A 57,457-nucleotide genomic window follows, 5' to 3' on the forward strand; every position below is an offset into this window, starting at 1 on the left:
TCTCCGGTGTCCACCTCGGCCGCCGCGCTGCTTCCAACCACGCCGGCTCCGTCTTCGTCGTCGCTGTGTTCGTCGTCATCGCGCCGCGCACTTTGCGGCCCCTCGCGCACCTCTACTACCTGGGCTGGATCGGAGGCTTACCCCGCGCCGTGTGGTGCTGGGCGTGGATGAAGTAGAGCGCGGGCGAGTGCAGCGCCCGGTGGCTCACGTAGAACCAGACCTCGTTGAAGACGAACAGCACGGTGAACGTCACCAGGGTGTTGCCCAGGCCCGCTTCCCCCATGCGCATGTGCCCCGAGCGCACCTGGAGCGCCATCGTCGCGGCGCTGTAGACGAGGACGAACAGCCCCGCGCGCAGCTCGCTCGAGAGCTGTCCCTGGCCGAAGGGCAGCCGGTACACCCGGCGCCGCTGGGCGAAGCCGGTGCGCAGGAAGAGCCATGCGCCCCCCAGGATGACGAACATCAAGCCCACCTGCGTGAGCAGCAGGCGGGCAACGGACTCCAGCAGGGAGGGCAGGCTCTCCATCGGGCTTCCTCGGGGTGGCGGGTGCTTATTGGCACTGTGACAATAAGAAGGGGCGTGGTTATTGTCAATGTGCCAATAAGTGGAGGCAGGAGTGCCATGGCGAGCAAGCGCAAGAGCGTGCAGGAGCCGGAGCGGGTGAGGAGGCGGCGCAGTCCGGAGGAGGCGCGTGGGGAGATCCTGGCGGCGGCGGAGCGGCTCTTCCTGGAGCGGGGGCCGGACCAGGTGGGCCTGGTGGACGTGGCGCGCGAGGCGGGGGTGAGCCATGCGCTCGTCTCGCACTACTTCAAGACGTACGAGGGGCTGGTGGAGACGGTGGTGTACCAGCACATCGGCAAGCTGGCCGTGGCGATGCTGGAGCGGCTGGGCGCGGCGGAGGCACTGGAGACGCGCGAGCTGCTGCGGGAAGTCTTCGCCCTCCACGATGATCCGCTCTTCGTGCGGGTGGGCCTCTGGGTGCTGCTGCTCACCCGTGCCGAGCGCTGGTCGCTCTCCGGTCCGCCGGATGACGTGGTGATGCGCGCCGGGGAACTGGTGACGCGCCACTTCGTCCGCGTGAACCAGTCGCGGGGACTGCCGCCTCCGTCGCCCGAGCAGGTACAGCACGTGATCTCCCTGGTGGCGGTGACGGCCCACGGGTACGCGCTGAGCAAGCACGCGCTGCGCGCCAGCCAGGGGCAGCTCGCCTCGCCCCAGCAGGACGAGATCTTCATCGAGCAGCTCGCGCGAATGATCGAGGCCTATCTGGCGGACGCCGTGCGCGCGGCGCCGGGTGAGGTGCGCTGAGCCGCTCGATGGCGCGCTGCCGTCCGCGCTACGAAGCGGCCATCAAGGGCGGCGAGGCGGGCAGGGGAGCGTACACCGCGGGTTGCACGCACCGGGCCTGCACCGGGCTGCCCGCCAGGCTCTCCGAGTGGCCCAGGAACAGGTAGCCCTGGGGGGACAGGTGCCCCATCAGCCGCCGCAGCACACCCGCCTTCGACGCCGGGTCGAAGTAGATGAGCACGTTGCGGCAGAAGAGGAGATCGAAGCTGCCCACGCCGGGGTAGTGCTCGGCGTGGAGGTTGAGCCGCTCGAAGCGCACCACCGAGCGCAACAAGGGCCCCACCTGCATCCGGCCCTCCTGCGAGCGCACGCCCTTGAGCATGAAGGCGCGCAGGTGCTCGGGGGGAATCTCCTGGGACTTCTCGATCGGCCACAGCCCCGCGCGGGCCCGCTCCAGTGCGCGCGTGGACAGGTCCGTCGCCAGCACCTCCACGTCCCAGCCCGAGCCCGGGGGGAAGTTCGTCAGCAGCACCATGGCCAGCGAGTAGGGCTCCTCGCCCGTCGAGCACGCCGCGCTCCACACCCGGATGCTCCGCGTGCGCCGGCCTCTCACCGCCTGCTCCTTCCACTCGGGAAATACCCGCCGCGTGAGGAAGTCGAAGTGCGCCGGCTCCCGGAAGAAGTGCGTCTCGTTGGTGCAGATGCAGTCCAACATCCGCACCCGCTCGTCCTCGTGGCCCGGCGTCACCACGTAGTGGAAGTAGGCGGCGAACGACTCGAGCCCCAGCGCCCTCAGCCGCGAGGACAGACGGGCCGCCAGCAGCGCCTTCTTCACCGGTGCCAGGAAGATGCCCGCCTCCCGGTACACCAGCTCCTGGAAGAGGCGGAACTCCGAGTCGCCCACCACCCCGGCACTCATGCCGCCTGCTCCTCCGTGGCCCGGGACACCGCCAGCAGCTCGGACGTGGACAACAGCCGATCCAGGTTCAACAGCAGCACGAAGCCGCCCTCCCGGCGCCCGAGCCCTTCCAGGTAGTCCACCCGCACGCGTGTGCCGAACGCGGGCGGTGGCTCGATGTCCCGGGGCGCCAGGTCCAACACCTGGCTCACCGCGTCCGTCAGGATGCCCACCTCCGTGCGCTGGCCCTCGAGCTCCGACTCGACGATGACGATGCAGCTCCACTTCGTCACCCGCCGGGCCGGCAGCCCGAACTTCATCGCCAGGTCCACCACCGGTACCACCTTGCCGCGCAGGTTGATGACGCCCAGCACCACCGGCGGCAGTCCCGGCACCGGCGTGACGGGGCTGTACGCGATGATCTCCTTCACCCTCAGGATGTGGACCGCGTAGTCCTCGTCCCCCAGCCGGAAGCCCATGTACTGCGAGGTGAATACGTCCTCGGTGCCCGTCGACATGGCGTGCTCCTAGAAGCGGGTGAAGTCGCGCAGGTCCTGCCCGTTGGGCAGGGGCACGGAGGCCGGCGCGGCCTCGGACACCGCCTGGGCCAGCCGCTCCGTGGCGGCCAGCTTGTGGGCTCCCGGCCTCGGCGCGGCCTGCCGCGGCCGCACGGTGCCGTCGTCCAGGCCGTGGATGCGGAAGAAGGCCATCAGCTGCTGCAGCGCCATCGCCTGCGAGCTCAGCTCCTCGGCCGTGCTCGCCAGCTCCTCGGCCGCGGACGCGTTGCGCTGTGTCACCTGATCCACCTGCTCCATGGCCTTGCTCATCTGCGCCACGCCACTGGCCTGCTCCTTGGACGCCGCGCTCACTTCCTGCACCAGGTCCGCCGTCTTGCGGATGGAGGGCACCAGCTCCCCGAGCAGCTGCCCCGAGCGCTCGGAGATCTTCACGCTGTTGGTGGCCAGGCCGCCAATCTCCTTGGCCGCCTTCTGGCTGCGCTCGGCCAGCTTGCGCACCTCGGTGGCCACCACCGCGAAGCCCTTGCCGTGCTCGCCCGCGCGCGCCGCCTCCACCGCCGCGTTCAGCGCCAGCAGGTTCGTCTGGTAGGCGATCTCCTCGACGATGGAGATCTTCTCCGCGATGGCCGCCATGGCGTGCACCGTCTCCGACACCGCCTTGCCGCTCTCCTCCGCGTCGCGCGCGCCCTGCGTGGCCATCTGCTCCGTGAGCCGGCTGTTCTGCGCGTTCTGGGTGATGGTGCTGCTGAGCTGCTCCAGCGTGGCGCTCGTCTCCTCCACCGAGGCCGCCTGGCTGCTGGTGCCCTGCGAGAGCGACTGGGACGTGGCCGACACCTGCGCGGCCGCCCCGGACAGCGCCGCCGCCCCCGCGCGCACCTCGCCGATCATCCCGCTCAGCTTCTGCACCATGCTGCCGAAGGCCCGCCCCAGCGTGTCGTTCTCCGAGCGCACCACCACCTGCACCGTCATGTCACCGGCCGCCAGGGACTCGGCCACCTGCGCCATCTGCCGCAGCGAGCGGATCATCTCCCGCATCCCCGCCAGCATCCGGCCGATCTCGTCCTCGCCGCGCGTCTGCACCTCGGCCGTCAGGTCTCCCTGTGCCAGCCGGTTGATGGTGGACAACGCCTCGTTGATGGGGCGCACGATGCTCCGGCCCAGCAGCACCGCCAGCAGCATCGCCAGCAGCGTGCCCACCCCACCGCCCACCATCAGCGTGCGGTACATGTTCTGCTCCAGCGCCGCGGACGTCTGCGAGCGCTGCTCCAGCAGCCGCAGCTCCTCCTGGGTGAGCTCCGCCACCACCTGGCGCATGCCGTCCATGTACTGCTTGCCGCGGGCCGTGCTCACGAAGCGCATCACGTCTTCCACCGGGGTGGTACCCCCGTTGGCCTTGTGGCGCAGCTCGAGCAGCGGCTCCGCCTCGGCCGTGAACCAGTGCTGGTAGTCCTCGCGCAGCGACTGCAGGCGCTCCTGTTGCCGGGCGTTGTCCGCCGTCAGCTCCCTGGCCCGGGAGTAGTGCTGGGAGAAGCCCGTCTTGCCGGCCTGGGTGGGCTCGAGGAACTTCTCGTCTCCGGTGAGGGCGAAGCCCCGAAGCCCCGTCTCCATGTCGATGAGCGACTTCATGATGCCGTCCACCTCGCGCAGCACCTCGTAGGTGTGCTTGTCCCAGCGGTTGGCTTCCGAGAGCCGCTCGAAGCTCGAGTAGGAGACGCCCACCACCCCCAGGAGGATGGCGATCAGCGTGCCGAAGGCGAGGTACAGCTTCTTTCCGATGGAGAGGTCTTGCAGCATGGCGATTCCTTTGGAAGAGAGATGAGGGACACCCGGCCACTGCCGAGGATGGTGGAGCCGGAGACGCCGGGCAGTCCCTGGAAGAGGGGGCCCAGGGGCGTCCACCACGAGGCCCGCGCGGCGGCCGGACTGCTCGAGGGTATGTCGAGATTGAACTCCATGGCCGGCTCCTAGAGGTGCTTCACCCAGGCGGCGCCGTCCTGGTTGTGGAAGAGCAGCTTGCGGCCGCGGTGGCCGCCCACGTCCCGGGCCAGGATGGGGATGCCCGCGGCGGACAACCACTCGAGCGCGAGGGCCACGTTGCCGCCGCCGAGATCCTGGTGGAGCGCCATGGGCCGGCTCGACGTCATGCCGCCGAAGACCTTGGCCCGAAGGTGCTCGCGGTGGGCGCCGTGGCCGAGCACCTCGCGCAGCAGGCGCGCCAGGGCCACGTTCCCGTAACGCGGGCCCGTGAGCTCCGTCCCGTAGGGCAGCAGGTAGTGGTTGAGGCCGCCCACTCCCGCGTGGGGATCGAACAGGCACACCGAGACGCAGGTGCCCAGGATGGTGGTGTAGTAGCGGGGCTCCGCGCTGGCGGCCAGCTGCCCGGGGTACACGAAGAAGGCGCGGGGCTCCGCGGGTGCCTCGCGCTCCATGCCGCCGGCCGGTTTCATGACAGGGCCGCCGGGTGACGGAGCAGCTCGGCGCGTTGCAGCGCGGGGCCGGCCTGATCGGCGAGCAGGGCGAGCAGCTCGCGATCCACGTCCTCCAGCTCCTGCTTCTGCGGCAGCAGTCCGAAGATGGCGAGGGCGCCGTAGACGCGCTCCTCCAGCCTCAAGGGGACGCAGGCGGACACCGCGTCACCGGCCTCCTCACCGGCGCGCAGGGGCGTGGGCGCGATGAACGTCTCGCCCGACTGGACCGCGCGTCCGATGGGCCCCTGTCCCAGCGGCACCGTGCGCAGGCGCTCCGGCTCCACCCCCAGCGACGACACCAGCGACAGCGCCCGGCCGCTCTCGTCCATCCGGAAGATGGCCAGCTCCTCCGAGCCGATGAGGTTACCGACGATCTCCTGGATGGCCTCCATCACCTGGGAGGTCTCCCTGGCTCCGTGCAGGTGGAGCGAGGCCACGTACAGGCGCGTCAGGCGCGTGGCCTGGTGCTCGGCCATGGCGACGTGGGCCAGTGTGGCCCGGTTCAGCGCCTCCTGCTCGGCCAGCCGCCGCTCCAGCTCCCGCTGCCGGTCGCGCAACATCACCAGCTCGGCGCGCAGTGTCTCCAGGACGCTCCCGTCTTCGTGTGACATGGAGGCTCCTCAGGCGCCCAGGTAGTGCCGCACCTTCGCGAGCAGCTCGGCGCTGTCGAAGGGCTTGGTGATGTATTCGGTGCAGCCGGCCTGGTAGCCGGCCTCGACGTTGTGGGGCTCGCCGCGCGTGGTGACGAGCAGGATGGGCGTGCCCGCCGTCTCCTGGTGCGTGCGCAGCTCGCGGCACGCGTCCATGCCGCTCAGCTTCGGCATCATCACGTCCATGAAGATGAGGTCCGGCTTGTTCGCCACCGCCTTCTCCACGGCCTCGCGCCCGTCGCGGGCGAAGAGCAGCTCGTAGGGCTGCCCGTGCAGCAGCATGCGGTGCATCATCAGGACGGTGTTGGAGTCGTCCACGAGGAGGATCTTCTTCGGCGTCGGGTTCATGGTGGGGCTTCCTGTCGGCTCAGAAGAGGGAAGCGGCGCAGAGCTCCTGGAGCCGGCCCTGGCGGTTGGCCCAGGTGACGACGCCCGAGCCCTCCAGCACCTCGCCGGTGGTGGTGAGGACGGTCGCCGGAGATCAACAGCACGCGCTCCATCTGAGCACGGAACCCCAGCTCCTCGTCCACCCGCAGCACGACGCGTGCGGCGCGCCGTTCGAGGGGCAGGGGAGCGCCGGCTTCTCCGGGTGGGACGAGGCGAAGCGCGGCGGCTCCTGCACGTCCAGGGTTTGTCTCATGGCGCAATCTCTTTCACGGAGAACGGGGGACGTTCTCCTGCCGGCCCGGCCGGCGCGTCATGCCCGGATGTCGAGCAATCTTCGCGCCAGGAGTGTTCCAGGACAGGAAAGGCCTGTACTTGTTGAAATCCAGCTCTCGCGCCTCGTGAGGATTTGCGCGAGCACGTGCAAACTTTGCACGTCCTTGCCACAATGGATGTTATTGATACAAAGGATGACACGGCCCGTGCTACGCGAGAGGGAGCTCCAGCGTGGCCGTGGCGCCCTTGCCGGGCCCCTCGCTGTCCAGGGAGAGCCGGCCGCCCAGCGCATCGGCCAGGCCGGAGAGCGGAGTGGGGCGCGTGGAGGGCGGTGAGGGGAACCAGCTGGGGCCACAGCGCCTCCAGGTGCCGGACCTTCCCCAGGGCACCCCACTTCAGGTAGGCCTCGCGCGCGTGGCGGACATAGGTGTCGGCGAGGGTGGGGACGCGGCGCTCGCGCCAGAACCTCGCCGCCAGCTCGTTGGCGAGGCCGACGTTCTGGATGAAGCCGTACGCGCGCGCGGGCAGACGCTCGACCGTCTGGACGGCATCATCGCATACTCCAACGGAAGTGACATGGGAAGCGGCAACAACTGTGCGGGCGTCGGGGGGTTCGGGCACCAATACCAGTGCGTGGAGTTCGCTCGGCGGTACTGGGCCTACGTGCACCAGAGAGCGCTGCCTCCCGTCGCGAACGCCAACGATCTGTGCACCGTTCCGGAGAGCGGCTGAATCACCTACCCGCAGGCACCCACAAGCCCGAGCACGGGGACCTCATCGTCTTCGGAATCGGAGCTCAACTGCCCTTTGGCCACGTCGCGGTCGTCGACTGGATGTATGCCACCCCGAACGGATGGGTCGTCAATGCAGTGGAGCAGGCTCGAGCGAGAGCAGGTCGGTAAACGCGACGTCGCCGGTGAGTGGGTCGGTGACCTCGCTATACACCAGAACGTCCTTCGTCATCGTCAGCGGCGTAGTCGCCGTCTCCAGCTCGAGCTCTCCCTTGGAATTGGCATCGCCGACGCAGGCACAGAGCAGCACCGCCAGTAGCAATGCAAGAGTCTTCGTCCTCATCACAGCCTCCACAGGTGTGAACGCACCGAAGCTTGTGTTCCAGCGTCGGTGTACCAGAGCAGAGTGCTGTTCCATACCGCCTTCTCACCGCCGCGGGCGGCTGCGTTCCAGGCGCAAGATGGCCACCTCTCCATCGAACGCTCCTTCTCCCAGGCGCGAGAGATGGAGCGCCTCGGGGCCTGCATGCAGGGCGAGATCGTCCGCGTCCAGGAGCCCGTTCGCGTTCCCGTCCGAGTAGAAGGCCCCCACGTGCTGGAACTGTCTCGCTCCGGGGTACCGCACGGCGAGTCCTGGCGTCCTCCCGTACGGGTTCAGGCCTTCACAGCGGCTGGGTCAGCGGTGCCGGTCTCAAGGGGTAGCGCGCCCGCCAATCTCAGGGAAGCGCTCGTAGGCCTGCTTGAGCGCGTCGAGGTGGGCGGGGTTGTCTAGCTCGAGCGGTGCGTCCGTGAGCCGGACAACCCACCCGCCCGTCGAGGTACGCCGTGCGCGCGAGAGCAGCTCCGCGTCGCGGGCTGTGTCCGGAAATCCGATGGATCGTGCGGCAGCATCCGACCAGTAATTCAGCCACCCCAGGCGATGCGGAATCTCAGGCGAGCGGATGTTCCATGGGGGCTTCAGCGCTGGCAGCCCTCGGGGTGGAGGCTGCGGATTCGCCGCCCGGTTTTTCGTCTGGCGCGCAATATCCACTCCCGCATTGAACGGCGTTGCGTGCCCCCAGAACGCGCGAGCGCCTTCCGCTACAGCTTCCAGCACCTCCGCTGCTGCTGCGATGCCGTCTCCGGTCAGAGGCAACACCGCATGAATCTCAAGTTGGGCCTGGCCACCTGGCGAGCTGCCAGCCGGTAGTTCCAGTCCAGTCACTGTCACCCGGAAGTCATCATCCCCGTTTCGGAGGAGCGGAAATCCACGCCCGTTTGGCCTCCCTCGGGCGAGAAATGCCTCGCGCTGCGGCACTGGGATGCGTTTTCCCTCGCTAGAAATCGTCCACTCCAGGCGCAAGCCAGGGAGCACGCGCTCCATTCCATGAACAATGGCCAAAGGGCGACCCTCATTGCCCACGAGTGCAGGTGCATAAACGGTCATGGCAATTTCATTTTCTTGTGTGGCTGGCATCTCAGCACCACTCCATGATTACGATGACTTCATCGAGATCCGGGGCCGTGCGTTCAAGTGCTGCTTTGTGCGCGGGGCTCAGCACGCCGACCCGGAAGTCAAATCCACAAGCCAGAGCGAGGGCGCGCTCGTACCGCAACTCTTCCACCTGGCTCTCGACCACGATTTCTCGAAGGTCGGGCGGGAACGTGTCGAAGTTGTCGGTCTTGACCTCCCACAGCGTACGCGTGGCCAGTTGCAGCGCGTCGAAGTTCTTCCCATTCACGAACACATCCCCGCCGGGGAAACTGTTGTTCGGAATTCTGTCGGCGCACTGATCGTGCAGTTTGTTACCGCCCAGGTGGTACTTCGCCGGGACGGGCTCGCACCTGGGGCGATCTTGCTCCGAGGTCTCGGGTGGCGGCGGAGGAGGATGATCCGGTCCTTTGGGCTTCGGCTTGGGCCTTTTTTTCGGCGAGGGTTTCTGCGGGACGGGCGCTGTTTCAGGCACGGGCCGCGTTTCAGGTGCGGGCCTTGCCTCGGGGCGGCCCATATCCAGAGCATACGCATCCAGCGCTTCTTTGATGGCGAGTCCCACCACCACCACGCCCGCGACGATTACCGCTCCCACGACGAACTCCGGCGCCGCGAGGACACAGACTCCAATTCCCATGGCAGCAGTTCCTGCGGAGGCGACAGCGCATCTTCCTGTGGAGTCGTGAAACTCGATCCGGTCATGGTCGAGAGCATGAAAGCACCGCTCCACCAGCACGGGCCAGGGCTCGGAAGCTTCGCGGACGGCGCACCGCCCCTCGTCCGCCCAGGGCAGCTTCGCCGCTCGCTGAAGGTTGGCGAGCTTCGGGTTCCAGGACGCTGTCTCTCCTGGGCTCAGCGCTGACGTAGCGCAGGCCGAGATAAAGAGCAGAAGTGCGATGCACGCTCGGAAACGCATGGCTACATTCTCCAACCCATTCAGAACCTGGAGAGTCCTGGCGGGTGCGTTCGACTACCTCCAGCTCACTCAGACCAACGTTCCGTAGTGAGGTGTACCGGCGCCGCGTGGGTACTGAAGCGGCGCCATTCCCGGCATCCTGGCGGAGTACACTCGCACCTTGCAGGTGCCACACACGCCTCGCTCGCACAAGTACGGGAGCGACACCTTCGTCTCGCGGGCCTCCTGCAGCAGGGTCTCTTTGCACGTGGCTTGCCACGTTGATTGCGCGCCCCGCTACGCGAGGGGGAGCTCCAGCGTGGCCGTGGCGCCCTTGCCAGGCCCCTCGCTCTCCAGGGAGAGCCGGCCGCCCAGGGACTTCGCCGCCAGGCTGCTCGAGTAGAGCCCCAGGCCCTGTCCATCCGCTCGGGTGGTGAAGCCTTGCGAGAACAGCCGCTCGCGGTGCTCCGGGGCGATCCCCTTGCCGCTGTCCACCACCTGGATGCGCGCCGTTCCCCCCTCCGCGTCGAGCCGCACCCGCAGGAGCCTCGACGCCTCGGGCATCCCGCTCATGGCGTTGCGCGCGTTGGTGAGGAGGTTGATGAGGATCTGCAACACCCGGTGCTTGTCCAGCCGCGCCCTCGGGTGTGCGCGAAGCTCCCGGGTGACGGTGATGCCGTGGCGCTGGAGCGCGGGCAGCTGGATGCTCAGCGCGTCCTCGACCAGCTGCGCGACATCGCACTCCTCGGGCAGGAGCGAGTTCCGGGCGTAGGCCTGCTGCACCTGGATGATGGCGCGCATGTGCTCGAGGTGCTCCCTCAGCTTCCCCGCGCTCTCCTTCAGGGACGTGTGCTCGCGCAACAGCTCATCGGCCAGGCCGGAGAGGTAGCTCATCCACTGGGGGCCTCGGGGATCCTTCGTCAGGAAGCCCGCGAGGTCTCCCTGATGTTGCTCGAGCATGCCCGTGAGCTGCTTGAGCCGGACCATGCGGGAGCCGTCCACCTTGTCGCGCAGGAGTTGAGCGTTGAGGACGGCGCTGGTGAGTACGTTGCCCATGTTGTGGAGCACGTTGGCGGCCACCTCGGCCGTGCCCGTCTCGCGCACCGCGTCTCCCAGCCGGGCCTGGGCCTGCTTGAGCTCCCACGCCTGCTCCTCCAGGCGCTGCGCGAGCGTGTCGTGGGCTTTGCGCAGGGAGGCCTCGGCGCGCTGGACACTGGCATGCCGCCGCGCGTTCTCGAGCGACGTCGCGGCCTGGGCGGCCAGCTGTCCGAGCAGCGACAGGCGCGCCGGGGTGAAGGTGTGGGCGGAGAGGGTGTTGCCCAGGTACAGCACGCCCTGGAGCTCCTCCTGGCGCACCAGGGGCAGGCAGAGCACCGAGCGGAGCTGGCCGCGCTCGAAGGCGGCCTCCGACGAGAAGGGGTGGGGCAGTGCGGTGTCCGCGATGAGCACGTGCTCCCGGGTGCGCTCGACGTAGGAGATGAGGCTCCCGGGCAGCTCCTCCTCCCGGACCTCCAGGAGCGCCGCGACGGAGAGCCCTCCGTCCTCGACGAGGAGCAGGGCGCCCTGGGAGGCCCCGGCGTGTTCGGTGGCCACGCGCACCAGCGTCGCCGCCAGCCGCTCGAGGTCCAGCTCTCCGGAGATGGCCCGCTGGGCCCTCACCACGGCGAGCGCGTCGAGCTGCTGGACCGCCTCCGTCTCGGAGTGGGGCGCGTGGAGGGCGGTGAGGGGAACCAGCTGGGGCCACAGCGCCTCCAGGTGCCGGACCTTCCCCAGGGCGCCCCACTTCAGGTAGGCCTCGCGCGCGTGGCGGGCATAGGTGTCGGCGAGGGTGGGGACGCGGCGCTCGCGCCAGAACCTCGCCGCCAGCTCGTTGGCGAGGCCGACGTTCTGGATGAAGCCGTGCGCGCGCGCGGAGTGGATGGCCTCCTCGTAGGCCCGCAGTGCCTCCTCCATGCCGCCGGTGAGGCGGGAGAGCTCCGCGGACACCATCCGCTCGGCGGCGCGGAAGGTGTCGGGACATTGGCCCGCCCACTCCGCCAGCTGCTGCTGGTGCTGCCACATGGTGTCCAGGTACTGCCGTTGCTCCTGGGGCGCCGCCGCCGGGTAGCAGGCCGCCAGTGCCAGTGCCCGGTAGAGGTGGAAGTTCAAGAGCTGGATGTGGCCGAGCGAGGCCCAGGTGAGCTCCGCGGCCTGGTCCCCCGCCTCCAGCGCCTGCGCGTACGCGCCGCACATGAAGCGCGACTGCATCTTGAGGATCCAATACCAGCACCGCATCGTGCTCATGTGGTGCACGGTGAGGCCGGCCTCGAAGGCGTCCTCGTCGAAGCCCTCGCCGCTCATCGTGTCGAACGAGCGGGACAGCCCCCGCAGCTGCTGCACGTAGCGCTGGGAATGGATGATGACGTCCTGCGCGGCCTGGAAGCCGGACTGGCGCGCGAAGTCCAGCCGCGTGAGGGTCTCCTGGTACACGTCCTCCAGCGGGTGTCCCAGGACGAGGCGGTCCGTGACGATGTGGTTGCTGCAGTAGCAGGCGACCTGGAAGTCCCCGCCCCGCAGCGCCTGGTGGAAGGCGTCGCGGACGATCTCCAGCGCCTCGGACAGGGGGCGCACCCAATAGCTGTTCAGCTCCAGGGCGTACAGCGCCCGTCCCCGCGCGGCGGAGAAGCCGTGGCGCTCCACCAGCGCGTTCGCGAGCACGCCGAAGGCATGGCCTTCCCCGTACCGCTTGAAGACGGCTCCCTGCATCAGCCCGTACCAGGCATACCCGTGCACGGAGGCCTCGGTATTGCCGTAGCGCAGGCTCAGGGAGACCATCCGGCACAGGTGGAGGATGAGCAGGTTCTCGTCCGTGAAGATGGCCGGGGTGAACAGCGCGCCGAGCACGTCCATCACCGCCTTCATGTCCGGATCCGTCATGAGCGGCAGGCCGATGAGCTGCTCGATGGAGCGCTCGCCCAATAACTCCCAGACCTCGTCGTTGGCGGTCACCACCTCCCTCCGGGAGGGGTGGGGAGGCAGGGGCATGCCGAGCCGGTTCAGCGCCTCCATCAGACAGCTCCTGGCGCCCTGGAACTCATTGGCGGCGAGGAGCAGCTCGCTCTCCAGACGGTAGAGGGCCGCCAGGTCCACGCGGGTCCGGGCCCGTGGCCGGAGCCACTCCACCAGCCGGCGCGCCCCGGCGGCATTGCCGCTCATGAACTCGCCGTGGGCCTGGTCCAGCTGGAGCTTGAAGGCCAGCTCCGGGTCCGTCTCCCAGGGGTCCCCCGGAATGAGCGTGAAGGCCAGCGCGAAGAAGTCCGCGGCCGAGCGGAACGCGGTCGAGGCCCGGGCCTTCCCGCCCGCATGGGCGATCAGCCGGGCGACCCGGTGGCGCTCGCCCGCGTCGTGGATCAGGTCCACTCCCGCGTTGAGCTGCCCCACCACATCGAAGAGCTGCTCGCGGAGCTCCTCCGGGGACAGGCTCGCCAGCATCAGGCGGCCGATGCGCAGGTGGACGGCCTTGCGCTCCGGCGCGGGGACGAGGTCATAGGCCGCCTGCTGGATGCGATCGTGGAGGAAGCGGCACTGCTCCGGGCCGACGCGCACCAGCATGCCCTCGCGGATCGCCTCCTCGAGGCCGGACTCCACCTCGCCCGGCTCCGCGCCGGAGAGGATGAGCAGCAGCTGGCACGGGAAGACGTTGCCCACGCACGCGGCCAGTTGCAGCAGGTGCTGGGTCCGCACGGGCAGCTGGCGCAGCCGGCTCACCATGAAGTCGGCGACGTTGTCGGAGTAGTCCTGTGCCCGGACGCCCGCGGCATCCCACCGCCACCCGCCCTCGGCGGCCCGGGTCAACAGGCCGTCCCGGTGCAACGTCAACATGATCTGGAACAGCCGGTGGAAGCGGTACTGCGCGTCTCCGGGGGGCAGCTCCGGGACCGCCGGCTGCCGGCCCACCACGTGCTCCAGGGGGGGCACCACGTCCACGAGCACCTGGCCCTGCTCGCCCCAGGCCTCGCGCAGCCGCTCCCGCCACCGGGCGCGCTGCTCGTCCGGCTCCGCCAGCAACTGTTGCGTCAGACCGGCCAGGGCCTGCGACAGGGTGGCGTAGGGGACGTCCCCCTGGAACGGTTCCGACTTCCCGCTCAGGAAGAATCCCCGCCGCCGCACCACGGGCTCCCGCAGTGCGTGCACCACCGACGACTTGCCGATGCCGCAGTAGCCGCGCACCAGGATGAGCTCCGACTGGCCCTCCTGGATGACCCGCTCGAGGCCTCGCAGCAACGTGGCGACGTGCGTGTCGCGTCCGTAGAGGCGCTGGGGCAGTTGGAAGGAATCGAGCGTGTCCATGGGTGACGGGCTGGTAAAACGTGGGAAGGAGCATGCCACTTCCCACGCCCGAGCACCCGGCGGGCCACCCCGTCGCCCGAACCGGACCGGGGACGTGGATTTCCTTGAAGTGAAAGATAGTGGGCAATCCCCGTTGTGATGCGGTTGCGGGTTGTTCAGATCCGCTGCGCGCTTCGGGGGCTGAGACCTACATGGGGTGTGCCCGCGTCCTTGAAATGTGGCGGACTGTTGAAGCCCAGGACCAGTCCTGCGTCGAGAGGGTTCGAGCCACGTCCATGAACACCCCCGCTTCTGCCTTGAAGAGAGACGAAGTGCGGCGCCTGCAGGCGCTCGACCCCTCCAGTCCGATGGATACGCCGTCCGAACCCGATTACGACGACCTGGTGCGGCTCGCCGCGGCCTCGTGCGGCGCGCCCATCGCGCTGCTCAACCTGGTGGACCGGGACCGGCAGCGGTTCAGGGCCAGCGTGGGGCTGCATGGGCCGAGCGAGACGGAGCGGGTCACCGCCTTCTGCACCCAGGCCCTCCAGCGCGAGGGCGCCTTCGTCGTCGAGGACGTCATCGCCGACGAGCGCTTCTCCACCCATCCGCTCGTCCAGGGCGAGCCGTTCCTCCGCTTCTTCGCGGGGGTTCCCCTGCAGACGGAGGACGGTGCTTCCATCGGGATGCTCTGCGTCCTGGACCGGCGTCCCCGCGCGTGGAGCGAGGCCCAGCGCCGCTGCCTGAACGGGCTCAAGCGCCAGCTCGAGCTGCTGCTGCGCGCGCGCACCCAGGTGCGCCAGCTCCAGGAGCGCAACACCGAGCTGGAGCAGGCCCAGGAGCGCATGCGCTCCCTCAACGCGTTCCTCCAGGCGGAGATGCGCGAGCGCCAGCGCATCGAGCGCCAGCTGATGGATCAACAGGAGCTGCTCAGCAGCATCCTCGCGCACATTCCGCACTCGGTGTTCTGGAAGGATCGCCACAGCGTCTTCCTGGGCTGCAACCAGCAGTTCGCCCGCGACGTGGGGGTGTCCTCTCCGCTGGAGGTGATCGGAAGGACGGACCTCGAGCTGCCCGCGTCGAGTCTGCATGCCGGCGCCTACCGCCGGGATGATCGCGAGGTGATGGAGTCCGGTGTCGCCCGGATCGCCTTCGAGGAGGCCCTCCAGCATCCCGGGGGAGAGGCGTCCTGGGTCCTGACGAGCAAGGTGCCGCTGAAGGACTCGGAGGGGACGGTGAAGGGGCTGGTCGGCATCTACGTGGACATCAGCGAGCGCCGGCGCCAGGAGGCCACGCTGCAGGAGACGAAGGAGATCATCGAGCGGCACGCCGCCCACCTGGAGGAGCAGGTCCGCGAGGCCCACGAGCGCACCCTGCATCTGATGGAGCACTCCCGCGAGGTGGTCTTCGTGCTCGACGCGGCCGGGAGTGTGCTGGAGGTCAACCCGGTGGCGGAGCGGCTGCTGGGCATCTCCCGCGAGCAGTTGCTCGGCACCTCGTTCGAGACGCTCGCGCCCGAGGACGAGCGCGAGCCCCTGCGGCGCATGCTGAAGGACCTGCGTGTGCGCGGCACGGTGCGGCTGGAGGAGCAGGGGCTGCGCGCGGCGAACGGGGGGCGCATGGCGCTGGGGATCGCCGCGTCGCTCCAGGTGTCGGGCACGGCGCGGCGCCTGCTCATCGTCGGGGATGATCTCACCGAGAAGCGGCGGCTGGAGCAGCAGAACATCCAGAACGACCGGCTCGCCTCCATGGGGGCCCTGGCGGCGGGCATCGCGCATGAGATCAACAACCCCACGTCCTATGTGCTCTCCAACCTCAGCTATCTCCAGGAGTGGCGGGACGAGCTGGAGCGGGAGCTGGCGGCGCTCCCGGAGCTGCCGTCACGCCTGGCGGAGACGCTCGCCGAGGTGAAGGAGGTGCTGGCCGAGTGCCTGGTCGGGGGTCAGCGCATCCGGGACATCGTGCGCGACATGCGGTTCTTCTCGCATACGGCGGGCGAGGAGCTGGCGCCGGTGGACATCCACTCGTGCCTGGATGTGGTGCTGCGCATGGCCAACAACGAGCTGAAGCACACGGCCCGGTTGGAGCGGGACTACGCGGAGCGGTTGCCTCCCGTGTCCGCCAGCGAGGGACGGCTCAGCCAGGTGTTCCTCAACCTGATCGTCAACGCGGCCCACGCCATGCGGTCCGGAGGCACGGAGCGCAACGTGCTCCGGGTGCGCACCGCGTTGGAAGGGGAGTGGGTGCGCATCGACATCTCGGACACGGGCCACGGGATTCCTCCCGAGATACTGTCCCGTATCTTCGAGCCGTTCTTCACCACCAAGCCCGCCGGCTCCGGCACGGGGCTCGGCCTGTCCATCAGCCAGTCCATCATCCAGAAGATGGGCGGGGAGATGCGGGTGAAGAGCGAGCTCGGCCGTGGCACCACCTTCACCCTGCTGCTGCCCGTGCTCGTCTGATTGTCCCCGGGCCTCGCCGGGGTGGCGCTGCCGCGCGCCTGAGTGTCGAGCGGGGTACCCCTCCCGCGCACCAAGGCGTGATAGAGTGGACGATCGCCCCATGTCCATGAGCAAGCCCCAGCGCCTCCAGAAGCTCGCCGCCGCTGTCTTCACCGCCGTGGACGAGGCGCGCAAGCGCAAGCTTGCCACCGGTGCCGATGTCATCAACCTGTCCATCGGCAGCCCGGACCTGCCTCCCGCTCCGCACATCACCGAGGCCCTGGCCCAGGGCATCCGCGATCCGAGCAACTACGGCTACCCGATGAGGGATCTGCCCGTCTTCCGCGAGGCCGTGGCCGGGTGGTACCAGCGGCGCTTCGGTGTGACGCTCCGTCCGGACTCGGAAGTGCTGGGGCTCACCGGCTCGCAGGAGGGCCTGGCCCACATCACCCAGGCCGTCACGGATCCGGGTGATCTCGTGCTGGTGCCGGATCCCGGCTACCCCATCTACACCGCGGGCCCCGTGCTGGCGGGCGCGGAGCTCCATCCCGTGCCCCTGAAGGCCGAGCACGGCTACCTCCCGGATCTGGAGGCGCTGCCCGAGGGCATCAAGCGGCGGGCCAGGCTCCTGATCCTCAACTACCCGAGCAACCCGCTGGCCGCCGTGGTCCGGCCCGGCTTCTTCGAGCAGGTGGTCGCCTTCGCGCGCCGCTATGGCACGGTCATCCTGCATGACGCGGCCTACAGCGAGCTGTCCTTCGATGGGTACCGGCCCCCCGGCTTCCTGGAGACGCCGGGCGCGATGGAGGTGGGCCTGGAGTTCAACTCGCTCTCCAAGACGTTCAACCTGGCCGGGGCGCGCATCGCCTACGCCGTGGGCAACGCGCGGCTCCTCGGGCAGCTGGCCGAGGTGAAGACACACCTGGACTGCGGACTCTTCCGGCCCATCCAGGCCGCCGCGATCGCCGCGCTCACCGGGCCGCAGCAGTGCGTGGCCGACATGGCCGCCACCTACCAGCGCCGCCGGGATGTGCTGGTGGACGGGCTCAACCGGCTGGGCTGGGCCGTCCCCAAGCCGAAGGCCACCATGTTCTGCTGGGCGCCCGTGCCGCCGGGCTTCGAGTCCAGCCTCGCCTTCGCCATGGCGCTGCTGGAGCAGGTCGGCGTCACCGTGGTGCCCGGCAGTGGCTTCGGCGCCATGGGCGAGGGCTACGTGCGCATCGCCTTCGTGCAGAGCGAGGCGCGGCTGGCCGAGGCCGTCGAGCGCATCGCCCGCTCGGGCATCCTGGACAGGCGCGCGGCGTAGCGGGTTTCGCGGCCGGGGGGGCTTCCTCTGCCCGGGGGCTGGCACGTAGCGTGCTCTCCACCTCAGCCACCTGAGAGAGGATTTCATGTACCGCCCGTTCCGCTACCTGACCGCGCTGCTCTGCTCCGTCCTGCTCGTGCCCACCGCCCAGGCGGCGGGCCTGAAGGTGTCGCTCACCGAGCGCTCCCAATGGCCCTGGCCCATGACGAGTCCCCAGGCCTTCGACGTGGCATCCCGCGCGGAGCTCGCCGTGTTCACCGAGGCCATGGCGGACGCCGACGTTCGCAACGACGCCACGGGTGATGCCGCGTCCCTGGCGAAGTGGAAGGAGCGGATGCGCCAGGTGGTGGTGGGCAACTTCGCCAAGGCCCGCGAGACGTGTGCCGCCGGGGCGCTCTTCTGCGAGGGCGCGGTGCCCAAGGACTGGGACGCGATGGTCACCACGGCGCGGGCGGGGCTCGCGAAGCTGCCGGCGGAGCTGGCGCCCTGGTACGCCGAGCAGAAGCCCTTCCACCAGGGCTACGTCGCCGAGCTGGTCCGCCTGGCGGGGCTCTTCCCCAAGGTGACGAGTGAGATCCTCCCCCTGTCGCCCTCCGAGCGCTTCGGCCTGGAGATGCCGGACCGGAGCTTCCTGCTCACCTTCGATGACGGTCCCACGCCCAAGGGCGGCGGCACGGACGCGCTCGCCGGGCAGCTGCGCGCCCAGGGCATCCACGCCGCCTTCTTCCTGCTCGGCAACAACTACGAGGCCCGCCGCAAGGCGACGTCCGTGGAGCAGCTCCGTGCGCTCTACGCGGGCATGTGCGTCGGCTCGCACGGCCAGGAGCACCGCTCCCACGCCTCGTGGGCCGGCGCGGTGGCGGGCATGGAGTCCTTCCATTCCAAGCTCGCGGAGACCCTGCCCGAGGGCCAGACGAAGCTGACGCTGTTCCGCCCGCCGTACGGCCAGCGCAACCCGGACATCCTCCAGGCGCTGGAGCGCGGCGGAATGAAGAACATGCTGTGGAACATCGACTCGCAGGACTGGCACGCGAGCAACTCGGGCACGAAGGCCGCCGGGCGCGTGCTGTCGCTCATGCTGCTGTGGCGGCACGGCATCATCCTCTTCCACGATATCCACCCCAAGGCCGCCAGCGCCCTCCCTCGCATCTGGAACGAGACGCGCGGCTCGGGCGTGAGCTGGGTGGACTGCCGCTCGGAGTAGGTCTCGCGGTTCTCTTCCACCGCCCATTTTCCACCCGGGTGTGACCGGGGCTCGCGCGCTTCCGCCCGTGGAGCGGCCAGGGAGGCACCGCTCGTCCCGGAGGATTGGTCGTGGCGCAGCGCCACCAGGAACACGCTGACATCCAACGCCTCCACGCCGAACAGCGGACTGGAGATCGTTATGATGGCGGGCATGTCCGCTCCCGAGATCTCCTCCGCTCCCTCCCTTCCGTTCGACAAACTCGCCGAGGGCTTCGCGGCCTGCTTCGCCCGGTACGTGGTGCCCATCTCCGGGGATGTCCGGGCCTTCGAGCAGCGGGTGCGCACCGAGCACGTGCACCTCACGGACAGTCTGGTGGTGGTGCGGGAGGGCCGCGTGGAGGCGCTGGCGCTCGTGGCCCGCCGGGGGGACACGAGCCGGGTGGCCGCCATGGCGATCGTTCCGGAGCTGAGGCGCACCGGGGTGGGCCGTGCGCTGGTGTACAGGCTGCTCGACGAGGCGCGGGGCCGGGGAGATCGCTCGATGCTGCTGGAGGTCATCGAGAGCAACACCCCCGCGTTGGCCCTCTACGAGCGCTCGGGCTTCCAGGTCCGCCGCCGGCTGGTGGGGTGGGAAGGGACGCTTCCGGAGCACGCCGCGCCCCTGGAGGAGATTCCCCTGTCCACCGCGCTGGCGGCGGTGCTCCGGGATGGCGAGCCCGGGCTTCCCTGGCAGCTCGCGCCGGAGACCCTGGCCGGACTGACGGCGCCCGCGCGGGCCTTCCGCCTCGGCGCGGCGGTGGCGGTGATTCTCGAGGCCGGGCCCCAGGACGTGGTGCTGCGCTGTCTGGTGGTGGCCGGGGAGCAGCGCCGGCGGGGGGAGGGGAGCCGCCTCCTGCGGGCGCTCGCGGCCCGGCTGCCGGGCCGCCGGTGGAAGACCCAGGTCGCCCTTCCCGAGCAGCTGGGCGCCGCCTTCTTCGCCGCCAACGGCCTGCGGCGGCAGCCGCTCACCCAGCTGGAAATGGCTCATGGCCTTCAGGCCGGCGAGGCCTCCATCCGCTGAAGCGGGGAGCGGAGCGCCGCCTTGTCCCAGGTGATGAGCGCACGCTGGTAGTTCTCGGAGATCCGCTGGGCCGCCTCGGCCGCGGTGAGCTGCCCCTCCTGGAAGGCCCGGAGGGGGTTCCACCAGATCGTCTGGCCGATCGAGAAGCCGATGAAGCCCGGAGTGGCGCCGGCCGCATGCAGCCAACGCTCCATCCGTTTCCAACCCGTGCGGTGGTCGAGCACGATGCACGACACGTGCTCCCGGCCTCCCGCCCGGGCCTGCCGGGCCACGTTCTCGCAGTCCGACGGCCGCTCCAGGCCCTCGATCTTCCACACGTCTGGCTCCACGCCGCCGGCTTGCAGCTCCTCCATCGCTCGCACCAGGAGCAAGGGCCGCAGCTCGGTGTCATAGCGCTCCAGGTCTCCTCCAACGGCCTCGAGCTGGGCGTTGGTGGGGGGCACCCGCAGCTCGAAGAGGAAGCGGCGCCCGCGCTGTTGCAACCAGTCGGTGAGGTGGGCGAGCCGCTCCCGTTGGCGGGCATTCAGCCCGGCGTCTCCCTCGGGGTTGTAGCGCACCATCACCTTGGTGAAGGCCGGATCGAAGGTCTCCACGTGCGCGCCGAAGTCCTGGCCATATTCGAAGTCGAACTCGTGCTGCCCGTTCTTCTCCACGGGCATGGCCAGCAGGGACCCGTCCTCGAGCGCATGGGCGGCCACGTGGGTCCCGTACTGCTCGTCCACCAGGATGCCACTGCCGTCGCGCCGCGCCCCCTGACGGAGCGCCAGCCGGAAGCCGGTGTAGATGAGCATCTTCATCCGGCGGATGGCCTCCGCCTCGTCGGCCGTGGGGGGGCCAGACAAGCCGAGGAGCGAGTGCTCGAAGGCATTCCGGTGATCGAAGGCGAGCAGATACAGACGGGAGAGGGGCGGTGGAAAGAGCGTGGACATGGGGGCCTGCGTTGGCGGAGGGCTTTCCACCAAGGTGAGGCCGGGCCCCGCGAGCTGTCAGCCCGGGGCCAGTCCGGTACGCGAGGGCGGGTGGCCTGCGTGGTCCGCGAGCAGGCCACCGCCGCTCACGCGGTCATGAACCGGTAGAGCACCTCCGCGGCGCACGCCGGCTTGGACTCCCCTTCGATCTCGATGCTGGCGAGCATCAGGGCCTCGACACCCTTGGGAATGTCCTTGAGCTCCTCGAGCTCGAGGCTCAGCCGGTAGCGGGCCCCGGCCTTGAGGGGCGCGGGGAAGCGGACCTTGTTGAGGCCGTAGTTGAGCACCAGGGCGAAGCCCCGGATGTCGACGATCTCGAAGAACAGCCCGGCGATGCGCGAGACGCTGAAGTACCCATGGGCGATGGGCACGCGGAAGGGCGACTCCCGCGCGCACCGCTCCCGGTCCACATGGATCCACTGGAAATCCCCGGTGGCCTCCGCGAAGCGCACGATGTCCTCGTACGCCAGCTGCTTCCAGTCGGAGGCCCCGAGCTTCTGTCCTGCGAGGGCCCGGAGTCCATCCAGGCCGTCGATGATCGTGGGGTTGGGCATGCGGCGCCCATACCACGGGACTACTGCAGGAAGGGCGTGTTCTCGGCGAAGTACTCGTGGTTGTCCGCGTTGCCGAGCGCGTTGGTGGGGTTGGAGATCGCCAGGCTCTTGGCGCCGCTCTGCCCGTAGACGTAGTCATCCGTGCCGGCCACCACCGTGAAGTGGCTCATCTCGTGGATGAGCGTGCCGCCCTTGGAGTCGGTGCCCGTCATCGGCGCGGACCAGAAGGCGTTGCACACGTAGATGGTGTACGGCTGGTTCGGGTAGACGTAGGCGTAGTAGCTCTTCTTGCAGCCGCAATCGACGGTGATCGGCTTGGTGTCGAAGGCGTCCTTGATGGCGGCGAAGTGGGTCTTCGCGGTGGTCCAGCCGCTGCTCGAGAAGGCGCCGAACCAGGTGGTGTAGCGCGGCGTGCCCGAGGGCGTGCCGTTGAGGTAGGACGACGAGTCATTGGCCATGGCGCTGGCCGCGTTGAGCGCGTCCATGATGGTGGTCATCTGGGTGGACGAGCAGCGGCCGCTGAACGAGATGGCGCCGAGCGACGTGGGGGTTTCACCGGCGGGCCTGGCGGCGGCGCGGCCCTCGATCCACACGGTCACGTCGTTGGACTTGAGCAGGCCGGCCTTGGCGCTGTTGCCGTGGAGCTTCGCGGTGGCCACCTCGAAGCTCAGGCTGTAGCTGCCGGTGCGCGACAGATCATACACCTCGCCGAGGTCCACCGTGCGGCTCAGGCTCTCGCCGGGGGCCAGGGTGAGGAAGTCCTTCTCGGAGGCGGCGGGGCGCTTGTAGTGCGGGCCGGTGAAGGCCACGTCCTCGCCGTTGAGCTTCACCTGGAGGAGCGGCTCCTCGAGGCCCTCGGCGGGCGTGTACCACTTGAGCAGCTTCACCGCGTGGCGCGAGTCGTTGGTGAGGGTGAGGGTCACCCGGGCCGTCTCGCCGGCGCCGAAGGTGGCCTTCTCCGAGGACAGCCGCACCGACACGTCCCGGGCGGCGAGCTCCTGCGCGCCCTGGGCGAGCCCCTCACCGTTGGCCGCGGTCTCGTCCCCCGGCACGCCGCAGGCGCCGAGAAGGGACGCACCCACGACAGCCATCCACTTGAAATTGCCACGAAGGTTCTTGCTCATAGGGCTTGCTTCCTTTGCTGGGGGATGAGGCGGTTCGTCGGATGAGCAAGGCTCGGGCCAGCACTTCTCCTTGTGTGAGAACGCGAGGTTGGCGTGGCCCCGGAGATGCGATGGTGCATCGGGGCTCCACCCTCCGAGGCGCTGGAACGTAAAGAGCCGTTACGAGAGCGTGACGATTTCCCAGCAACCCCGGGGGGTTCGTGGGAGCCCGGGGGTTGTCCCATTCTCGGACAGGGGGAGCGCGGGATGGGGTCATCTGGTACAGGCGGGGCCACTCGGGAGCGCGGCGCGACCGGCGGCCGTCTTCCTGGAGCCGTTCGGCGGGGCGGGGCCCGCGGGAGCCGGGCCGGGCTTCACACTGGCACCATGTTCGTCTTCCTCCTGGGCCTCGTGAGCGCCCCTGTCGCCGCCCTGCTGCTCGTGGCGGCCTTCTCCGTGGGAGCGACGCCGTCGGGCTGGGCCTATGTCGTGGGGGGCTCTGTCCTCTCGGCCGGGCTCCTCACGAAACGCTGGCGGCGGTGGCGCGGCCTGAGCCGGGCGGGGCTCGGCCTGCTGGTGCTCGTCGCGGGCGCGCGGCTCGTGCTCGCGGATGGGCTAGGCCTGCACACCGTGCGTCTGCCGGACGAGGGATGGAGGCTGGTGAACCGGCTCGTGGATGAGCGGGATGGAACGCTGCTCGCGGCGCATGCGCTCCTGCTGTCGGGCCGGCTGCCCCGTGCGGATGCACGCGACTTCGTCCCGGCGCTCGAGTCGGCCTTCTCCCGGCTGAGGGCTGCCGAGGGCCTGAGCGCCACGCCCGCGGTCGCGACGTGGCTGGGGCTCCAGTCGCCCGGGTCCTTCGATGCCGTCGTCATCCCCGCCGGGCGCCACGCCGCTCCCGGGACGGCCGTGGTGTTCCTGCACGGCTACGCGGGCAACTTCGCCGTGTACTGCTGGCAGATGGCGCGAGCGGTCCAGGCCATCTCGGCGCTCACCGTGTGTCCCTCGGTGGGCCCGATGGGAGACTGGTGGTCGGGCAGGGGAGAGGAGACCCTGGAGCGCACCTTCGCCTGGCTCGCGCGGCGTGGCGTCAAGCGGGTGTACCTCGGGGGGCTGTCCAACGGGGGCGTGGGCGCGAGCGTGCTCGTGGGCCGGGCCGCGCATCCCGGGCTGGAGCTTCGGGGGCTCCTGTTGATCTCCGGGGCCTCGACGAAGGTGCCTCCGCCGAGCGTCCCCGTGCTCCTCGTGGAGGGGACGCACGACTCGATGATGCCCGCGAGGCTGATGCGTGAAGCCGCCCGGCGCGCGGGGCGGCTGGCCACCTATGTGGAACTGGACAGTGGCCACTTCGCCTTCCTGGATCGCCACGAGGCGTGTGAGAAGGCCATCGCCGCGTGGCTCCTCGAGCGGGAGCGGGAGGCGGGCCCCTGAAGCTCCGTGCTTGAGACGTCCCCCATGGGTGCTCGAAGATGGCGGCCCCCCCTCATCCCGAGCCCACCATGTCCCGCGCCGCGCTGCTCCTCCTGCTCTCGTTGTGTGTCCTCTTCCCCGGGAAGGCCCTGGCGGAGGACGACGTCATCACCAAGGTGCAGGACTGGTTCTCGAAGCTGGGCAAGCCGAAGCCGCCTCCCGAGGAGGAGCTGGGCGCCCGGAACACCTTCACCATCAACCCGCTGGCGCTGAAGAACTCGCAGCTGGGAGTCGAGTACGAGCGGGCCTTTGGCAAGCCGCTGTCCATCTACGTGGCGCCGGAGTTCGCCTATGGGCGCACGCCGGAGGCCTGGACGCTGTCGCTGGCGGGGACGCTGGGCATCCGGCTCTTCGTGCTCGGCAACGCGCCGAGCGGCATCTACTTCGGGCCCGAGTTCAGCGCGGTCTATCAGCTCCGCTCGCAGAACCGCGTGCGGCGCACGGGCTATGGGCTGGGGCTGGGCGGGACGGTGGGCTGGACGCTGGTGCTGTTCAACCGCTTCACGCTCGCGGCGGGCTTCTCGGCCCAGTACCGCTCGACGCCGGACCTCGAGGCGGAAGGGGATGGGGCGCTGCGGGTGCAGATCATCCCCACGCCCCGCCTGGCCTTCGGCGTGGCCTTCTGACGCCGCCGCTCACCGCTCGCGCACGATCTTCCCGAAGGGCGCGAGCGCGAGCATCGCGAGCTTCACGTGCTGGATGGCGAAGGGGATGCCGATGATCGTCACGGCGAGCCCCAGCGCGAGCGCGATGTGGCTCAAGAAGATCCAGATCCCCGCGACGAGGATCCAGATGATGTTCAGGAGGAAGCCGATGGGGCTGGCGCCCGGCGCGTCGACGATGTCCTTGCCGAACGGCAGCAGGCCCAGCCCGGCCACCTTGAAGCACTGCATGCCAAAGGGGATGCCCACGACGGTGAGGCACAGCAGCAGTCCGCCGATCACGTACTCGAGCCAGATGATCCACCCGCCCAAGACGATCCACAGGAGATTCAGGAGCAATTGCATGGCGGGACCTTATCGCGGGTGTAGCGTCCGAGCCTCCTGAGAACACAAGGAGCCGGGATGAAGCTGGTATCGAGCAGTGCCATCGTGACGGGAGCGGGGCAGGGAATCGGGCTGGGGATCGCCGCGCGTCTCATGCGGGACGGAGCCAACGTGCTCCTCTTCGGGCGGACCCGGGAGAAGGTGGAGGCCGCCGCCCAGGAGCTCAACCGGGCCATGGAGGGGCGCGCGCGGGCCGTGGCCTTCGCGGGAGACGTGGTCCGGGCCGAGGACGTGTCCCGGGCCATCGAGACCGCCACGCGGGAGTTCGGCCTGCCGGGCATCCTGGTGAACAACGCGGGGACGGCCACGCTCGCCCCGATCATCGACATGCCGGAGCAGGACTTCGATCTCGTCCTGGACATCAACCTGAAGGGGCCCTTCCTCTTCATGAAGGCCCTGGGGCGGGCGCTCGTGGACGCGAAGCAGCCCGGGTCCTTCGTCAACATCTCCTCGCTGAACCAGACGGACGTGACGGATGGGCTCGGCCACTACTGCGCCTCCAAGGCGGGGCTCGCGAACCTCACCAAGGTGGCGGCCTCGGAGCTGGGGCGCTACGGCATCCGCGTCAACATCGTCGCGCCGGGCGTCATCCGCACGCCCCTCTCCGAGGGCGCCGGTCTCATGACGGAGGCCATGAAGCGGGAGTTCCTCGCCCGGACGCCGCTCGGCAAGGTGTGCGGCGAGCCGGATGACGTGGCGAAGGTGGTGTCGTTCCTGTGCGGCGATCTCTCGTCCTGGGTCACCGGCGAGACCATCGCCGTGGATGGTGGCAATCACATCCGCGGAATCCACAGCTACGCGGACACGCTGGGCATCACCCCCTCGAAGGTGGGCTGAAGCCCGCAACGGCCGAGGGCCCGATGCACCCGTCGGAAGGACGGAGCACCGGGCCCTCGGACCCGCCAGCGGCGCTGTTACTTGCGGACGATGCCGAACAGCTCCGCCGAGGCCTGATCGCCCGTGCTGAAGCCACCCACCGTCAGCACACGGCCGTCCTCCAGCAGGGTGGACGTGTGATCGTAGCGCACCAGCCCCAGGTTCGCCGTGTCGGCGAAGGTCCCGGTGGCCGGGTCATACAGCTCGGCCGAGGCGAGGATGCCGTACCAGTCGCTGTACCCACCGGCGAGCAGCACCTTGCCGTCGTTCAGCAGGGTGGCGGTGTGGTAGCGGCGGCTCTTGCCCAGCTGCGCGGTGGAGCTCCACGTGCCGGTGGCCGGGTTGTACAGCTCGGCCGAGGCGAGCGTGGAGGCGTTCGCGTCGTAACCCCCCGCGACGAGCACCTGACCATTCTTCAGGGCCGTGGCGGAGTGGTACCGGCGGGCCGTGGCCAGGCTGCCGGTGAGCGTCCACGCGCCGGTGGCCGGGTCATACACCTCGGACGAGGCCAGCGGCAGTCCACTGGCATCCAGGCCGCCCGTGACGAGCACCTTGCCCCCGGACAGGGACACGGCCTTGTGCTGGCTGCGCGCCTGGTTCATGAAGCCCACGGGCGTCCACGTCCCGGTGGCCGGGTCATACAGCTCGGCCGAGGACAGGGTGCCGGAGCTCCCGCTGGAGCCGCCGGTGACGAGCACCCGCCCATCGCTCAGCAGCGTGGCGGTGTGATCCTTGCGGCCGGTGCTCAGCGAGGCCGTGGGGCTCCACGTGCCGGTGGCCGGGTCGTACAGCTCGGCCGTCTCCAGCGAGCGCGAGTCGTTCTCGCCGCCGGTGAGGAGCACGCGGCCGTCCTTCAGCGCGGTGGCCGTGGGCCGCAGGCGCGACGTGGACGCCGGACCCGTGAAGCTCCACGTGCCGGTGGCCGGGTCATACACCTCGGCCGCGCTGGTGAAGCCACCCACGACGAGCACCTTGCCTCCGGGCAGCCGCGTGGCCGCGTGGAGCCCGTGCTCCAGGTTCATCCTGCCGGTGGTGCTCCACACGGGGACCTCGAGGTCCGTCAGGACGAAGTCGTCGATCTGGTGGTAGTTCTGGTCGGCGCCGATGCCGGCCGAGAACCCGACGCCGTCGTACGAGTAGTCCGGCGCGGCCATCTTGTGCGTGAAGAGCAGCCCGCCGTCGAGGTGCACGGTCACCTCGCCGTCGATGAAGCGCACCCGCATGGAGTGCCACACGGCGTCCTCGGTGCGCGAGTCATTCTTGTAGGCGAGCTTGGCCGAGAACGTGTGGGTGTTGTCCTTGATCAGCCCGATGTAGCTGTCCGAGGGATCCCAGCCCGAGTTGTAGTAGTTGTCGACGATGACGCCGTAGCCCGGCTGGTTCACGTAGGCGGGGTTGAAGCCGAGGAACCCGCCGCCCGCGGGCCGGTAGCCGCCCTTCTTGTAGAACATGAAGGCGAGCCCGTCGGCGCCGCCCTGGTACCGGCCGCCGATGCGGTAGCGGAACGAGGCCTCCCACTTGCGCGTCTTGAGCGGGGTATTGGCCATCATGTAGATGCCGCCGCCCGTGTAGCCGCCCACCCGCGTCATGTAGAAGGACTGGCTGGTGGCGTCGTGGAACGTGTTCGGCACGTCGCTCTGCACCACGGTCCACTTTCCGTTGGTGATCGGGTTGGTGGAGAAGTCGTCGGAGAAGAGCGTCGTCTCGGCCCGCGCGGACGCCGAGCCCAGAAGGCCGCCGATCAGAGCCGCACCCAGAAGATTCATTCGCATTGTTTTTCCCCCTCCGCGGTCCGGGAGTGGACCGCGTTGGACATCCATACGGCACTGCATTGACGTGCATACCGCGCGGGCCTGACATGCGAACCCGCCCGGAATGCTTGCCGCGTAGACGGTGGAGGGGTATCACCCGCGATGCTCCGGTCTCACCCCGGCACGAACCCCCGATGAAAATCAGGCCCCTGCACTTCTTCCTCTTCTGGCTGGTGCTGAATCTCGTGCAGGCCGCGTTCACGGAGCTGACCAGTGATGAGGCGTACTACTGGTTCTACTCGCGGTCGTTGGAGTGGGGCTATTACGACCATCCCCCCTTCATCGCGCTGATGGTGCGGCTCGGCTACGCACTCTTTCCGAACGAGTTGGGCGTACGCCTGGTGAATGTGATGCTGAACGCCCTGAGCGTGCTGCTGCTGTTCAGGCTGGTGCCTCGGGAGCATCCGGGGCGGGACACGCTCATCGCGCTGATGGTGCTGTCCCTGCCGCTGCTGAACTACCTGGCGTTCATCATCTTCCCGGACGGACCGCTCCTCTTCTTCCTGGTGCTGTTCCTCCTGGGCTACAAGCGGTTCCTGGAGAAGGAGGACCTGGCCGCGGTGCTGTTGCTGGGGTGCTCCACCGCCTTGATGCTGTACTCGAAGTACCACGGCGTCCTGGTGGTTGGGTTCACGGTGCTCTCCAACCTCCGGCTCCTGCGCTCACCGCGCTTCTGGCTGTCCATGGTGCTGGGCCTGGTGTTGTTCCTGCCGCACCTGGGCTGGCAGTACGCGCACCAGTTTCCGACGTTCCAGTTCCACCTGAAGGGCCGCACCACCGCTTTCACCACCCGCTATCTGCTCGAGTACGTCAGCCAGCAGCTCCCGGCGATCGGGCCCGGGCTCCTCTTCATTCCGTTCGCCGTCAGGGCTCAGGACCGGTTCGAGAGGGCCTTGCGGTTCCTCTGCGTAGGCACCTTCGGCTTCTTCCTCTTCACGGCCCTGAAGGCGTTCGTCCACTTCCACTGGACGTCCATCGCGCTCTTCCCGCTGCTGCTGCTCGCCTCGCGGTTCTACGAGGAGGAGAAGCACAAGCGGCTCTTTCGATTCCTGGTGCTGCCACTGGCGTTCGCCGTCGTGGTGCTCCGTCTGTATTTGATGTTCCGCATCTTCCCGGTGAACCACCTCAACGTGGACTACTACCATGGCCGGAAGCTGTGGGCGGAAGACATCGAGAAGGTGGCCGGAGACAGGCCCGTGCTGTTCGGTGACAACTTCCGGGAGTCGTCTCTGTATTCGTTCTACTCGGGGCACACGGGCGTGGCCCTGCAGAGCGGCGAGCGGCGCCAATCCCAGTACGAGCTGTGGAATTACGAGGATGGCCTGCAGGGACGCGAGGTGGTCCTCGTCCAGGACCGCCCCTTCGCCGGGAGCACGGAGCTGCGGACGCGCATGGACAAGACAGTCCATTACTTCATCGCGCCCGCGTTCTCGTCCTATTACGACATCCCGGTGGAGGCCGCGTTCCCTCCTACCGTGAGGAGTGGAGACACCGTGGCCCTGAGCGTCACGGTCTCCAATCCGAGGAACACGGCGCTCCGCTTCGCGCGAGACGGGTTTCCACGGGCGCCCGCGCTGTTCTACGTCATCCGGAAGGCTGGCCAGGAGGTCCATCGGGGGACGCTGGATGTCTTCGCGGAAGACACCGTCATCCCGCCGGGCGGCCAACGTGAATTCAAGACCTTGCTCCAGCTGCCAGCGCTGGAGGAAGGGGCCCATACCGTGGTGTTTGGAATCCGGTATGAGCCCCTGTTGGATGCCTACGACTCCAGGCCCCGTGAGTTCCGCGTGGGCCGTTGAGGCCCGCCGCGCCTACTTCGTGAGGAGGTCCCGCCAGAGCAGGCGATCCTCGCGGCCCGGATCATTCTCGACCCGGGACGTGAGGTTGAAGAGCAGGGTGGGGCGCTGCTCGGTGTCGTAGGCCGGCCACGTGGGAATGCCGGGGTGGTTCGGGTCGCCGTTGCGCGCGAAGGCGATCCACGCCGCGCTCATCTGCTCGGACAGCTTGAAGCGCTCGGGGTCCTTGCCGGTGAAGGAGGGAACCAGGTCCGCGTTGTCGAACACGAAGGGAATGTCGAGCGCGTGGGTGGCCTTGAGCTGTCCCTCGAGGATCGGCGTCTCCCAGGTGAACAGGTACACGTAGACGGGGGCGCCGGCCTGGGCCACCTTGCGCTCGGCGGCCAGCAGGGACAGCGCCCGGAACATGTCACTGCCGGCGGCGATGATCAGATCCTTCGCCGGGGCGTCCGGCCTGGCGCGGCGGTAGTGATCGAAGACCTGGTCCTTCACATCGCCCACCAGCCGGCCCAGTCCCATGCGCGCCACGGCGTCGGGCATCGCTCCCAGCTTCCCGTGGAGGAACAGCGTCATCTCGTCCTGGTTGGTGCCAATCATCAGCGGCACTCCGGCCGAGACCGCGGGGGCCACGGGATCGAACGGGTTGCCGGGCAGCACCTGCCCATCCATCACGGGAGTGAAGGGCGGGTTGAAGGTGAAGACCCCCCGCTCCTTCTTCACGACGGCCATCTGCGCGTCGAACAGCTTCTCCAGGGGGAGGTTCCGCAGCGCCTCGAGGTCTCCCGGCTGGAGCTTCAGCTCGGCCATCAACTCGCCGGCATGGGTGGCCGCATCCTCCGGCTTCAGCGCGCGCACCAGGGCACCGCTCTGGCTGATGGCCTTGTGGAACAGCCCCTTCGCGGCGGGCATGGCGAGCAGGAGCGTCACCTTCATGCCGCCGCCCGACTCGCCGAAAAGGGTGACGTTGCCCGGGTCCCCGCCGAACGAGGCGATGTTGTCGCGCACCCACTCGAGCGCCGCGACGATGTCGAGCATGCCGGCATTGCCCGAGGTCGTGTGGGCGCCGCCCGTGTACAGGTAGCCCAGCGCTCCGAGCCGGTGGTTGAGCGAGACCACCACGACGTCCCCGCGCCGGGAGAGCGCGGTGCCGTCATAGAGGGCGGCCGACCCGGAGCCTTCCACGAAGCCACCGCCATGCAGCCAGACCATGACGGGCCGCTTTCCGCCATCCGCCACACCGGGCGTCCAGACATTGAGGACCAGGCAGTCCTCGCTCATGGCCCGGGTGTCGGGCGCGACGAGCGCCGCCACGACCTGGCGATCCACCGCCGTGCCGATGGCACTGCGCTGGGCGCAGCGCGGGCCGTACTCGAGGGCATCCCGGACGCCGCTCCACGGCTCGGGCTTCACCGGCGGCATGAAGCGGTTCCTGCCCGACGTGGGCCCGCCGTACGGAATCCCCTTGAAGACACGGGTGCCCTCGGAGAGGACACCGCGCACCTGGCCGCTCGTGGTGTCCGCGAGGACCGGACCTTCGCTCTTCAGCTCGCGGCCCTTGTTCTCGTTGACGATCGGCTTGTGGGCACAGCCTGCCGCCAGGACGAGCGCGAGCAGGCCGATGCGGGCAAACGGACGGCGTACGGCGAAGTTGCTTCCAGATGGCATCGGTCGTTCCTCCTGGCGGCGCGCCATACCAGAAAGACCCCGGCCATCGTTCAACTTCGCCTACTTCTTCTTGTTGTTGTCCTCGCCCATGCCGCCACCACCGGTGCCGGTCTGGTTGCCCTGCTGACGGAAGTCCTTGGCCAGCGTCGAGTTGCCCCAGCCACCCTCGATCATGCTCTTGGCCATCCACTGGCCATTCTTGCGGATCATCAGCGTGGCGGACTTCCAGGTGGCCTTCTTGCCGTTCACGGTATCGGTCAGGCTCGTGGTGACGATGGCCAGATTGTCCGAGAGGATCTCGTACGAGCGGCTCTTCTTCAGCTTCTTGTTGGCGTCCGGGGGCGTGTTCTTCATCACCTCGGACATGGCCTGATCATACTGCTCGCGCGTCCACAGGCTCGTCGTGGCCTCGCCCTGGTCGCTGTCCGTCACCATGAGGACGGGGAAGTCGATCATCCCGTACTCGGCGGTGTGGTCTCCCTTCATCATGGCGTCGTCGAGCTTCTTGTACATGGAGTCGAGCGACTGCCGGATCTCCTTCTCGTTGTTGATCTTCGGCGGCGTGAATTGGGTACCCTTCTGATCCCCTCCCTGGCCCTGCGCGAGAGCAGGCGCCGCCACGAAACAAACAAGAACAGCGAGAGCAAGCTTCTTCATGGTCATCCCCCGGGGACTGTGGAAAAGCGGGGGCAGACTAAAGGGCGGGTCTCGCGAGGCATAGCCGCCTCCGGCCCCCAATGTCATGCAGACATCGGAAGGACCCCTCGCGAGGCGATGCAATGTTGAGTTGTCAGTCATCCAGCAGCCAGGGCGCGAACTTCCAGGCCGTCTGCTGTTTCGCCTGCTCGGCGAAGCGGATGTCCACGAACTCCTCGAAGGGCATGCGCCGCTCCAGCAGTCCGTGCTCCATCATCAGGTCCTGCACCAGCTCGAAGTCCTCGCGGCGAGGCGAGAGCGGCGTGTACATCACGCGGTCCATCGGCTCGAGCAGTGCGTGCCGCAGCAGCGCGGGCGGCTGGCTGTAGTAGTAGCGCCCCACGAACTCCGCCGCGTACGAGCGCTCCTCGCGGCCCTGGTCCAGCCACAGGCCCGAGCGCGCGATGCCGTCCACCAGCACCTGCACCGCCTGCGGACGCTTCTCGATGACGTCGTCGCGCACCACCAGCACGCAGGACATGTAGTCCGGCCAGTACTCCCGCGCGTGGAAGAGCACCCGCCCGAAGCCTCCGAGCTCCGCCTGGGACGGGTAGGGCTCTCCCATGGAGAAGCCATCGATGGCTCCCGCCGCCAGGGCGCCCGCGACATCCGGGGGGGACATCTCCACCATCTTCACCGCGGAGGGCGCCAGCCCATGCTGCTTGAGCGCCTTGAGCACGATGAGCCGCTCGTCCGAGAAGCGGCTCGGAATGGCGATGGTGTGGCCCGCCAGCCCCATCACGGAGCGCACGGGTCCCTCCTTGCGCACCACCACGGCGCTGCCGTAGCGATGCCCGAGGTACACGATCTTGATGGGTACGCCCTGCGACCGCAGGGCCAGGGCCATGGGGGCCACCAGGAACCCCGCCTGCATCCGGTTGGAGATCAGTGCCTCTTTGATCTCCGGGAACCCCTGGAACATCTTCGGGATGAAGAGGGTGTCATCCAGGGAGTTGCGGGCGATGTAATCGGTGACCGGGCAGGCCAGGTGTCAGGTGACTGGGATGTAGGCGACGTTGAGCTTGCGCTCGTTCTCCGTCCGCCACTCGTTGCGCAGCGAGGACCAGTCCAGGTTCAGCCACAGGTGCAGGCCGGAGACCACCACCAGCCACGCCGCCACCGCCATCACCACGCGCTTCGTCTGCGTCTTCATCTCTCACTCCTCGCGGAAGCCCCAGCGCACCCAGTGCAGCGACTCCATCCTGCGGATGCCCATGTCCAGCAGCAGGCCGATGCTCCCGATGAGCAGCATCCCCGCCACCACCAGATCGTACCGTTTGCCCGCGTTGCGGGCGTCCACGATCATGTAACCCAGCCCCGAGTCCACGGCGATCATCTCCGCGGCCACCACCACCTGCCAGGCCACCCACAGCGAGACGCGCACGCCCACCAGCAATTGGGGCATGGCGGCCGGCAGCAGCACCCGGAAGAAGAGCCGGGGCGGGGAGAGCCCGAAGTTGCGGCCCGCGTTCAGGTAGATGGCGGGCACCGTGGCCACCGCGCCCGTGGTGTGCAGGGCCAGCGGCAGGCAGGCGGCGAGGAAGATGAGCGAGACGGCCGCTCCGTCTCCCACGCCGAAGAAGAGGATGGCGATGGGCACCCAGGCCAGGGGGCTGATGGGCCGCAGGAACTGCACCACCGGGCCGAGCGCCGCCGCCACCGCCGGGTACAGGCCCATCACCATGCCCAGGCCCAGCCCCACGATCAGGGCCAGCCCGAAGCCCACCCCCACGCGCAGCAGCGAGTCCGCCGCGTACCGCCACAGCAGGCCGCTGCGCACCATCCCCACCAGCCCCTGGAGCACCTGCTGGGGCGTGGGGAACACGCGCGTGCCCGTCCAGCGCACCGCCACCACCCAGCCCACCAGCAGCAGCACCAGCGTGCCCACCGGCAACAACCATGTCTCCAATTGGCGTCGGGTCACCATGGGCTCAGATCCGGTGCGCCAGACCGATCTCCTCGAGCAGGCTGTCCCGCAGCTCCAGGTAGCGCGGCGAGCTGATGTCCCGGGGACGGGGCACGTCCACCTCCACGATGCGTCCCACGCGGCCGGGCCGGGCGGACATCACCACCACCCGGTCCGCCAGCTGCAGCGCCTCCTCGATGTCGTGCGTGACGAAGAGCACCGTCTTGCGCTCCGACTCCCACAGCCGCAGCAGCTCCGAGCGCATGGAGTGACGCGTGATGGAGTCCAGCGCGCCAAAGGGCTCGTCCAGGTACATCACCTCGGGGTTGGCCGCGAGCGCCCGCGCCACCTCCACGCGCTGCTTCATGCCGCCGGACAGCTCGTGCGGCCAGGCGTGCTCGAAGCCGCTCAACCCCACCAGCTTCACGTAGTGCGCCACGCGCTCGCGCCGCTCCGCCTCGGACAGCCGGAACAGCCCGAAGGCGATGTTGTCCTCCACCGTCAGCCAGGGGAACACGCCGCGCTCCTGGAAGACGAAGATGCGGCGCGGATCCGGCCCGGTGATCAGCTCTCCCCGGTAGCGCACCTCGCCGGCCGTGGGCCGCAGGAAGCCGCCCACCACGTTGAGCAGGGTGGACTTGCCACAGCCCGAGGGGCCCAGCAGGCAGACGAACTCGCCTTCATGGACGTCCAGGTCGATGCCCTCCAGCACCGTCAGCTCGCGCGTGGGCATGCTGAAGCGCACCTGGAGGCCGCGGACCGTCAGGGCCGTGGCGCGGACGGCCGAGGCTTCGGCGGGGGGCGGAGAGAGGGCGGTGGTGGGCTTCAACTCAGTGACTCCTGGAAGGACGAATGCCGGGCGCGGTGGGCGCGGCCGAAGGGGAAGGGGCGGGGAAGCCCCAGCTCAGTCCGGGCAGCCGCTCCACCCGCCGCAGCATCCGGTCCAGCCCGAGCCCCACCATGCCGATGATCACCATCCCCGCGACGACGAGATCATAGCGGTTGCCCGCGTTCCTCGCGTCGAGGATGAGGAAGCCCAGGCCCGAGTTGACGGCCATCATCTCCGCCATCACCACCACCATCCACGCCACGCCCAGCGTCTGCCGCAGGCCGGTGAAGAGCTGCGGCAGCACGGACGGCAGGACGATGCGGCGCAGCAGCTGGGCCGTGGACAGCCCGAAGTTGCGGCCCGCCCGCAGGTGCACGGCCGGCACCTTGCGCACGCCGTTGAGCGCCGTCACCGTCAGCGGCCCGAAGCACGCCATGAAGATGATGAACACCGCCGACAGGTCTCCCACCCCGCACCAGAGGATGGCCAGCGGCGTCCACGCCAGCGAGCTGATGGGGCGCAGCAGCTGGAGCGCCGGCCCCAGGGCCCGCTCGGCACGGTGGGACCAGCCCAGCCACACACCGAAGGGAATGGCGATCACCACCGCCGCCAACAGCCCCCAGCTCACGCGGAAGAGCGACGCCACGGTGAAGCGCACCAGCCGGCCATCCGCCGCGAGCTGTCCCATCGCCACCAGCGTCTGCCAGGGCGTGGGCATCAACGGCGCCTTGCCCAGGTGCACCGCGAGGCTCCACAGACACAGCAGGACGGTGATGACCGCTCCGGGCAGCACCCAGCGGGAGACGCGCGGATTCATCGACGGGTGACCTGGGGAACGCTCGACATGGGGGACCACAGGATAGCCCGGATTCCAGGGGAATGTCTTCCAGTGGATCCGTGCGTTGCCTCGGGCAGCAGCGGATGGTTGAGTAGCCGCAGGGTCCCCCGTGGAAATCATCCAGGCGCTCCTCCCCCCACAGCTCGAGCTCGCGCGTGCGCTCCTCGTCGAGTACGTGCGCTCGCTTCCCATCGATCTCGGCTTCCAGCGGATCGACCGGGAGCTCGAGCTGTTCCCCGGGGACTACACGCCCCCCGGGGGGTGCTTCCTGCTGGCGATGGACCCGGAGCGCGCCGCCGGTTGTGTCGCGATGCGCAGATGGGACGGGAAGACGTGCGAGATGAAGCGCCTCTACACCCGGCCCGGGTACCGCGGGCAGGGCTTGGGGCGCCAGTTGACGCTGGCGGTCATGCGGCACGCCCGCGCGTGCGGCTACACGGAGATGGTGCTCGACACGCTGCCCTTCATGGAGGCCGCGGCCGGGCTGTACCTCTCGCTCGGCTTCGAGCGGACGGAGCCGTACTACCCCAGCCCCATCCCCGGCACGCTCTTCATGCGGCGGATTCTTTGACCTGGCGGGAGATGACCGACTCGAGGAACCGCTCCAGCGGCTGCACGTACATGGGCTTGTTCCAGTTGTTCTCCAGGTCCTCCGGCACGTGGTACTCGGCCACCACGGTGCCGCCGCGGTAGTGGCGGAGCACGGGGTGGATGAACCGGCTGACCGTGCCGTCGTCGGGGACGCGGGTGATGTTGAACGGGTCCTCTTCCGGAGCGATCTTCCCGTACTCCAGGGTGAGCATCAGCCGCTCCTGGGGCCCCAGGTTCTGCTGCTCCGCCACGTAATCCACCGGCAGATCCCGGTACACGCGCGTGCGCTCCGGCGACTCGAGCAGCAGCGTGTCCGCCAGGTAGCCGGGCTGCTGGAAGAGCGACGAGCACCGGTTGACGCGATCCAGGATGTACTGGGACAGGCCCTTCACCCCGCCGGGCAGCTCCTTCGTCTCCAGCGGCGTCCCCTCGTACTTCTGCTCCAGCAGGCGGCTCAGGCACTCGACGCTGTAGCGGAAGCCGTGGATGAAGCCCGAGAAGCCCTTGCGGTAGTCGCGCCCGTGCATCAGCGCGCCCGCGAAGAAGAGATCCTTGACGTTGGTGGACTCCCAGCTCGACGTGACGCTCGGGAAGCGCTTGTTGTAGTTCAGCTCGGGCAGGCACGTCTCGGGATCGAAGAGGGAACGGTCGATGCCGAAGCCGATGCACGCGATGATCCGGTGCACCTTCAGCTCCCACTCCTGGCCGTGGGCGTGGGTGTACTTGAACTTCACGTGGAGCATCCCATCCGGCAGCCGCTCGATGCTCTGCAGGTGGGCGTCGATGATCGTGTTCTGGGACTTGAGCTGGTAGGTGTCCAGCAGGTTGTTGTTCACCGCCCGCAGGTCGCCCACGTAGTGCGTCTTCCACGCCATGCGGACGGGGTTGGGGCTCAGCATGTGGATGGAGGCCGTGACGCCCACCAGGTTGTCCGCCGTCTCGAAGGCCGAGTTGCCCTTGCCGAGGATGAGCACCCGCTGGTTGATGAAGTCGTCGGGGTTCACCGAGACGTCGTCATAGGACTCGATGTGCTCGGCCCCGGGCACGTCGGGGTTCTGCGCCGCGGAGCGTCCCGTGGCCATGATGACCCGCTTCGCCCTCAGCTCGCGATCCGCCAGCTGGATGAGGAAGCCCTCCTCGTCGCGGCGGATGCGGCGGACCTCGGCGTTGCACTCCACGCGCAGCTGGTGCTTCCGGGCGTAGTCCGCGCAGTAGCTCACCATGCTGTCCGCGGGCGGGAAGTACTCCTTGCTGAACTCCTTGTAGGTGGCGCAGTCCCCGTCCGCCAGCAGCGAGTTCCAGTCCCAGCGCAGGTTGATCTCCGCATCCTCGAAGCCCGTGTAGACCTTGTTGATGGAGATCAGCTTCCGGTGCCGCGGGAAGCGGGTGAAGAAGTGTCCCGGCGTGTTCCCCTTCTCGAGGATGACGTAGTCCCGCCCGTGCTTCTGCAGGTAGTAGCCGAGCTGGAGCCCTCCGGGTCCCGCGCCGATGATGACGTAATCCACCTGCCTGGCGTGTGTGCTCATAGGACGATCTCTTTGCTGAGGAAGAGCCGCTCCGAGGGGATGCCCTCGGCCCGGCAGGTTTCGACGAAACGGCGTGTTTCCACGACGGGAAGTGAATGCTCGCCATGCGCGCCGCCCGTGACGGGCGTGAGCCAGGGCTCCAGGCCCAGCGCGTAGACGAAGGCCTCCTTGACACCGAAGAGGCGCACCAGCTGCATGGCCATGTCGCTGGTGGAACCATTGAGGCGCCGGCCCTGATCCGCCGTGCGCTCCGGCGCTTCCGGCATCAGGGGGCCGTACAGCCAGGAGAGCGGCGCGCCCTCGCACTCGAGCCCCACGAACAGCGTCCGCACGTCACCGATGAGGCGGTGGACATGCTCGAACATGCGCGGCTCCACGTTGCGCGCGTCCGTGGCGAACATCATCCGGTGCCCGAGCGCCTCGAGCAGCACCACGTGCTTGGCGCGGATGTCCAGGTCCGAGTGCTCGCCCAGGAAGGGCAGGCCCGTGAGCGTGACGCCGGGGCCAAGCTGCTGCGGTGACAGCATTCCCAGCTCGCGCACGTCCCGGAAGCCCAGGCGCTCCAGCATGGGCTTGAGCCCCGGATCCTGCAGGGAGCCCCCCCCGGGAGGCACGTGCACGGTGCCCGTCCGCCCCCGGAGGGCGATCAGCGTCTCCAGGGCCGTGTGATCCGAGTGCGCGTGCGTGAGGACCACGTGGTCCACGCGCGCGGGCAGGCTCGAGAAGGTGAAGGAGTCCTCGCCGGGCGCCCCGTGGCGCAGCACCGGATCCACGAGGACGGAGGTCTCCCCCGTCTCCACCAGGATGCACGCATGGCCGAAGTACCGGACGCGGACGCGGCCCGCGGGCACCGGGTCGGGTTTCGGTGGCGCCTCCGGCGTGAAGAAGGTCCGGAAGAGCTCCCGCTGGTGCGCGGGCACCCGCAGGCGCTCCTCGAGCTCCTCCCGCGAGCCCGGCTCGTCCTTCATCCGCACCAGCGCGTCGATCGCCGGAGCGTCGAAGGGCAGGGCGAGCTCCACCTGCCCCTCCTGCGGCAGCAGCGGCGTGCTCAGCATGAAGCGGCGCGCGTCCTTCGCCTCGGGGAAGAGCGCGAAGCCCTGGACGGATGTGTCATACGCCGGCCCGCGGTAGAGCAGCGGCTCCAGGAAGCGCACGGAGGGACGGTTGCGCGTGTCGTAGACCAGCTCCACGTAGCCCCGGAGCTGCTCGGGCACGCGGGCATAGAGTGGCTCCAGGGAGCGCCCCCGGGCCTCGTCCAGGAGCAGCTTGTCCAGGGCCGCCATGGCCTGGGTGAGCTCCAGCAGCCCTCGCTGGCGGCGCTCCGTCTCCTCGATGAGCGCGCGGATCTCCTCCTTGCGCGCGGCGGGCGCGTCCAGGAAGGGTCCGCTGCGCAGCGCGGGGTTGCGGCACGCCGCCTCGTGGGCCTGAGGCGCCTGCACGAACGAGCGCATGATCTTCAGGTGGCGCCCCACCACGTTCAGCGCCGCCGTGGGCGGGAAGAGCAGCTGGGGCCACGCCTGCCAGCGCAGCACGAGCGGTTGGGCGATGATGTCCTGCCGCAGGTAGAGCCGTTCCATGGGGGATGGCGCATCCTACTACGCGACGGCGACCTGCACCGGAGCCCCGGCTTCCCGCAGTGGGATCTTCTCGTCCTCGAAGTACTCCATCCAGTTGTACGGGTAGGTGGGCACCGTGTCCGGCATCGTGCCCCGGAGCATGATCGCGGCCATGTCCTGCTGGAACCGCAGCGCGCTCTCGAGCGCGGCACTCGCTGGCACGCGAGCGGCCAGGTTCGCCCGCAGTTGAGCGAAGAGCGACTCCTGGTCCTGAATGACATTGACCCACCACCACTCGTGCAGCAGCCAGGCGGGCTTGGAGGGCATCACGCGCCGGGCGAAGTCGATCATGTCCTGCTGCGTCAGGAGCTTGTCCTCCATGGGCATGCGGCTGTCCGCGAGGTAGTCGAGCAGCAGCTGGCGGATGCGGTGCAGCGGGCGGCCCAGCGGGCTCTCCGGGTTCGCGAGCGCCTCCTCCATCAGCGGGCGGTAGAGGTTCTCGTAGGAGAGGACGCCCTCGCGGTGCAGGAACATGGCGAGGTAGCGCGTGAGCCCCAGGTTGTGCAGGCCCTGCACGATGATGCTGAACATCCAGCAGTACAGCCAGTCCTCCGTGGACATCGTGTTGGTGCCGATGACCACCTCGACCCGCTCCATGTCATCCGCCAGGTAGGGGCGGATCATCGTCTTCAGCCCGTACTTCTCGCGCGAGGCGGCATCTCCCAATTGCGAGTTGGGCAGGAGCACGCACTCGTAGACCATCACGTCGTCGTGGATGCCGGCCTCCAGGGCCTTGCACATGCCCGTCACCCACGACTGCCGCGTCTCGCGGGGCAGGCCGACGATCATCTCCGTATAGGTGCGCACGCCCTCGTCCTTGAGGCGCTGGCTCATCTTCCGGTAGCCCTCGAAGGGGATGTTGGAGCGGCGCACCGCCTCGAGCACCTCGGTGGTGGTGCTCTGCATGGCGAGGATGGTGCCGTTGGCCATCTCCGCCTGGACGAGCAGCTTGCTGATGTCCACCACCCGGTCGTTCGCGTTCTTGGCGTAGCTGGTGATGAAGCGCGAGGGGTAGCCCGAGACGAGCTTGCGCGCGACGAGCTGGCGCGTGAGATCCAGATCCCGCGGCAGGATGCCGAAGTTGGAGTCGCAACCGAGGATGGCCCGGATGCGCTTCTGGGAGAAGTAGTCGATCTCCCGGCTGAGCCGCTCGATGGGGAAGCGCCGGAGCTTGGTCATGTTCGCCGAGCCCCAGTCACAGAAGGTGCAGCTGTAGGGGCAGCCGCGGTTCGTCTCCCACAGCACGATGGGATCCAACCCCGCCGCGCGCGCCGACTCGATGGAGTGCTCGAAGTACCCCTCCAGGTAGGGGCTCGGCACGGTGATCTCCATGGGCAGCCGGTCCTTCATGGCATTGGTGCGCACCTGCCCGTCCGGACCGCGCCACGAGAGCGCGGACACCTTCGCGTAGTCCGGCTGATCCTTCAGCAGCTCCAGCAGCAGCTGCGACAGGGGAATCTCCCCCTCGTTGTGGATGGCGAAGTCCAGATAGGGCGCCTCCGCGAAGAGCCCCTCGGGCTTGTCGGGGACCTGCGGCCCTCCCGCCACGATGATCGCGTTGGGATAGCGCTCCTTCACCTGCCGCGCGATCTCGAGGTTCTTGCGGATGTTCCAGATGTAGCAGGAGATGAGGAAGACGTACGGCTCCCGCAGCGAGTCCAGGAGCGTGTCCCGCTGCGCCATGAAGAAGAACGGCTCCTCGAAGCTGTAGTTCTCCCGGATGGCTGGAATCGTCTCGGCGTAGGCCCGGAGGCAGCCCCACACGAGTGGCAGGTGGACGGCCCGATTCACTCCGCAGAAATAGATCTTCCGCTGTGTCATCTCGAGGCTCCGAAGGCAGGGGGGATGGCGCGGCATTCTAGCGGGAGACATGGAAATCCCGCCAGTGGGGTTTTTCCGCTTTTCAACCCTTTGCCTGTATACACCGGCCAGATGACTGGTGTAACCTGGGCTTCATTCGTTCCCGGTGCCCCCACCATGACTCTTCCTTCGACGCCCTCTCCGGAAGTGAAGCCTCAGGACACCCAAAGTGCGGGCGCGCTCAAGGCCCATCCGCTCGTGGCCGAAGCGAGTCTGCAGATCACGGAGGTGCAGGGAGCGTTGATGTTCCCCGAGGCCGCCCTGACGCAGATCCGCCGCGCGCTCATGCAGCTCCCCGCCTCGGAGAAGCGCCACGCGATTGGCGGCCTGGTGGATCTGGCGGCCCATCTCGAGTTGAACAGGAAGGCCCCTCAAGCCGCGAACGCGTTGTTGCTCGCGATCGCGAGCAGCGGCCAGCAGCAGCCCTGATCTCAAGTGCAGTGCGTAGTGCGGTCGTGCGTTGTTGCAGTCAAACGCAGTACACACACGTGAGGTAACGATGATTCTGGCTCAGCTGGTGAACCTCGTGGTCAACCCGGCCATCCCGAGTGGCTCGGCCGTCGAGCAGGCCCGCAACTTCGTCCAGGGCGCGATGGAGCAGTCCGTGTCGCGCGTGCAGTACCTGGAGCAGAAGGTGCAGGAGATCCCCGCCGTCGCGGGCATCGTGGACATGCTCAAGTAGTCAGCAACCACCCAACCCCAACCCCTTTCTGAATTGGAGTCGACGATGAACCAGACCCAGACGCAGACCCAGACCCAGCAGGTGCCGGCGCAGACGGAGCAGAAGCCGATCTCCGCCCGCGTCACCCGCAACGGTCACTACGACAAGCTCCAGGGCTAGTCGTCTCTCTGACTGCCTACGCGTTGCGACTGCTCCTTCCGTCCTCAAAAGCGGTTGGGGCAGTTCTTTCAAGAGGGTTCAAACATGCAGAGCTGCCGCATCCGCCCGTCGGATTTCGCCGGAGTTTTCGGGAAGGAATTTGGAGATGTCTTCCTGTTGGTGACGTCTCCACGGGTGCGTGAGCGCCTGCAGGTGGAACGGGACAATGGCGTCGAGCTGGCCGAGCAGTCCTGGGAAGGCGCCCACTCGCGCTCCGCCCTGCTCGCCCGCTTCGAGGACCTGCGGCGCGCGGGCCGCAAGGCGAGCGTGGTGTGGATCGCCGACGACGAGTTCGAGCACTACTCGAATGACGAGCTGAAGGGCATCAAGCTGGCCGCCCTGTCGAGCTTCTCCTCGCCGTTCACGGTGGATGCCCTGGCGCGCACCCTCGCCATCGTCCGCGACACCGACTATCAGCAGGAGCTGGAGATCGAGCGCTCCTTCCTGGAGAAGCTGGACGGGGGCAAGCGCATCCTGTTCCGCTCCGCGTCTCCGAAGGCCGAGGCCACGCTGGACTACCAGCAGCTGCAGCACTGGTTCTCGCTGCACGGCGCGCTGTCCTTTGGCCAGCAGGTGGTGGCCCCCACCGGCGAGCTGAGCATGCTGCTCAACGGCTCGGGCGAGTTCGACGCCGTGTCGCGCTTCCCGCTGGACGGGCAGATCCTCCTGGAGGGGCAGCCCATCGTGCACCGCGGCTCGCGTACCGTGGCGCTGGAGGAGACCATGAAGACGTACGACTCGCTCGCGGCCATGCGCGATCAGCCGGCGCTCGTGGACGTGCGCGGCGGGGAGATCGTGGGCGTGCACCCCGCGGGCGGGGGCGACGCGTTCTGCCGCTCCCTGACGCAGTTCCTCGAGCGTGAGCCGCTCTACCGGAAGATCCACGAGATCGGCTTCGGGACGAGCCTGCAGTGCAAGGCGCTGCGCGCCGAGAACTTCGCCGCCAACGAGCGCTACCCCGGCGTCCACTTCGGACTGGGCCTGGGCGGCCACACGCAGTTCCACATCGATCTGGTGTGCACGAAGACGGACGTGCTCGTCGAGTTCGCCGACGGCCGGACCGAGGACGTGTACCAGTACGCCCAAGGGGTTCCCGCGAAATGATGTCAGCGAAGCTCGCCGAGGAGTTCTGGAGGGGGCGGTTGTCGGGGGTGGTGGGGGAGCGGTTCTTCCAGTCCGGCCCAGGCGAGCTCGCGGAAGCTCGTCAGGAGTACGTCGTCGAAGGGGAGCCCGCCCTGGCGGCGCGCCTGGAGCAGGTGTCGGCCGGCTCGCCCACGGGCCGGTTCCTCCTGCTGGCCGCGGCCCTGCGCGTGCTCCTCCTGCGTTACACGGGACGGTTGGACACCGTCATCTCCGCGCCCGCGCAGGGCGGGGGGCTGCGCTTCTTGAAGGCCGCGCCGGGGGCGGGGGGACAGGCGCGTGTCGGGGAGCTGCTCGCGAGCCTCGCCGCCGAAGTGGCGGAGTTAGAGGGGCGCGCGCTGGTGGAGGTGGAGCCGTTCCTCGAGAAGTTCCGTGCGCTGCGGTGGGGTGAGCCGGAGGCGCTCCTCCAGATCGGACTGGAGGATGGTGCGGGGGGCGGTGCCAGCGCGATGGAGCGGGCGCGGCTGCTCTTCCGCGTGGAGCGTCGCGGTGAGGGGTTGTCGCTGCGCGTGCGGTACGACGCGAACCTGCGCGAGCGGGCCCTGGTGCCCCAGCTCGGGCGGCACTTCCTGAATGCCCTGCGCGCCGTGCTTCGCGGGCCGGAGCAGCGGCTCGCGGGAATCGAGTTGCTGGAGACCGCGGAGCGCGAGGCGTTGTTGCGGGGTCTCTTCGATGCTCCCCGGCCCGTGCCGGCGGAGGCCTCGATCCCGAACCTGGCCGAGCTGGTGGAGCGGCGCGCCCGGTTGAGCCCGGAGCGCACCGCGCTGCTGTACCACGACGAGCGGGTCAGCTACCGGGAGCTGGACGAGCGGGCCAATACCCTGGCGCATCAGGTGCGCGAGTGGCTCGGCTCCGGGCGCGAGGAGATCGTCGCGCTCGTGATGGATCGCTCGGTGGAGATGATCGTGTCGGTGCTCGCGGTGCTCAAGGCCGGCGCCGCGTACCTGCCACTGGATCCTTCCTTCCCCGAGGAGCGCCTGGGCTTCATGCTCCGCGACAGCGGTTCGCGCCTGCTCCTCACCAATCGCGATCCGGCCGGGCTGCGCTTCGTGCCGGAGGGGTGCCGCGTCGTGGATGCGCGGACGCTCGGGGCGCCACGTGCTCCGGCTCCACCGCGGCGTGAGCGGGCGGGCAGTGAGCTGGCCCTGGTCATCTACACCTCGGGCTCCACCGGCGAGCCGAAGGGCGTCCTGCTCCAGCACGACTCGCTGGTCTACAAGATCGTCGTCACGGCGGTGGACCTGGGCTTCGACGAGTCGCTGCGCATCCCGCTGCTGGGCGCCTTCTCGTTCGACTCGTCCGTCTACCAGATCTTCGTCACCCTCTGGGCCGGCGGCGCGCTGCTGCTGCTGGATGACGAGGAGAAGAACGATCCGCGCGTGTTCTGGCAGCGGCTGGCGCGGCATGAGATCAACACCATCAACTGCGTGCCGCCCTTCCTGGCGGCCGTGCTGGCCGAGCCGGGCTGTGTGCGGCCCGTGCCGCTGCGCACCATCATCCTCGGCGGCGATCGCGTCCCGGCGAGCCTGGTGAACCGGTCCCGGGCCATGCTCGGGTTCGAGCGGTTCGTGAACCTCTACGGGCCCACGGAGACGGCCATCGATGTGATCCGCCATGTCTCCACCGAGGAGATGCTCGAGGATCCCGTCCCCATCGGGCGGCCCCAGCCCGGCACGCCGGTCTACATCCTCGACGAGCACCTCGCTCCCGTGCCGGTGGGCGTGGTGGGCGAGCTGTACATCGGCGGACCCGGCGTGGGCCGGGGTTACCTGCGCCGCGAGGCCCTGACCGCCGAGCGCTTCCTCGCGGATCCGTTCTCTCCGGGCGGGCGGATGTACCGCACGGGAGATCTGGGACGCTGGCGGCCGGACGGGGAGATCGAGTTCCTCGGCCGCCGGGATGGGCAGCTCAAGGTCCGCGGCAACCGCGTGGAGCTGGGCGAGCTGGAGAAGGCCCTGGCCCGGCACCCGGGCGTTCAGGAGGCCATCGCCAGCGTGCGCGAGGGCGTCGGCGGCGAGCCGGAGCTGGTGGCCCACTACGTGGGACCGCGCGAGCTGGAGCTGGGTGCGCTGCGCCAGTACCTGAAGGGGCTGCTGCCCGAGTTCATGGTGCCGGCCCGGCTCATCTGGCTGGCCCGCTGGCCGCTCACGCCGAGCGGGAAGGTGGACCGGGAGCGTCTGCCGGAGCAGCCGAGCCGCCGGACGGTGGTGCCGCCTCGGACCGAGCTGGAGCGCGGGCTGCTGCCGCTGTGGCAGGCGGTCCTCGGCACGGAGGAGGCCGGCATCACCGATGACTTCTTCGAGCTGGGCGGCCACAGCCTCAAGTTGGCCCGGCTGCTCTCCGCCGTCTACGAGCGGCTGGGCCTGGAGGTGGGCTTCCGGGAGATCTTCCAGCACCCGACCGTGGAGTCCCTCGCGGCGGCGCTGGCCGGGCGTCAGGGGCAGAAGGTGGCGCAGCTCCAGCGCACGCCGGACGCGCCGTCGTACCCGGTGTCCTACGGGCAGCGCCGGATCTTCATGCTCTCGCAGCTCGAGCCCCAGGCGCACCTTGCCTACAACATGGCGGAGGGCTACCGGCTCGACGGGCCGCTGCAGGTGCCCCTGTTGCGGCGCGCGCTGGAAGCGCTGACGGCGCGCCATGAGTCCCTGCGCACCGTCTTCGCCGTCATCGACGGCGAGCCCCGGCAGGTGGTCCGTGCGTCGTTGCCTCCGGCTTTCGAGGTGCTCGAGCACTCGGCGGCCCCGGTGGCCGAGCGCGATGGCCTGGTGCTGAAGGCGCTGGCGGCGGACGCGCAGCGGCCCTTCGATCTGGAGAAGGGGCCTCTCATCCGGCTCACGGTGCTGCGCTTCTCGGCGGACGACCACGCCCTGATCGTGGCCACGCACCACATCATCAGCGATGGCTGGTCCAGTGCGATCATCTGCCGCGAGCTGATGGAGCTCTACGCGGCGGCCGTGCGCGGTGAGACCGCGGCGCTGGCTCCGCTGCCCATCCAGTACCGCGACTACGTGGCCTGGCAGGACGCGTACCTCGAGAGCGCCCTGGCGGAGAACCACCGGCGCTACTGGCTGGAGCGGCTGGCTCCTCCGGTGCCGGTGCTGCCGCTGCGGACGGACTTCCCGCGCCCGGAGCAGCGCAGCTTCCGCTCTGGCGCCCGGACGTTCTCCGTCCCCGACACGCTCCTCTCCGGCCTGCGCGCGCTGTGCCGGGAAGAGGGCCTCACCACGTTCATGGCCCTGCTGGCCCTGGTGGAAGTGCTGCTCGCCCGCCACGCTGGCACCGATGACGTCCTGGTCGCCGTCCCGGTGGCCGGCCGCTCCCGCGCCGAGCTGGAGCCGCAGGTCGGCTTCTACGTCAACACGCTCATCCTCCGCGGCCACGTCGAGCCGGCCGAGTCCCTCCGCTCGCTGCTCCAGCGCGTCCGGGGCACCACGCTGGAGGCCTACCAGCACCAGGACTACCCGTTCGACCGCATCGTCGAGGAGAGCCGCGTCGAGCGCGCCCTGGGCCGTCATCCCTTCACCGATGTCGTGGTGGAGATGCTCATCGATGATCCGCTCGCCGGCTGGCAGCCGTCCGCCTCCAGCCCGAGGCCCCGGCACCTGGAGCCCGCCGATGACCTGATGGACCTCTTCGACCTCAGCTTCAGCTTCATGGAGCGTGAGGCCTCGCTGGACATCCGCATCGGCTACAGCGCCGACCTGTTCCGCCGGGCGACGGTGGAGACGTTCGGCGAGCAGTTGCTGCAGCTCCTGGAAGAGGCGGTGAACGCGCCCGACACGGCCGTGGGACGGCTCGAGCTGAGCTCCCCCGCCGAGCGCAAGCGGCTGCTGGAGGACTTCAACAAGGAAGAGGGTCCGCCGGATCCGGACTCGACGCTGGTGGAGCTCTTCGAGCGGAAGGTGGCCGAGCTGCCGGACGCCGTGGCCGTGCTCTACAAGGACCTCTCCCTGAGCTTCGCCGAGCTCAACGCCCACGCCAACCGCGTGGCCCACCAGGTTCGCGCCCGGGTGGAGATCGTCCCCGACGAGGTGGTCGCCGTCCTGCTGGATCGCTCGGAGTGGCAGGTGGTGGCCGTGCTCGCGGCGATCAAGACGGGCGCGGCGTACCTGCCCCTCGACCCGGAGGCCCCGGACGAGCGGCTGCGGTACATCTTCTCGGAAGCCCGCGTGCGCGCCGTCCTCACCGACGCGCCCAAGGTGGAGCGGCTGCAGTCGCTCACCCAGGCCCCCGTGCTGGCCGCCAGCGAGCTCTACGCCACGGGCACCCCCGAGCAGGAGCGCAACCCGGGACCCATCGCCTCGCCGAGCCACCTCGCGTACCACATGTACACCTCGGGCTCCACCGGCCGCCCGAAGGGCGCGATGATCGAGCACCGCAAGGTGCAGCGCACGGTGTGCTGGCGCGCGGACTACTACAAGTTCGGCCCGGACCACCGCATCCTGCAGATCCCCGCCGTGTACTTCGACAGCGCGGTGAATGACTTCTTCTCCACGCTGATCGGCGGCGCGGCGCTCGTCGTCCTGGAGCACGAGCGGCGGTTGGACCTGGACAACATGGCGGCGCTGATCGCCCGGCACGGCGTGACGCACATCATGATGGTGCCCACCCTTTACCAGCCGCTGCTGCAGGAGCACGAGGCGGAGCTGCGCACGCTCAAGCAGGTGGCGCTCGCGGGAGAGCGGTTGCCTCGCACGCTGGTGAGGGATCACTTCCGCAAGCTGCCGGGCGTGCCGCTGTACAACGAGTACGGCCCCGCCGAGGCCAGCGTCGGCACCACCATCTTCGAGCTCACCGAGCCCGAGGCCGAGGTGCTCATCGGCAAGCCCATCTGGTCGCACCGGGTGGACGTGCTCGACGAGGAGGGCCGGCTGCTGCCCATCGGCGTGGTGGGCGAGATCTGCATCAGCGGCAACTGCCTGGCCCGTGGCTACGTGGGAGACCCGCGCCTGACGCAGGAGCGCTTCGTCCCGCACCCGCAGCGGCCCGGCGAGCTCATGTACCGGACGGGCGATCTGGGGCGCTATCTCTCGGATGGCAACCTGGAGTTCGTCGGCCGCGCGGACTCGCAGGTGAAGATCCGCGGGAGCCGCGTGGAGCCCGGAGAGATCGAAGTGGTGCTCCAGGAGCACCCGGACGTCGAGCAGGCCGCCGTGGTGGCCCGGAAGGCTCCGGGCCGCGAGGAGCTGGAGCTGGTGGCCTACGTCATCCACCGTGGGCCGATCGACGTGCCCAAGTTGAACCAGCACCTGCGCTCCCGGCTACCGGCCTACATGATTCCGGCCCACATCGTTCGCGTGGACGCGCTGCCTCGCAACGCCAACGGGAAGCTCGATCGGCGGGCCCTGCCGGATCCGCGCCCGGCGGAGCAGGGGAGCGATGCGCCGCGCGAGCCCCGCACGCCCCTCCAGGAGCGCCTGGCGCAGCTGTGGGAGTCCGTGGTCGGCGAGCCGCTGGTGAGCCTCGATGACAACTTCTTCGAGGTGGGCGGGCACAGCCTGATGGCCACGCGCTTGGCGGCGTCCATCCGCTCGGAGTTGGGCGTGGCCTTCTCGGTGCGCGACGTCTTCGAGCGCCCCACGGTGCGGCAGCTCGCCGAGCGGATTTCAGTGCTGGGCGGCCGGCCCCGGAGCCAGCTCGAGCCGGTACCGGTGGCCGAGCACCATCCGCTCTCGCACGCGCAGCGCCGCGTCTACACCGCGGCGGCCACCGCGACCAGCGGCGAGGCCTTCAACATCACGGACGCCTTCGCTTTCCCCGAGGCTCCCGACGCGGAGCTGCTCGAGCGCGCGCTGAACCTGGTGGTGGCGCGCCACGAGTCGCTGCGCACCGTGTTCCTCGCCGTGGACGGGGCGCCGCGCCAGCGCGTGCTGGAGGGAGTGCACCTGCGCATCGAGCGGGTGGAGCTCCCCGGGTCTCCCCAGCCGGCCGAGCTGGAGGCGGAGATCCAGAAGGGCGCGCGGGTCGCGTTCGCGCTGGATGTGTGGCCGCTCATGAAGGTCCGGCTCCTGCGCTACGCCGAGGGCAGCGCGGTGCTGACGATGACGGTCCACCACATCATCGCGGACGAGTGGTCCATCGGCCTGCTCATGGGTGAGTGGCTGGGGGCGTACCGCGCGCTGCGCGAGGGCAGGGCGCCGGAGCTGCCGCCCCTGCGCATCCAGTACAAGGACTTCGTCGCGGACGAGGCGCGCTGGGTGGCGGGCCCCGAGGGCGAGAGTGCCCGGCGGTACTGGCGCGAGCGGCTCTCCGGAGAGCTGCCGGTCCTGGAACTGCCCACGGACTTCCCCCGTCCGCCCATCCGTTCCCGCCAGGGCGGGCTCGTCCGCGTGGTGCTGGATGGGAAGCAGGCGGGCGCGCTGAACGCGCTGGCTCGCAGGCACGACACCAGCCGCTTCATGGCGCTCTACGCCGTCTTCACCACGCTCATGCAGCGGATGAGCGGCCAGCGCGACATGGTCCTCGGCTTCCCCATCGCGGGACGGAGCCGGCTCGATCTGGAGGAACAGATCGGCTGCTACGTCAACGCCGTGCCGCTGCGGCTCGAGGTGGACCCGGACGCGGGCTTCGATCGGCTGCTCGCCACCGTGCGCGCCCGCTGCATCGAGGCCTACGAGCATCAGGACTACCCCTTCGATCGCATCGTCGAGGAGCTGGCTCCCCGGCGCCGTCCGGGCCGCTCGCCCCTGTACGACGTGGGCTTCACCTGGGAAGGCTCGTTCGTCGAGTCCGGGCTGCCCGGCGTGGTGAAGGCGCTGGATGTCCGGCCGCCCGAGGTCCACGTCAACGACGACCTGTGGATCTACGCGCACGAGGCCGGAGAGCAGATCGTGTTGGAGATCGCCTACGATACGGCCCTGTTCTCGCGCGCCACCCTGGATGTGGTGGCGTCCTGGTTGCCGGCCATCGTCGACCAGGTGACCGCGAATGAGGGGGTTCCGTTGTCCGCGCTTCAGCTCGATGCTGGGGACCGGGCGGCGAAGCCCACGCGGCGCACCACCCGCTACGCACTATGAGCCAGGAGGGCGCCGCCATGGCGCGACAGGGCACCAGCGCTCTGCTGCATCACCGGTCCGTGGAGTTCTGGAAAGAGTCCCTGAAGCACGCCGGTGACGGCTTCGTGTTGAACGGGCCTCCTCCGGATGCCGGCTCGCGCGAGGCGGGTCCGCGCCAGCAGATGGAGCGCGCGCTCGGCCAGGGCGCCACGGACACGCTGCTGAAGATCAGCCAGGGCGGGGACCTCGAGTCCTTCGTCGTCTTCCACGCGGCGGCGGCGTTGCTGCTCTCGCGGTACGAGGACAGTGAGACCTGCGTCACCTCCATTCCGCCGCTGCAAGGGGCGGACTCCGAGTGGAAGGACGGACTTCCCCTCGTGCTCTCCCTGGCCCCGGTGAAGAACGCCCGGGAGCTGGTGATCGCGACGGATCAGGCCATCGTCGACGCCTACGAGCACCAGGGCGTGCCCGCCGCGTTGCTCCCCGCTGGCGCCGCGGAGCGCGCGTGGTCGAACGTGCGCCTCGCCCATGCGAAGCTGCATGCCTCCGTGACGCCGGGTCAGGGCATTGCCCTGGCGCTGACGCTGGACGTTCCCGCGAGTGGTGCTCCGGTGGTGCGGGCTTCCTTCACCACGGACGCGCTGGCCCGTTGGTTCGTGGAGGAGCTGCTGGCGAACCTGGAGCACGTCCTCGCCGCCTGGGGACAGGCCTCCTCGCTGGAGAAGGTGGAGCTGGCCTCGTTCGACGTGGTGCGGCCGGCGTCGCGCACCACGCTCCTCGAGCACTTCAATCGGGACTTCCACGAGGACCCGTCCCCCAGCACCCTGGTGGAGCGCATCCGCGCCCAGGTGGTTCGCACGCCCGAGGCCATCGCCGTCATCTCGGACGGGACTCGCCTGTCCTACGCGGAGCTCGACCAGCGCGCCGAGGCGCTCGCCGCGCATCTGGCCAACGCACATGGCATCCGCCGGGGAGACCGCGTGGCCATCCTCATGGGCAAGTCGGACCTGCCCGTGGTGGCCATCCTCGGCATCCTCAAGGCCGGCGCCGCCTACGTCCCCGTGGATCCGCGCATTCCTCCGGCGCGCGTGGGCTTCCTCCTGCGCGACTGCGGCTGCCGCCTGCTGCTCACCGAGGCCCCGCTCCTGCTCTCCGTGGAGGGCTTCGACGGCGCGGTCATGGCCCTGGACGTGGAGCCCGTTCCTCCCGCTCCCCCGGACTACGTTCCGGTCCAGGTGGGGCCGCGGGATCTCGCGTACGTCATCTACACCTCGGGCTCCACCGGCGAGCCCAAGGGCGTGTGCATCACCCACGCCGCCATCCTGAGCTACCTGGACTGGAAGCTCGCCTACTACCGCTTCGATTCGAGCTTCGTCCTGCTGCAGATCCCCCCGCTGTGCTTCGACAGCTCGGTCTCGGATCTGTTCTCCATGCTGTTGTCCGGGGCGAGCATGGTGCTCCTGCCGGACGAGGCGCGGCTCGAGGTTCCGCTCATCCGCGAGCTGGTCGGCCGCCACGAGGTGACGAACCTCACGCTCGTCCCGAGCCACTACCGGGTGCTGCTCGAGCACCTGGAGCCCTTCCGCGAGCAGCTCCGGGTCATCACCATCGCCGGTGAGCGCAGCAGCCTGGATCTGATCCAGCGGCACCAGCGGCTGCTGCCCTCCACGAGGCTGATCAACGAGTACGGCCCCACGGAGAACTCGGTGGGCGCCACCGCCTACGACTACGCGCTCGGTGCGACGGATGGTGGGCGCGTGGGCTTCCCGCAGACGAACACCCGGGTGCGCATCCTGGATCGCCAGCTGCGCCTGCTGCCTCACGGCGCGGCGGGGGAGATCTGCCTGAGCGGCCCGGGCGTGGCGCTCGGGTACCTGAATCGCGAGGAGCTCACGCGCGAGGTCTTCGTCCCGGATCCGTTCGTCCCTGGCGCGCGCATGTACCGCAGTGGAGACATGGGCCGATTGACGCCGGATGGGCAGCTGGAGCTGCTCGGGCGGCGGGACGCGCAGGTGAAGATCCGCGGCAACCGCGTGGAGCCCGGAGAGGTGGAGGCGGCGCTCCGGCGGCTGTCCGGCGTGAAGGAGAGCGTGGTGGTGGCTCGCCCCAACGCGCGCGAGGAGTTGGAGCTGGTGGCCTACGCCGTGACGGACGGTGGGCAGTCTCCGGCCGCGCTCCGCGAGGCGCTGGCGCGTGTGCTGCCGTCCGCCATGGTGCCCTCGCACGTGGTGGTGCTGGGCGAGCTGCCGCTGCTGCCAAGCGGCAAGGTGGACCGGTCCCGGCTGCCCGCGCCCTCCGTCTCCGCCAGCGATGCGCAGCGGGAGGCTCCGCGTGACGAGGTGGAGGCCCTGGTCGCCTCCGTCTGGGAGGAGGAACTGCGCAGCGGACCGGTGAGCCTCGATGCCGACTTCTTCGCGCTCGGCGGGCACAGCCTGTTGGGCGTGCAGATCGTCCTCCGCCTCCAGCAGGCGCTGGACGTGCAGGTGGGCCTGCGCGAGCTCTTCGAGAACCCCACCATCCGCCGCTTCGCCGAGGTGCTGCGCCACAAGGAGAAGCAGCGGGTGCGGCCCATCGATCCCGTGCCCGACGCCGCGTCCTACCCGGCCTCGCACGCCCAGCGGCGCATCTGGATCCTGGAGCGGCTGCGCGGGCAGGGACGTGCCGCGTACAACCTGCCGGACGCGTACGAGCTCGATGGGGTGCTCGGCGACGGCGAGGTGGAGGCGGCCCTGCGCCGGGTGGTGGAGCGGCACGAGTCGCTTCGCACCTGCTTCGGCGAAGTGGCCGGCGAGCTGATGCAGCGCGTGCTGCCGGCCTCCGCGTTCTCCCTGGAGCGCAAGGACCTGGGTGGCTCGTCCGACCCCGAGCAGGCCCTGACGCGGGCGCTGCGTGCCGAGGCGGAGCGGCCCTTCGCGCTGGAGTCGGATCCGCCGTTCCGCGCCACGCTGTACCGCCTGGGCGAGGGGCACCACGTGCTCGGCCTGCAGATCCACCACATCGCCTGTGACGGGTGGTCCGCGGCCCGCCTCATCCGCGAGATGCTGGACGGGCTGGCGGCCGGGCGCGAGGGCCGTGATCCGGGCCTGAAGCCGCTGCGCATCCAGTACCGTGACTTCGTGGCGTGGCAGGAGGCCGCGCTGCGCGAGGGCGCCTGGGAGTCGGAGCGGCGGTACTGGATGGAGCAGCTGTCTGGCCCGCGCGAGCCGCTGATGCTGCCCACGGACTTCCCCCGGCCCGCGAGCCGGCGCTTCGAGGGCCGTGTCGTCCGGGCGCAACTGGCGCCGGAGCTGAGCCGGGAGATCCGCGCCGCCGGTCAGCGTGTCGGTGCCAGCCTCTTCATGTTCCTCACCGCGGCGGTGCAGGCGCTCCTGTACCGCTACACGGGGCAGGAGTCGCTGCTCCTGGGAACGCCGGTGGCCGGCCGCGTGCACCCGGACCTGGAGGATCAGGTCGGCCTCTACATGAACACCCTCCTGCTGCGCGGAGACGTGAAGCCCGGTGCTCCTTTCTCGGCGCTGCTCGAGCAGGTCAAGCAGACCGTGCTGGGCGGCTACGAGCACCAGCAGTACCCGTTCGATCTGCTCGTGGAGGAGCTGCAGGTCGGGCGCGATCTCGGCAGGAATCCGCTCTTCGACGTGATGATCACGCTCGACGGGCGGGACGTGGATCCGCTGGTGGCTGGTGACGTCCAGGAGCTGGGCGTGGGGCTCTCCGCCCGGCGCCGGATGGTGGACTACGACATCAGCAAGGTGGACCTGACGTTCGCCTTCGCCGACACCGGTGCCGGCGAGCTCGCGCTGACGCTCGAGTACGACACGGGCCTGTTCCGCGCGGAGCGGATGGAGCGGATGGCTCGGCACCTGTCCACGCTGCTGGCCGACGCGGTGCGCGCGCCGGAGCGGCCCGTGGGCGAGCTGGCGCTGCTACCCGAGGACGAGCGCCGCACGGTGTTGGTGGAGCTCAACCGCACGCAGGTGCCGCGGAGGGACGGGGAGACGCTGCTCGGCGAGTTCCAGGCGCAGGTGGCCCGGACGCCGGAGCGGATCGTCGTGGATTCGGGTGACCTCCGGCTCAGCTACCGCGAGCTGGATGCGCGGGCCTCGGCGCTCGCGGAGACGCTGCGGACGGCGTGGGGGCTCGGGGTCGGGGACCGGGCCGTGCTGGTGGGCGGGCGCACGGTGGGCTTCCTGGAGCGGATGCTCGCCATCCTGAAGTGTGGCGCGGCCTACGTGCCCGTGGAGCGCGGTGTGCCGCCCGAGCGGCTCGCGGCGATGGTGGAGAGCTGCGGTGCGCGGATCGTCCTGGGCGAGGACGAGGTGCCCGAGGCGCCATCCAGAGCGGGGACTCACGTGCCGGCGGATTCCGAGGAGGCCCGTACTGCTCCGGATCGGCGCGTGGCGTACATCATCTTCACCTCCGGCTCCACCGGCCACCCCAAGGGCGTGATGGTGGAGCACCGGGGCGTGATGAACTTGGTGCGCTGGCACCAGCGGGCGTTCTCGCTCGGGCCCGACAGCCGGACGACCTGGTTCGCCAGCGTGGGCTTCGATGCGTCCGTCTGGGAGATCTGGCCCACCCTGCTCACGGGCGGCTGCCTGGTGCTGTTGCCCGAGGCGGCTCGGAGTGACGCCGACGCGCTCCTCGAGCTGTGGATTGCCTCCCGGGTCTCCCATGCCTTCGTGCCCACGCGGGTGGCGGAGCTGCTGGTGCGCCGTCCGCGCGCCGCCGCGCTCCCCCGGGAGTTCGTGCTGCTCACCGGTGGCGAGACGCTCCACCCGCTGGGCGCCGTGCCCTTCACCGTCGTCAACAACTACGGCCCCACGGAGGCCACCGTCGTGGCCACGTCCATCGTGCTCGGGAAGGACCCGGGCGGCGAGGTGCCCATTGGCCGGCCGATCGACAACATGCGGGTGTTGCTGCTCGACGAGCGGCTCCAGCCCGTGCCGGTGGGCGTGCCCGGGGAGCTGTACCTCGGAGGCCCCGGCCTGGCGCGCGGCTACGTGGGCGAGCCGGAGCTGACCCTCGAGCGCTTCGTGGCGGACCCGTTCCACTCGGGCGAGCGGCTCTACCGCACCGGGGACCTGGCTTGCTGGCGCGAGGATGGGAACCTCGGGTTCCTCGGGCGCCGCGATGCCCAGCTGAAGATTCGCGGTTACCGCATCGAGCCGGCGGAGATCGAGGGTGTGCTCGGTGCCGTCACGGGCATCCTCGAAGCCGCGGTCACGGCCGTGGCGAGCGAAGGTGGCGAGCCGCGGCTGACGGCCCTGCTGGTACCCGGCGAGGGCATGCGCCCCGGCCCGGAGGCGCTGCGGAACAGGTTGGTGGAGCGGCTGCCGGCCTGGATGATTCCCTCGCGCTTCGTCTGGGTGGCGGCGCTTCCCAAGAACGCCAGCGGCAAGGTGGATCGCCGCGCCCTGGCGGGTCTGGTCCCGAACGAGGGCGAGCCGGTGGGCGAGCGTCCCCGCTCGACGCTGGAGGAGCTGATCGCCGAGGTCTGGACCGCGGTGCTCCGGGTGGAGCGCGTGGGGCGCGACGACGACTTCTTCGAGCTCGGCGGTGACTCCATCCAGGCCATGCGGGTGGCGGCGCGTCTGCGGGATGCGCTGGGCCGGCCGCTGGAACTGCGAGCCCTCTTCGAGGCCCGGACGGTGCGGCGGCTCGCGCAGGTGCTCGAGGCGGCACCCTCCGTGGAGGAGGGGCTGTCGGGTCCCATCACCCGCGCTCCCGCCGAGGAGCGCACCCGCACGCCTCTGTCTTGCGCCCAGGAGCAGATCCTCGGGGTGGAGCAGCATCTCCCCGGCTCAACCGCGTTCCACATGCTGTACGGCCTGCGGCTGAGGGGTCCCCTGGATGCCGGGGCGCTCCGGGCCGCCGTGCGCGACCTGATGGACCGTCACGAGGCGCTGCGCACGCGCTTCCGGGACGGGGCCGCGGAGGTCGCATGGCCCCCGGGTGGCGCGCCGGTTCCCCTCACCGAGGCAGACCTCTCCACGACGCAGGCGGCGGAGCACGATGCCGCCATCCAGCGCGAGGCCCAGGCACTGCACGCGAAGCCGTTCGCGCTCGCGGAGGGGCCGCTGTGGCGGGTCCGGCTGCTGCGGCTGGGTGAGGACGCGCACGCCCTGCTGGTGTCCATGCACCACCTCATCGGGGACGGCGAGTCCTTCGGGCTGCTGGTGCGCGAGTTGCTGGCGCTTTACCGGGCACGTACCCAGGGCCGGGCTCCGGAGATGGGCGAGGCGCCGCTCCACGCGGGAGACTTCGCGCGCTGGCAGCGGCACATGCTGGCGTCCGGTGGTTTCGAGCGCTCGCTGTCCTACTGGCGCGAGGAACTGGGTGGAGAGCTGCCGCCCCTGACGCTCCCGATGGATTGGCCTCGGGTGGCGCGGCAGGCCTTCGTGCCCGTCGAGCACACCTTCCACATTCCGGAGGCGCTGGTGGCGGGTGTCCGGCGGCTGGCTCGCCGCGAGGATTGCACTCCCTTCATGGTCTTCACCGCGGCCTTCCAGCTCCTGCTGCACCGGCTCTCGGGCTGCCAGGACATCCGCGTGGGCACCCTGCTGGCCGGACATGCCCGGCCCGAGCTGGAGGGCGTGGCGGGCCTGCTCGTCAACACGGTGATCCTCCGCACGAAGGTGGAGCCGGAGCTGTCCGCCCACGGACTGCTGGCCCGTGTCCGAGAGAAGGTCCTCGGGGCCTTCGCCCACCGGGAGCTTCCCTTCGAGGCGCTGGTGGAGCGGCTGGCACAGGAGAAGACCCTGGATCGAGGCACGCTCTTCGAAGCGCTCCTCACGTTCCAGCGCATGCCCGCGTCCGCGTCCCCGGCCACCACGGAGGGCCCGCGCGTGGAGCCACTCACGCACCTGCGTGTCCCCACCCAGGCCATCACCACGTGCGATCTCGTGCTCGCGCTGGAGGAGCGGCCGGACGGCGTGGAAGCACTGCTGACGTACAAGAGCGAGCTGTGGCGCCGCTCCAGCATCGAGCGGATGGTGGAGGAGCTGCTGCGCGTGCTCGACGAGATGACGAACGGGGCGGAGCAACCGCTCGGTGAGCGCACCCGGGCCCCGGAATCGAGGGAGGCAAGAGGATGAAGGCACGTGCCGGGTTCGTTCTTCAGCCCACGTTGGTGGAGGGCCTCCGGCGTGCCGGAGAGGGTGAGGGGCTCGGGGTCGGGGCGTGGGTCTCGGCGGGCCTGGTGGCGCTGCTGCACCGCTACACGGACCAGGAGTCCTTCGCCGTGCGGCTCGGCGGTTCGCCGCTGACGCTGGACTTCTCGGCCGAGCCGGATCTCGGAGGGCTCGCGCACCAGGCGCGGGCGCTCGTGACGGGCGAGGCGGTGGCGCTGGAGGTGGCCTTCGAGGAGCACGGCTCGAGCTGGGCCCAGCGGCGTCTGGTGGAGCGGCTCTCCC

44 protein-coding genes and 1 pseudogene (1 of these 45 cut by a window edge) are annotated in these 57,457 nt (G+C 69.4%); 17 read left to right on the plus strand and 28 right to left on the minus strand.

Annotated elements, in window-relative coordinates; all coding sequences use genetic code 11:
- Positions 1-115: 115 nt before the first annotated feature.
- Entirely contained in the window at positions 116-526 is a 411-nt protein-coding gene (locus tag VFZ09_RS34115; protein WP_329731923.1) for a hypothetical protein, read from the minus strand.
- Positions 527-622: 96 nt separating this feature from the next.
- On the opposite strand from VFZ09_RS34115, the gene VFZ09_RS34120 reads away from it, so the two are divergent.
- Positions 623-1,309 carry a helix-turn-helix domain-containing protein gene (locus tag VFZ09_RS34120; RefSeq protein WP_329731924.1) on the plus strand — a complete coding sequence of 229 codons (687 nt, stop codon included), beginning with the start codon at positions 623-625 and terminating at the stop codon, positions 1,307-1,309.
- Positions 1,310-1,337: 28 nt separating this feature from the next.
- On the opposite strand, the gene VFZ09_RS34125 is transcribed toward VFZ09_RS34120, so the two are convergent.
- The 6 genes from VFZ09_RS34125 to VFZ09_RS34150 form a co-directional block, all read right to left on the minus strand.
- Positions 1,338-2,207, minus strand: coding sequence for a protein-glutamate O-methyltransferase (locus VFZ09_RS34125; RefSeq protein WP_329731925.1), 870 nt, complete (start codon positions 2,205-2,207; stop codon positions 1,338-1,340).
- The gene (locus VFZ09_RS34130; protein ID WP_329731926.1) at positions 2,204-2,704 is read right to left on the minus strand and encodes a chemotaxis protein CheW; all 501 of its coding nucleotides are present in this window, start codon (positions 2,702-2,704) and stop codon (positions 2,204-2,206) included. The genes VFZ09_RS34125 and VFZ09_RS34130 overlap by 4 nt, the downstream gene beginning before the upstream one ends.
- Before the next feature lie 9 nt (positions 2,705-2,713).
- The gene (locus VFZ09_RS34135) at positions 2,714-4,498 is read right to left on the minus strand and encodes a methyl-accepting chemotaxis protein (RefSeq protein WP_329731927.1); all 1,785 of its coding nucleotides are present in this window, start codon (positions 4,496-4,498) and stop codon (positions 2,714-2,716) included.
- A gap of 170 nt (positions 4,499-4,668) precedes the next feature.
- Positions 4,669-5,151 carry a chemotaxis protein CheD gene (locus VFZ09_RS34140; protein WP_329731928.1) on the minus strand — a complete coding sequence of 161 codons (483 nt, stop codon included), beginning with the start codon at positions 5,149-5,151 and terminating at the stop codon, positions 4,669-4,671.
- Positions 5,148-5,783 (minus strand): GAF domain-containing protein, encoded by a 636-nt coding sequence (locus VFZ09_RS34145; protein ID WP_329731929.1) that lies wholly within the window; start codon positions 5,781-5,783, stop codon positions 5,148-5,150. Before VFZ09_RS34145 ends, VFZ09_RS34140 begins: the two co-directional genes overlap by 4 nt.
- A gap of 9 nt (positions 5,784-5,792) precedes the next feature.
- Positions 5,793-6,170 carry a response regulator gene (locus VFZ09_RS34150; RefSeq protein WP_329731930.1) on the minus strand — a complete coding sequence of 126 codons (378 nt, stop codon included), beginning with the start codon at positions 6,168-6,170 and terminating at the stop codon, positions 5,793-5,795.
- A 543-nt stretch (positions 6,171-6,713) separates the two neighbouring features.
- Here VFZ09_RS34150 and VFZ09_RS34155 point away from each other — a divergent pair.
- Positions 6,714-7,214 carry a hypothetical protein gene (locus VFZ09_RS34155; protein WP_329731931.1) on the plus strand — a complete coding sequence of 167 codons (501 nt, stop codon included), beginning with the start codon at positions 6,714-6,716 and terminating at the stop codon, positions 7,212-7,214.
- A gap of 129 nt (positions 7,215-7,343) precedes the next feature.
- Here VFZ09_RS34155 and VFZ09_RS34160 read toward each other — a convergent pair whose 3' ends face one another.
- The 6 genes and pseudogenes from VFZ09_RS34160 to VFZ09_RS34180 all read right to left on the minus strand — a co-directional run bounded on the left by VFZ09_RS34160 (position 7,344) and on the right by VFZ09_RS34180 (position 13,908).
- On the minus strand, positions 7,344-7,556 hold the full coding sequence (locus VFZ09_RS34160) for a hypothetical protein (RefSeq protein ID WP_329731932.1): 213 nt from the start codon (positions 7,554-7,556) through the stop codon (positions 7,344-7,346).
- 84 nt (positions 7,557-7,640) lie between these two features.
- A complete protein-coding gene (locus VFZ09_RS34165) occupies positions 7,641-7,838 on the minus strand; it encodes a hypothetical protein (protein ID WP_329731933.1) in 198 nt (65 codons plus the stop codon).
- Positions 7,839-7,904: 66 nt separating this feature from the next.
- A complete protein-coding gene (locus tag VFZ09_RS34170) occupies positions 7,905-8,669 on the minus strand; it encodes a DUF5953 family protein (protein ID WP_329731934.1) in 765 nt (254 codons plus the stop codon).
- 1 nt (position 8,670) lies between these two features.
- The gene (locus VFZ09_RS34175; protein WP_329731935.1) at positions 8,671-9,600 is read right to left on the minus strand and encodes a DUF6310 domain-containing protein; all 930 of its coding nucleotides are present in this window, start codon (positions 9,598-9,600) and stop codon (positions 8,671-8,673) included.
- A gap of 69 nt (positions 9,601-9,669) precedes the next feature.
- Positions 9,670-9,837, minus strand: a pseudogene (locus VFZ09_RS51770) (2Fe-2S iron-sulfur cluster-binding protein); the annotation flags it as partial.
- Between the two features lie 39 nt (positions 9,838-9,876).
- Positions 9,877-13,908, minus strand: coding sequence for a trifunctional serine/threonine-protein kinase/ATP-binding protein/sensor histidine kinase (locus VFZ09_RS34180; RefSeq protein ID WP_329731936.1), 4,032 nt, complete (start codon positions 13,906-13,908; stop codon positions 9,877-9,879).
- 311 nt (positions 13,909-14,219) lie between these two features.
- Between VFZ09_RS34180 and VFZ09_RS34185 the strand changes: the two genes are divergently transcribed.
- The 4 genes from VFZ09_RS34185 (at position 14,220) to VFZ09_RS34200 (ending at position 19,879) form a co-directional block, all read left to right on the plus strand.
- A complete protein-coding gene (locus VFZ09_RS34185; protein WP_329731937.1) occupies positions 14,220-16,349 on the plus strand; it encodes an ATP-binding protein in 2,130 nt (709 codons plus the stop codon).
- A 100-nt stretch (positions 16,350-16,449) separates the two neighbouring features.
- Positions 16,450-17,634, plus strand: a complete 1,185-nt coding sequence (locus tag VFZ09_RS34190) for an aminotransferase class I/II-fold pyridoxal phosphate-dependent enzyme (RefSeq protein ID WP_329731938.1) — start codon at positions 16,450-16,452, stop codon at positions 17,632-17,634.
- 85 nt (positions 17,635-17,719) lie between these two features.
- The gene (locus VFZ09_RS34195; RefSeq protein WP_329731939.1) at positions 17,720-18,838 is read left to right on the plus strand and encodes a polysaccharide deacetylase family protein; all 1,119 of its coding nucleotides are present in this window, start codon (positions 17,720-17,722) and stop codon (positions 18,836-18,838) included.
- Between the two features lie 192 nt (positions 18,839-19,030).
- Positions 19,031-19,879, plus strand: coding sequence for a GNAT family N-acetyltransferase (locus tag VFZ09_RS34200; RefSeq protein WP_329731940.1), 849 nt, complete (start codon positions 19,031-19,033; stop codon positions 19,877-19,879).
- Here VFZ09_RS34200 and VFZ09_RS34205 read toward each other — a convergent pair.
- The 3 genes from VFZ09_RS34205 to VFZ09_RS34215 all read right to left on the minus strand — a co-directional run bounded on the left by VFZ09_RS34205 (position 19,852) and on the right by VFZ09_RS34215 (position 22,525).
- Entirely contained in the window at positions 19,852-20,808 is a 957-nt protein-coding gene (locus VFZ09_RS34205) for a 2-deoxy-5-keto-D-gluconate 6-phosphate aldolase domain-containing protein (protein WP_329731941.1), read from the minus strand. The genes VFZ09_RS34200 and VFZ09_RS34205 overlap by 28 nt on opposite strands.
- Before the next feature lie 125 nt (positions 20,809-20,933).
- Complete coding sequence (locus VFZ09_RS34210) at positions 20,934-21,401, minus strand: MaoC family dehydratase (RefSeq protein WP_329731942.1); 468 nt, start codon at positions 21,399-21,401, stop codon at positions 20,934-20,936.
- A 20-nt stretch (positions 21,402-21,421) separates the two neighbouring features.
- Positions 21,422-22,525, minus strand: coding sequence for a M35 family metallo-endopeptidase (locus tag VFZ09_RS34215; protein ID WP_329731943.1), 1,104 nt, complete (start codon positions 22,523-22,525; stop codon positions 21,422-21,424).
- 366 nt (positions 22,526-22,891) lie between these two features.
- Here VFZ09_RS34215 and VFZ09_RS34220 point away from each other — a divergent pair, with 366 nt between their 5' ends.
- On the plus strand, positions 22,892-23,935 hold the full coding sequence (locus VFZ09_RS34220; RefSeq protein WP_329731944.1) for an alpha/beta hydrolase: 1,044 nt from the start codon (positions 22,892-22,894) through the stop codon (positions 23,933-23,935).
- A gap of 38 nt (positions 23,936-23,973) precedes the next feature.
- A complete protein-coding gene (locus VFZ09_RS34225; RefSeq protein ID WP_329731945.1) occupies positions 23,974-24,600 on the plus strand; it encodes a hypothetical protein in 627 nt (208 codons plus the stop codon).
- A gap of 9 nt (positions 24,601-24,609) precedes the next feature.
- Here the strand turns inward: VFZ09_RS34225 and VFZ09_RS34230 are convergent, their stop codons facing one another.
- Positions 24,610-24,981, minus strand: a complete 372-nt coding sequence (locus VFZ09_RS34230; RefSeq protein ID WP_329731946.1) for a YccF domain-containing protein — start codon at positions 24,979-24,981, stop codon at positions 24,610-24,612.
- Positions 24,982-25,038: 57 nt separating this feature from the next.
- Between VFZ09_RS34230 and VFZ09_RS34235 the strand changes: the two genes are divergently transcribed.
- Positions 25,039-25,857, plus strand: a complete 819-nt coding sequence (locus tag VFZ09_RS34235) for an SDR family oxidoreductase (RefSeq protein WP_329731947.1) — start codon at positions 25,039-25,041, stop codon at positions 25,855-25,857.
- A 77-nt stretch (positions 25,858-25,934) separates the two neighbouring features.
- Here the strand turns inward: VFZ09_RS34235 and VFZ09_RS34240 are convergent, their stop codons facing one another.
- Positions 25,935-27,662, minus strand: coding sequence for a kelch repeat-containing protein (locus VFZ09_RS34240; RefSeq protein WP_329731948.1), 1,728 nt, complete (start codon positions 27,660-27,662; stop codon positions 25,935-25,937).
- Positions 27,663-27,841: 179 nt separating this feature from the next.
- On the opposite strand from VFZ09_RS34240, the gene VFZ09_RS34245 reads away from it, so the two are divergent.
- On the plus strand, positions 27,842-29,506 hold the full coding sequence (locus tag VFZ09_RS34245; protein WP_329731949.1) for an ArnT family glycosyltransferase: 1,665 nt from the start codon (positions 27,842-27,844) through the stop codon (positions 29,504-29,506).
- A 12-nt stretch (positions 29,507-29,518) separates the two neighbouring features.
- On the opposite strand, the gene VFZ09_RS34250 is transcribed toward VFZ09_RS34245, so the two are convergent.
- The 7 genes from VFZ09_RS34250 to VFZ09_RS34280 all read right to left on the minus strand — a co-directional run bounded on the left by VFZ09_RS34250 (position 29,519) and on the right by VFZ09_RS34280 (position 35,416).
- Positions 29,519-31,168, minus strand: a complete 1,650-nt coding sequence (locus VFZ09_RS34250) for a carboxylesterase/lipase family protein (RefSeq protein ID WP_329731950.1) — start codon at positions 31,166-31,168, stop codon at positions 29,519-29,521.
- Positions 31,169-31,228: 60 nt separating this feature from the next.
- On the minus strand, positions 31,229-31,825 hold the full coding sequence (locus VFZ09_RS34255) for a hypothetical protein (protein ID WP_329731951.1): 597 nt from the start codon (positions 31,823-31,825) through the stop codon (positions 31,229-31,231).
- A 133-nt stretch (positions 31,826-31,958) separates the two neighbouring features.
- A complete protein-coding gene (locus VFZ09_RS34260) occupies positions 31,959-32,852 on the minus strand; it encodes an ABC transporter substrate-binding protein (RefSeq protein WP_329731979.1) in 894 nt (297 codons plus the stop codon).
- Positions 32,853-32,855: 3 nt separating this feature from the next.
- Complete coding sequence (locus VFZ09_RS34265; protein ID WP_329731952.1) at positions 32,856-33,017, minus strand: hypothetical protein; 162 nt, start codon at positions 33,015-33,017, stop codon at positions 32,856-32,858.
- Positions 33,018-33,020: 3 nt separating this feature from the next.
- A complete protein-coding gene (locus tag VFZ09_RS34270; protein WP_329731953.1) occupies positions 33,021-33,791 on the minus strand; it encodes an ABC transporter permease in 771 nt (256 codons plus the stop codon).
- A 4-nt stretch (positions 33,792-33,795) separates the two neighbouring features.
- Positions 33,796-34,599: an ABC transporter ATP-binding protein gene (locus VFZ09_RS34275; RefSeq protein WP_329731954.1), complete on the minus strand. Its 804-nt coding sequence runs from the start codon at positions 34,597-34,599 to the stop codon at positions 33,796-33,798.
- 1 nt (position 34,600) lies between these two features.
- Positions 34,601-35,416 (minus strand): ABC transporter permease, encoded by an 816-nt coding sequence (locus VFZ09_RS34280; RefSeq protein WP_329731955.1) that lies wholly within the window; start codon positions 35,414-35,416, stop codon positions 34,601-34,603.
- A gap of 130 nt (positions 35,417-35,546) precedes the next feature.
- Between VFZ09_RS34280 and VFZ09_RS34285 the strand changes: the two genes are divergently transcribed.
- Entirely contained in the window at positions 35,547-36,008 is a 462-nt protein-coding gene (locus VFZ09_RS34285; protein WP_329731956.1) for a GNAT family N-acetyltransferase, read from the plus strand.
- Here the strand turns inward: VFZ09_RS34285 and VFZ09_RS34290 are convergent.
- Genes VFZ09_RS34290 through VFZ09_RS34300 form a run of 3 tightly spaced genes read right to left on the minus strand, consistent with a single transcriptional unit; the run spans position 35,989 to position 40,991 of the window.
- A complete protein-coding gene (locus tag VFZ09_RS34290) occupies positions 35,989-37,554 on the minus strand; it encodes an NAD(P)-binding domain-containing protein (protein WP_329731957.1) in 1,566 nt (521 codons plus the stop codon). The genes VFZ09_RS34285 and VFZ09_RS34290 overlap by 20 nt on opposite strands.
- A complete protein-coding gene (locus VFZ09_RS34295; protein ID WP_329731958.1) occupies positions 37,551-39,131 on the minus strand; it encodes an MBL fold metallo-hydrolase in 1,581 nt (526 codons plus the stop codon). Before VFZ09_RS34295 ends, VFZ09_RS34290 begins: the two co-directional genes overlap by 4 nt.
- An 18-nt stretch (positions 39,132-39,149) precedes the next feature.
- On the minus strand, positions 39,150-40,991 hold the full coding sequence (locus VFZ09_RS34300) for a B12-binding domain-containing radical SAM protein (protein WP_329731959.1): 1,842 nt from the start codon (positions 40,989-40,991) through the stop codon (positions 39,150-39,152).
- 156 nt (positions 40,992-41,147) lie between these two features.
- Here VFZ09_RS34300 and VFZ09_RS34305 point away from each other — a divergent pair, with 156 nt between their 5' ends.
- The 6 genes from VFZ09_RS34305 to VFZ09_RS34330 form a co-directional block, all read left to right on the plus strand.
- Positions 41,148-41,459, plus strand: a complete 312-nt coding sequence (locus VFZ09_RS34305) for a hypothetical protein (RefSeq protein WP_329731960.1) — start codon at positions 41,148-41,150, stop codon at positions 41,457-41,459.
- Between the two features lie 70 nt (positions 41,460-41,529).
- The gene (locus VFZ09_RS34310) at positions 41,530-41,712 is read left to right on the plus strand and encodes a hypothetical protein (RefSeq protein ID WP_329731961.1); all 183 of its coding nucleotides are present in this window, start codon (positions 41,530-41,532) and stop codon (positions 41,710-41,712) included.
- A gap of 243 nt (positions 41,713-41,955) precedes the next feature.
- Positions 41,956-43,014 (plus strand): hypothetical protein, encoded by a 1,059-nt coding sequence (locus VFZ09_RS34315; protein ID WP_329731962.1) that lies wholly within the window; start codon positions 41,956-41,958, stop codon positions 43,012-43,014.
- Positions 43,011-50,066 carry a non-ribosomal peptide synthetase gene (locus VFZ09_RS34320; RefSeq protein ID WP_329731963.1) on the plus strand — a complete coding sequence of 2,352 codons (7,056 nt, stop codon included), beginning with the start codon at positions 43,011-43,013 and terminating at the stop codon, positions 50,064-50,066. The genes VFZ09_RS34315 and VFZ09_RS34320 overlap by 4 nt, the downstream gene beginning before the upstream one ends.
- A gap of 17 nt (positions 50,067-50,083) precedes the next feature.
- Positions 50,084-57,139, plus strand: a complete 7,056-nt coding sequence (locus tag VFZ09_RS34325) for a non-ribosomal peptide synthetase (protein ID WP_329731964.1) — start codon at positions 50,084-50,086, stop codon at positions 57,137-57,139.
- A protein-coding gene (locus VFZ09_RS34330; RefSeq protein WP_329731965.1) for an amino acid adenylation domain-containing protein crosses the window boundary here: on the plus strand, positions 57,136-57,457 show its 5' end (the start). Its footprint extends 3,413 nt past the window's final position; the window shows 322 of its 3,735 coding nt (coding positions 1-322); the start codon lies at positions 57,136-57,138; the stop codon falls past the right edge of the window. Before VFZ09_RS34325 ends, VFZ09_RS34330 begins: the two co-directional genes overlap by 4 nt.

This window comes from Archangium sp. (assembly GCF_036277355.1).
Classification (GTDB): domain Bacteria; phylum Myxococcota; class Myxococcia; order Myxococcales; family Myxococcaceae; genus Archangium.

Coding starts and splice junctions, on each gene's coding strand:
- VFZ09_RS34115 (WP_329731923.1), bottom strand. CDS start 526: ATGGAGAGCCTGCCCTCCCTGCTGGAGTCCGTTGCCCGCCTGCTGCTC.
- VFZ09_RS34120 (WP_329731924.1), top strand. CDS start 623: ATGGCGAGCAAGCGCAAGAGCGTGCAGGAGCCGGAGCGGGTGAGGAGG.
- VFZ09_RS34125 (WP_329731925.1), bottom strand. CDS start 2,207: ATGAGTGCCGGGGTGGTGGGCGACTCGGAGTTCCGCCTCTTCCAGGAG.
- VFZ09_RS34130 (WP_329731926.1), bottom strand. CDS start 2,704: ATGTCGACGGGCACCGAGGACGTATTCACCTCGCAGTACATGGGCTTC.
- VFZ09_RS34135 (WP_329731927.1), bottom strand. CDS start 4,498: ATGCTGCAAGACCTCTCCATCGGAAAGAAGCTGTACCTCGCCTTCGGC.
- VFZ09_RS34140 (WP_329731928.1), bottom strand. CDS start 5,151: ATGAAACCGGCCGGCGGCATGGAGCGCGAGGCACCCGCGGAGCCCCGC.
- VFZ09_RS34145 (WP_329731929.1), bottom strand. CDS start 5,783: ATGTCACACGAAGACGGGAGCGTCCTGGAGACACTGCGCGCCGAGCTG.
- VFZ09_RS34150 (WP_329731930.1), bottom strand. CDS start 6,170: ATGAACCCGACGCCGAAGAAGATCCTCCTCGTGGACGACTCCAACACC.
- VFZ09_RS34160 (WP_329731932.1), bottom strand. CDS start 7,556: ATGAGGACGAAGACTCTTGCATTGCTACTGGCGGTGCTGCTCTGTGCC.
- VFZ09_RS34170 (WP_329731934.1), bottom strand. CDS start 8,669: ATGCCAGCCACACAAGAAAATGAAATTGCCATGACCGTTTATGCACCT.
- VFZ09_RS34175 (WP_329731935.1), bottom strand. CDS start 9,600: ATGCGTTTCCGAGCGTGCATCGCACTTCTGCTCTTTATCTCGGCCTGC.
- VFZ09_RS34180 (WP_329731936.1), bottom strand. CDS start 13,908: ATGGACACGCTCGATTCCTTCCAACTGCCCCAGCGCCTCTACGGACGC.
- VFZ09_RS34190 (WP_329731938.1), top strand. CDS start 16,450: ATGTCCATGAGCAAGCCCCAGCGCCTCCAGAAGCTCGCCGCCGCTGTC.
- VFZ09_RS34195 (WP_329731939.1), top strand. CDS start 17,720: ATGTACCGCCCGTTCCGCTACCTGACCGCGCTGCTCTGCTCCGTCCTG.
- VFZ09_RS34200 (WP_329731940.1), top strand. CDS start 19,031: ATGTCCGCTCCCGAGATCTCCTCCGCTCCCTCCCTTCCGTTCGACAAA.
- VFZ09_RS34205 (WP_329731941.1), bottom strand. CDS start 20,808: ATGTCCACGCTCTTTCCACCGCCCCTCTCCCGTCTGTATCTGCTCGCC.
- VFZ09_RS34210 (WP_329731942.1), bottom strand. CDS start 21,401: ATGCCCAACCCCACGATCATCGACGGCCTGGATGGACTCCGGGCCCTC.
- VFZ09_RS34215 (WP_329731943.1), bottom strand. CDS start 22,525: ATGAGCAAGAACCTTCGTGGCAATTTCAAGTGGATGGCTGTCGTGGGT.
- VFZ09_RS34220 (WP_329731944.1), top strand. CDS start 22,892: ATGTTCGTCTTCCTCCTGGGCCTCGTGAGCGCCCCTGTCGCCGCCCTG.
- VFZ09_RS34225 (WP_329731945.1), top strand. CDS start 23,974: ATGGCGGCCCCCCCTCATCCCGAGCCCACCATGTCCCGCGCCGCGCTG.
- VFZ09_RS34230 (WP_329731946.1), bottom strand. CDS start 24,981: ATGCAATTGCTCCTGAATCTCCTGTGGATCGTCTTGGGCGGGTGGATC.
- VFZ09_RS34235 (WP_329731947.1), top strand. CDS start 25,039: ATGAAGCTGGTATCGAGCAGTGCCATCGTGACGGGAGCGGGGCAGGGA.
- VFZ09_RS34240 (WP_329731948.1), bottom strand. CDS start 27,662: ATGAATCTTCTGGGTGCGGCTCTGATCGGCGGCCTTCTGGGCTCGGCG.
- VFZ09_RS34245 (WP_329731949.1), top strand. CDS start 27,842: ATGAAAATCAGGCCCCTGCACTTCTTCCTCTTCTGGCTGGTGCTGAAT.
- VFZ09_RS34250 (WP_329731950.1), bottom strand. CDS start 31,168: ATGCCATCTGGAAGCAACTTCGCCGTACGCCGTCCGTTTGCCCGCATC.
- VFZ09_RS34255 (WP_329731951.1), bottom strand. CDS start 31,825: ATGAAGAAGCTTGCTCTCGCTGTTCTTGTTTGTTTCGTGGCGGCGCCT.
- VFZ09_RS34265 (WP_329731952.1), bottom strand. CDS start 33,017: ATGAAGACGCAGACGAAGCGCGTGGTGATGGCGGTGGCGGCGTGGCTG.
- VFZ09_RS34270 (WP_329731953.1), bottom strand. CDS start 33,791: ATGGTGACCCGACGCCAATTGGAGACATGGTTGTTGCCGGTGGGCACG.
- VFZ09_RS34280 (WP_329731955.1), bottom strand. CDS start 35,416: ATGAATCCGCGCGTCTCCCGCTGGGTGCTGCCCGGAGCGGTCATCACC.
- VFZ09_RS34290 (WP_329731957.1), bottom strand. CDS start 37,554: ATGAGCACACACGCCAGGCAGGTGGATTACGTCATCATCGGCGCGGGA.
- VFZ09_RS34295 (WP_329731958.1), bottom strand. CDS start 39,131: ATGGAACGGCTCTACCTGCGGCAGGACATCATCGCCCAACCGCTCGTG.
- VFZ09_RS34300 (WP_329731959.1), bottom strand. CDS start 40,991: ATGACACAGCGGAAGATCTATTTCTGCGGAGTGAATCGGGCCGTCCAC.
- VFZ09_RS34305 (WP_329731960.1), top strand. CDS start 41,148: ATGACTCTTCCTTCGACGCCCTCTCCGGAAGTGAAGCCTCAGGACACC.
- VFZ09_RS34310 (WP_329731961.1), top strand. CDS start 41,530: ATGATTCTGGCTCAGCTGGTGAACCTCGTGGTCAACCCGGCCATCCCG.
- VFZ09_RS34315 (WP_329731962.1), top strand. CDS start 41,956: ATGCAGAGCTGCCGCATCCGCCCGTCGGATTTCGCCGGAGTTTTCGGG.
- VFZ09_RS34320 (WP_329731963.1), top strand. CDS start 43,011: ATGATGTCAGCGAAGCTCGCCGAGGAGTTCTGGAGGGGGCGGTTGTCG.
- VFZ09_RS34325 (WP_329731964.1), top strand. CDS start 50,084: ATGGCGCGACAGGGCACCAGCGCTCTGCTGCATCACCGGTCCGTGGAG.